This is a genomic window from Vibrio rumoiensis 1S-45 (assembly GCF_000286955.2).
Classification (GTDB): domain Bacteria; phylum Pseudomonadota; class Gammaproteobacteria; order Enterobacterales; family Vibrionaceae; genus Vibrio; species Vibrio rumoiensis_A.
Map to the genome: position 1 here is coordinate 1 of NZ_AJYK02000048.1, position 53067 is coordinate 53067.

The 53067-nt window shown below is 41.5% G+C and carries 51 protein-coding genes; 28 read left to right on the top strand and 23 right to left on the bottom strand.

Translation table 11 applies throughout. The features are described from left to right. The first annotated feature begins 204 nt into the window (after nt 1-204). Entirely contained in the window at nt 205-1239 is a 1035-nt protein-coding gene (locus A1QC_RS06105; RefSeq protein ID WP_017025610.1) for a lactonase family protein, read from the top strand. 29 nt (nt 1240-1268) lie between these two features. Here the strand turns inward: A1QC_RS06105 and A1QC_RS06110 are convergent, their stop codons facing one another. After that, the gene (locus A1QC_RS06110; protein WP_017025611.1) at nt 1269-1949 is read right to left on the bottom strand and encodes a hypothetical protein; all 681 of its coding nucleotides are present in this window, start codon (nt 1947-1949) and stop codon (nt 1269-1271) included. Beyond that, nucleotides 1933-3114, bottom strand: a complete 1182-nt coding sequence (locus A1QC_RS06115; protein WP_017025612.1) for a 2-octaprenyl-3-methyl-6-methoxy-1,4-benzoquinol hydroxylase — start codon at nt 3112-3114, stop codon at nt 1933-1935. The genes A1QC_RS06110 and A1QC_RS06115 overlap by 17 nt, the downstream gene beginning before the upstream one ends. A 281-nt stretch (nt 3115-3395) precedes the next feature. Between A1QC_RS06115 and miaB the strand changes: the two genes are divergently transcribed. The 5 genes from miaB to lnt all read left to right on the top strand — a co-directional run bounded on the left by miaB (nt 3396) and on the right by lnt (nt 9041). Next, a complete protein-coding gene (gene miaB, locus A1QC_RS06120) occupies nt 3396-4820 on the top strand; it encodes a tRNA (N6-isopentenyl adenosine(37)-C2)-methylthiotransferase MiaB (protein ID WP_026025884.1) in 1425 nt (474 codons plus the stop codon). Nucleotides 4821-4903: 83 nt separating this feature from the next. Further along, on the top strand, nt 4904-6031 hold the full coding sequence (locus tag A1QC_RS06125) for a PhoH family protein (RefSeq protein ID WP_017025614.1): 1128 nt from the start codon (nt 4904-4906) through the stop codon (nt 6029-6031). Between the two features lie 17 nt (nt 6032-6048). After that, nucleotides 6049-6510 carry an rRNA maturation RNase YbeY gene (gene ybeY, locus A1QC_RS06130; protein ID WP_017025615.1) on the top strand — a complete coding sequence of 154 codons (462 nt, stop codon included), beginning with the start codon at nt 6049-6051 and terminating at the stop codon, nt 6508-6510. An 89-nt stretch (nt 6511-6599) separates the two neighbouring features. After that, nucleotides 6600-7505, top strand: coding sequence for a CNNM family magnesium/cobalt transport protein CorC (gene corC / locus A1QC_RS06135; RefSeq protein WP_017025616.1), 906 nt, complete (start codon nt 6600-6602; stop codon nt 7503-7505). A 21-nt stretch (nt 7506-7526) separates the two neighbouring features. Beyond that, nucleotides 7527-9041 (top strand): apolipoprotein N-acyltransferase, encoded by a 1515-nt coding sequence (lnt, locus tag A1QC_RS06140; protein ID WP_026025885.1) that lies wholly within the window; start codon nt 7527-7529, stop codon nt 9039-9041. Nucleotides 9042-9108: 67 nt separating this feature from the next. Here the strand turns inward: lnt and A1QC_RS06145 are convergent, their stop codons facing one another. Continuing rightward, complete coding sequence (locus tag A1QC_RS06145; RefSeq protein WP_017025618.1) at nt 9109-9591, bottom strand: zinc ribbon-containing protein; 483 nt, start codon at nt 9589-9591, stop codon at nt 9109-9111. 146 nt (nt 9592-9737) lie between these two features. Here A1QC_RS06145 and leuS point away from each other — a divergent pair, with 146 nt between their 5' ends. The 12 genes from leuS to lipA all read left to right on the top strand — a co-directional run bounded on the left by leuS (nt 9738) and on the right by lipA (nt 22812). Further along, nucleotides 9738-12332: a leucine--tRNA ligase gene (gene leuS, locus A1QC_RS06150; protein ID WP_017025619.1), complete on the top strand. Its 2595-nt coding sequence runs from the start codon at nt 9738-9740 to the stop codon at nt 12330-12332. A gap of 124 nt (nt 12333-12456) precedes the next feature. Next, nucleotides 12457-13152: an LPS assembly lipoprotein LptE gene (gene lptE, locus A1QC_RS06155; RefSeq protein WP_017025620.1), complete on the top strand. Its 696-nt coding sequence runs from the start codon at nt 12457-12459 to the stop codon at nt 13150-13152. After that, nucleotides 13152-14210 carry a DNA polymerase III subunit delta gene (gene holA / locus A1QC_RS06160; RefSeq protein ID WP_017025621.1) on the top strand — a complete coding sequence of 353 codons (1059 nt, stop codon included), beginning with the start codon at nt 13152-13154 and terminating at the stop codon, nt 14208-14210. Before lptE ends, holA begins: the two co-directional genes overlap by 1 nt. Before the next feature lie 138 nt (nt 14211-14348). Next, complete coding sequence (gene rsfS, locus A1QC_RS06165) at nt 14349-14666, top strand: ribosome silencing factor (protein WP_017025622.1); 318 nt, start codon at nt 14349-14351, stop codon at nt 14664-14666. 25 nt (nt 14667-14691) lie between these two features. After that, on the top strand, nt 14692-15162 hold the full coding sequence (gene rlmH / locus A1QC_RS06170; protein ID WP_017025623.1) for a 23S rRNA (pseudouridine(1915)-N(3))-methyltransferase RlmH: 471 nt from the start codon (nt 14692-14694) through the stop codon (nt 15160-15162). 5 nt (nt 15163-15167) lie between these two features. Next, complete coding sequence (gene mrdA, locus A1QC_RS06175) at nt 15168-17069, top strand: penicillin-binding protein 2 (RefSeq protein WP_017025624.1); 1902 nt, start codon at nt 15168-15170, stop codon at nt 17067-17069. A 1-nt stretch (nt 17070) separates the two neighbouring features. Then, complete coding sequence (gene rodA, locus A1QC_RS06180) at nt 17071-18192, top strand: rod shape-determining protein RodA (protein ID WP_017025625.1); 1122 nt, start codon at nt 17071-17073, stop codon at nt 18190-18192. Between the two features lie 4 nt (nt 18193-18196). Continuing rightward, nucleotides 18197-18985 (top strand): septal ring lytic transglycosylase RlpA family protein, encoded by a 789-nt coding sequence (locus tag A1QC_RS06185; protein ID WP_017025626.1) that lies wholly within the window; start codon nt 18197-18199, stop codon nt 18983-18985. A gap of 144 nt (nt 18986-19129) precedes the next feature. Next, complete coding sequence (locus tag A1QC_RS06190) at nt 19130-20317, top strand: serine hydrolase (protein ID WP_017025627.1); 1188 nt, start codon at nt 19130-19132, stop codon at nt 20315-20317. A 279-nt stretch (nt 20318-20596) separates the two neighbouring features. Continuing rightward, the gene (ybeD, locus tag A1QC_RS06195; RefSeq protein ID WP_017025628.1) at nt 20597-20866 is read left to right on the top strand and encodes a DUF493 family protein YbeD; all 270 of its coding nucleotides are present in this window, start codon (nt 20597-20599) and stop codon (nt 20864-20866) included. A 217-nt stretch (nt 20867-21083) separates the two neighbouring features. Next, nucleotides 21084-21776, top strand: coding sequence for a lipoyl(octanoyl) transferase LipB (lipB, locus tag A1QC_RS06200; protein WP_017025629.1), 693 nt, complete (start codon nt 21084-21086; stop codon nt 21774-21776). Nucleotides 21777-21846: 70 nt separating this feature from the next. Further along, the gene (gene lipA / locus A1QC_RS06205) at nt 21847-22812 is read left to right on the top strand and encodes a lipoyl synthase (protein ID WP_017025630.1); all 966 of its coding nucleotides are present in this window, start codon (nt 21847-21849) and stop codon (nt 22810-22812) included. Between the two features lie 145 nt (nt 22813-22957). Here the strand turns inward: lipA and A1QC_RS06210 are convergent, their stop codons facing one another. The 7 genes from A1QC_RS06210 to A1QC_RS06240 all read right to left on the bottom strand — a co-directional run bounded on the left by A1QC_RS06210 (nt 22958) and on the right by A1QC_RS06240 (nt 29749). Next, complete coding sequence (locus A1QC_RS06210; protein ID WP_017025631.1) at nt 22958-24208, bottom strand: glutamate-5-semialdehyde dehydrogenase; 1251 nt, start codon at nt 24206-24208, stop codon at nt 22958-22960. Between the two features lie 78 nt (nt 24209-24286). Further along, on the bottom strand, nt 24287-25456 hold the full coding sequence (proB, locus tag A1QC_RS06215; RefSeq protein ID WP_017025632.1) for a glutamate 5-kinase: 1170 nt from the start codon (nt 25454-25456) through the stop codon (nt 24287-24289). A gap of 239 nt (nt 25457-25695) precedes the next feature. Then, complete coding sequence (crl, locus tag A1QC_RS06220) at nt 25696-26085, bottom strand: sigma factor-binding protein Crl (RefSeq protein WP_026025887.1); 390 nt, start codon at nt 26083-26085, stop codon at nt 25696-25698. Nucleotides 26086-26173: 88 nt separating this feature from the next. Beyond that, the gene (gene frsA / locus A1QC_RS06225) at nt 26174-27421 is read right to left on the bottom strand and encodes an esterase FrsA (RefSeq protein ID WP_017025634.1); all 1248 of its coding nucleotides are present in this window, start codon (nt 27419-27421) and stop codon (nt 26174-26176) included. Nucleotides 27422-27486: 65 nt separating this feature from the next. Further along, complete coding sequence (locus A1QC_RS06230; protein WP_017025635.1) at nt 27487-27765, bottom strand: GNAT family N-acetyltransferase; 279 nt, start codon at nt 27763-27765, stop codon at nt 27487-27489. Nucleotides 27766-27939: 174 nt separating this feature from the next. Next, on the bottom strand, nt 27940-28404 hold the full coding sequence (gene gpt, locus A1QC_RS06235) for a xanthine phosphoribosyltransferase (protein WP_017025636.1): 465 nt from the start codon (nt 28402-28404) through the stop codon (nt 27940-27942). Between the two features lie 49 nt (nt 28405-28453). Then, entirely contained in the window at nt 28454-29749 is a 1296-nt protein-coding gene (locus tag A1QC_RS06240; RefSeq protein ID WP_017025637.1) for an NCS2 family permease, read from the bottom strand. 363 nt (nt 29750-30112) lie between these two features. On the opposite strand from A1QC_RS06240, the gene A1QC_RS06245 reads away from it, so the two are divergent. Beyond that, nucleotides 30113-31585 carry an aminoacyl-histidine dipeptidase gene (locus A1QC_RS06245; protein WP_017025638.1) on the top strand — a complete coding sequence of 491 codons (1473 nt, stop codon included), beginning with the start codon at nt 30113-30115 and terminating at the stop codon, nt 31583-31585. 90 nt (nt 31586-31675) lie between these two features. On the opposite strand, the gene dinB is transcribed toward A1QC_RS06245, so the two are convergent. The 10 genes from dinB to bolA form a co-directional block, all read right to left on the bottom strand. Continuing rightward, entirely contained in the window at nt 31676-32734 is a 1059-nt protein-coding gene (gene dinB, locus A1QC_RS06250; protein ID WP_017025639.1) for a DNA polymerase IV, read from the bottom strand. Nucleotides 32735-32867: 133 nt separating this feature from the next. After that, on the bottom strand, nt 32868-33101 hold the full coding sequence (gene nqrM / locus A1QC_RS06255; protein WP_017025640.1) for a (Na+)-NQR maturation NqrM: 234 nt from the start codon (nt 33099-33101) through the stop codon (nt 32868-32870). A gap of 15 nt (nt 33102-33116) precedes the next feature. After that, nucleotides 33117-34124: an FAD:protein FMN transferase gene (locus A1QC_RS06260; protein WP_026025888.1), complete on the bottom strand. Its 1008-nt coding sequence runs from the start codon at nt 34122-34124 to the stop codon at nt 33117-33119. 168 nt (nt 34125-34292) lie between these two features. Further along, nucleotides 34293-35519 carry an NADH:ubiquinone reductase (Na(+)-transporting) subunit F gene (nqrF, locus tag A1QC_RS06265; protein WP_017025642.1) on the bottom strand — a complete coding sequence of 409 codons (1227 nt, stop codon included), beginning with the start codon at nt 35517-35519 and terminating at the stop codon, nt 34293-34295. A gap of 30 nt (nt 35520-35549) precedes the next feature. Continuing rightward, a complete protein-coding gene (gene nqrE, locus A1QC_RS06270) occupies nt 35550-36146 on the bottom strand; it encodes an NADH:ubiquinone reductase (Na(+)-transporting) subunit E (RefSeq protein ID WP_017025643.1) in 597 nt (198 codons plus the stop codon). A gap of 5 nt (nt 36147-36151) precedes the next feature. Next, nucleotides 36152-36784, bottom strand: a complete 633-nt coding sequence (locus tag A1QC_RS06275) for an NADH:ubiquinone reductase (Na(+)-transporting) subunit D (protein WP_017025644.1) — start codon at nt 36782-36784, stop codon at nt 36152-36154. Then, complete coding sequence (locus tag A1QC_RS06280) at nt 36784-37557, bottom strand: Na(+)-translocating NADH-quinone reductase subunit C (protein WP_017025645.1); 774 nt, start codon at nt 37555-37557, stop codon at nt 36784-36786. The genes A1QC_RS06275 and A1QC_RS06280 overlap by 1 nt, the downstream gene beginning before the upstream one ends. Further along, the gene (locus tag A1QC_RS06285; protein ID WP_017025646.1) at nt 37547-38791 is read right to left on the bottom strand and encodes an NADH:ubiquinone reductase (Na(+)-transporting) subunit B; all 1245 of its coding nucleotides are present in this window, start codon (nt 38789-38791) and stop codon (nt 37547-37549) included. The genes A1QC_RS06280 and A1QC_RS06285 overlap by 11 nt, the downstream gene beginning before the upstream one ends. A 3-nt stretch (nt 38792-38794) precedes the next feature. Next, nucleotides 38795-40135 carry a Na(+)-translocating NADH-quinone reductase subunit A gene (locus A1QC_RS06290; RefSeq protein WP_026025889.1) on the bottom strand — a complete coding sequence of 447 codons (1341 nt, stop codon included), beginning with the start codon at nt 40133-40135 and terminating at the stop codon, nt 38795-38797. 389 nt (nt 40136-40524) lie between these two features. Next, on the bottom strand, nt 40525-40833 hold the full coding sequence (gene bolA, locus A1QC_RS06295; protein ID WP_017025648.1) for a transcriptional regulator BolA: 309 nt from the start codon (nt 40831-40833) through the stop codon (nt 40525-40527). Nucleotides 40834-41039: 206 nt separating this feature from the next. On the opposite strand from bolA, the gene A1QC_RS06300 reads away from it, so the two are divergent. From A1QC_RS06300 to csdA, 7 genes are all read left to right on the top strand, one after another. Next, on the top strand, nt 41040-42209 hold the full coding sequence (locus A1QC_RS06300; protein ID WP_017025649.1) for a methyltransferase: 1170 nt from the start codon (nt 41040-41042) through the stop codon (nt 42207-42209). Beyond that, the gene (locus A1QC_RS06305) at nt 42209-42784 is read left to right on the top strand and encodes a YajG family lipoprotein (protein ID WP_017025650.1); all 576 of its coding nucleotides are present in this window, start codon (nt 42209-42211) and stop codon (nt 42782-42784) included. The genes A1QC_RS06300 and A1QC_RS06305 overlap by 1 nt, the downstream gene beginning before the upstream one ends. Continuing rightward, nucleotides 42784-43326: a peptidylprolyl isomerase gene (locus A1QC_RS06310; protein ID WP_017025651.1), complete on the top strand. Its 543-nt coding sequence runs from the start codon at nt 42784-42786 to the stop codon at nt 43324-43326. The genes A1QC_RS06305 and A1QC_RS06310 overlap by 1 nt, the downstream gene beginning before the upstream one ends. Before the next feature lie 129 nt (nt 43327-43455). After that, on the top strand, nt 43456-44799 hold the full coding sequence (locus tag A1QC_RS06315; RefSeq protein WP_017025652.1) for an AmpG family muropeptide MFS transporter: 1344 nt from the start codon (nt 43456-43458) through the stop codon (nt 44797-44799). Between the two features lie 271 nt (nt 44800-45070). Then, nucleotides 45071-45889, top strand: coding sequence for an outer membrane protein OmpK (locus A1QC_RS06320; RefSeq protein WP_017025653.1), 819 nt, complete (start codon nt 45071-45073; stop codon nt 45887-45889). 163 nt (nt 45890-46052) lie between these two features. Continuing rightward, nucleotides 46053-46946, top strand: a complete 894-nt coding sequence (locus tag A1QC_RS06325) for a ketopantoate reductase family protein (RefSeq protein ID WP_017025654.1) — start codon at nt 46053-46055, stop codon at nt 46944-46946. Between the two features lie 92 nt (nt 46947-47038). Further along, nucleotides 47039-48289, top strand: coding sequence for a cysteine desulfurase CsdA (csdA, locus tag A1QC_RS06330; RefSeq protein WP_017025655.1), 1251 nt, complete (start codon nt 47039-47041; stop codon nt 48287-48289). A 47-nt stretch (nt 48290-48336) separates the two neighbouring features. Here csdA and csdE read toward each other — a convergent pair whose 3' ends face one another. The 3 genes from csdE to mltA form a co-directional block, all read right to left on the bottom strand. Next, nucleotides 48337-48753, bottom strand: coding sequence for a cysteine desulfurase sulfur acceptor subunit CsdE (csdE, locus tag A1QC_RS06335; RefSeq protein ID WP_017025656.1), 417 nt, complete (start codon nt 48751-48753; stop codon nt 48337-48339). A 23-nt stretch (nt 48754-48776) separates the two neighbouring features. Then, the gene (gene tcdA, locus A1QC_RS06340) at nt 48777-49595 is read right to left on the bottom strand and encodes a tRNA cyclic N6-threonylcarbamoyladenosine(37) synthase TcdA (RefSeq protein ID WP_017025657.1); all 819 of its coding nucleotides are present in this window, start codon (nt 49593-49595) and stop codon (nt 48777-48779) included. Between the two features lie 308 nt (nt 49596-49903). Continuing rightward, a complete protein-coding gene (mltA, locus tag A1QC_RS06345) occupies nt 49904-50995 on the bottom strand; it encodes a murein transglycosylase A (RefSeq protein ID WP_198926412.1) in 1092 nt (363 codons plus the stop codon). Between the two features lie 261 nt (nt 50996-51256). On the opposite strand from mltA, the gene A1QC_RS06350 reads away from it, so the two are divergent. Together A1QC_RS06350 and argA are read left to right on the top strand one after the other, a co-directional pair. Next, entirely contained in the window at nt 51257-51475 is a 219-nt protein-coding gene (locus A1QC_RS06350) for a hypothetical protein (protein ID WP_017025659.1), read from the top strand. A gap of 189 nt (nt 51476-51664) precedes the next feature. Further along, complete coding sequence (gene argA / locus A1QC_RS06355; protein WP_017025660.1) at nt 51665-53002, top strand: amino-acid N-acetyltransferase; 1338 nt, start codon at nt 51665-51667, stop codon at nt 53000-53002. Nucleotides 53003-53067: the final 65 nt, after the last annotated feature.

The window sequence follows — 53067 nt, forward strand, 5'->3', positions numbered from 1 at the left end:
AGTCTCTCCGACCGCACCATGATTCACAACAAAGCCCACTTTATGTGGGCTTTGTTGTATCTATATCCAAGTAACTTGTATGAATAGCCAAAGCACTTCTTTTCTTGATAACCCGCTCTCAATAACTTGCCGCATTTAATTTCATTCCAAGCCTGTTTATTGCATTATTAATGTGTGGCTTAATTTGAATATGAAAGGATTAACGTGGACGCAATCTCTTTACTTGTAAGTGGTTATACACCAAACAATGAATCGACTGGGGTGTATCAAGCAATTCTCAATACGCAGAATGGACACGTCAGTCTTGTTCCTACCGATATTGAACTCACTAATCCCTCTTATTTTGATGCTGTGGGTAAAAATATCACCATCATATCTGAAGTGAGTGAAGCTCAATCCCCACAAATCGCTCAATATTCTTTGTCTAATCATCGTGTCTTATCAAGCTCAAACCTTACTGGGGATGCGCCTTGCTATGTTTCGGTCAATCAAACGCATCGTTTAATCACAACCGCGCAATATGGGAGCGGACATATTGATATATTTGAATGCGATGAGTCATTAATGATAACGAATAAGATTCAAACGATAGATAGCCAAAATTTAGACGCAATACAGACCCCTTCCCATGCCCATCAGGCATTTATCCTTGAACATAGCAAAACACTGGTTAGCGTAGATCTAGGACACGATAAAGTGGTGTTCTACCCATCCAGTCCAACTGAAGCACTTTTTTCAACAGATAATAGACAAGCGATCCAATTGCCACCGTCAAGTGGTCCTCGCCACATGGTGTTTAATCACAATGAAGACATCGCATTGGTATTGTGTGAAATTTCAGAGCAATTGGTGACCTTGAAAAAAAATAATGGAGAATGGAAAATTAGCCGTAGCCAAGCGGCGTTCCCTAATACGCTTAACGGGCAAGCGGGGGGCGCAATCAAGCTTTCTCCTGATCATCAATTTGTTTATCTAACCGGCCGCAAACAAAATATTATCAGCTATTTTAAATTCGATGATCTGACTGGTGACTTAAATTATCTAAATGCTATTGACTGCGGTGGAGATTTTCCGCGTGATTTTGCGATATCGCCTTGTGGTGAGTGGCTTGTGGTCGCCAATCAAAATAGCCATAACTTAACGAGCTTTAGACGTAATGTTATTAACGGTGAGTTGATGACAACCAATCAAAGCATTGCTATGACAGCACCGGTTTGTGTGGCGTTTCAAGATAATTAATAGCCTGCAAACCATATATCTAAGGCCAGTTAAGTGGTTAGGTGATAGCGTTGATGGTGAAAACGCTCATTTCTCTCAATATGTTCAAGTGATACTGTCAACTCACCGTTAAAGCATGGCGCTGACATTACGAGAGTATGAAACTCACCATCTTCTCCACATAAATCACAAGATGGCGGTAATTCATTTAGTAGCGTTAGGTCATACCAACGACCGCAAAACTTGCCATCTAACTGAGTTGTATCAACCGTCACAAGCATTGTGCGAATACCAATATCAATAATTTCTTGTGCAAGCGTTGCAGTGTCTTGCCCCATTAAAGGGAAAAGACACTGCCAACCAGCAGGTTCTAGAAATCCTCGACGATATTCCATGATGCCATTGCAAAATAAATCACCAAAAGCGATAGCATCAAAAAGTAAATCACTGTCTTTTAATCCGCCAATAATCGTATTTTGATAAACTGCATTATCCGGAAACACTTCTGGTAGCGCTATTTCTATTAATGGTAAATTCGTCAGTTTTGCTTGCGCGCGAACAACCGCAAGTGGTGTGGCTTGAAAAGGCACTTCATCATCGACATAAGTGGTAAATAAACCTATAACGTCATAATTAGGATCAGCCATTAAGCGTATTAACGTTAAGGTGGAATCCTTTCCTGAAGACCAACTGACGATGGTTTTAATTGGCTTTTTATAATCCGAGGGCATACTTCAATACTTTCTTCTTAATATCTCCAGAATGCTCTGCCGCTTTTAAAACGACGTTACGAACTAATTTCAATGGACCGATATCATTACTGAAGGTTTTATAAAAGAAATCCATTCCTGATTGCATTAAAAGGTTATCTGGACGACGCTGTTTTTGATAATCAACAAATGCGGCCTGCGAATCTAAACCTTTATCGGCAATGGTATCTAGTAAAGTTGCGACATCTTTAAAGCCAAGATTTACTCCCTGCCCTGCCAATGGATTGATGGTATGAGCCGCATCACCGATTACAACGCACCGGTTGGAAAAATAGGTTTGGGCATGTCTGCGCGTTAAAGGAAAGGAGCCTGCTTGTAAAACGTTAATGTCACCAAGTTCACTTGGGAATGCCGCTAATACTTCCCTACGTAGCGCTTCAGGCGACATGCCTTGAAGCTGTTTAATACGTTTAGGGCTGTCGTACCAAACCAAAGATCCTTGCTGATCTCCGGTAGCCGACGGCGCTAAAGGCAGAAAAGAACGAGGCCCAGTTGGAGTAAACCACTGCCATGTGGTATCACGTAATGCGCCATTATCTAAAGGTGGCAATTCCACATTGATGAGCATACAACGCTGGCGATAATCCCACGCGGTAATACCAATATTGGCTTGTTGACGGACTTTAGAGTTCGCTCCGTCTGCGCCCACCACCCAACTCGCTTCAAGCGTATGGCCAGACTCAAGGTGAACAACATTCGAATCGTGACCAAATTCAATATGCTGCAAACTTTCTGGGCACAATACGGTTAAATTAGGGTATTGCGAGAATTGTTCCCAAAGCCCTAATTGCATTAAACGGTTTTCTAGCATATAGCCCAGTTTATCTAAGCCTAAATCGTGAGCATGGAAGCGCGTTCGGCATTCGGGATTCTCCCAAGTTTCCAGCCCTAGATATGGGCAAACTCGTTTTGATTCAATAGAATCCCATGCACCAAGCTGAGTCAATAAATCCACCGAAGCTTTCGATATAGCCGACACTCGCAAATCCATAGGTTGTGATGGTTCAAAAGCTTCCGGCGCTTTTCCCTCTATCAACGCCACTGTTTTTTTCTGCTTGGCCAACCCTACGGCTAATGCCGCTCCCACCATGCCACCACCGATGATGACTACATCAAACTTCGACATATTTTATCTCATTAAAAAGCAATGTGTGTATTCTACGCTTTTCATATTACTTTTCAGCCATCACGTTCAAATTATTCAACTTCATCAACAAATATTACCTTAATTAAAATAGGTCTATAATAGAGGACTAAGCTTTGTTACTGCTAAGACCTAGTCAGGTAGGATTTAAAGCAGTACAATACGCGGCTTGCTAGATCCTTGTTGAAATTACCAACTAAAATCTAGTTAATATGATGAGCAAAAGCTCAACCCAAAACTGATTTAATACGAGCGAATGTGAAATGAGTAAGAAACTGCTAATTAAAACTTGGGGCTGTCAGATGAATGAGTACGATTCATCAAAAATGGCCGACTTACTAGGTGCCGCAAATGGATACGAGCTAACCGAAGATCCAGCGGAAGCAGACGTACTACTCCTTAATACATGTTCGATCCGTGAAAAAGCCCAAGAAAAGGTGTTCCATCAACTTGGTCGTTGGAAAACATTAAAAGACAAAAAAGAAGGCGTTGTCATTGGTGTTGGTGGTTGTGTTGCCACTCAAGAAGGCGATCACATTCGTCAACGTGCGCCTTTTGTTGATGTCATCTTCGGTCCTCAAACCTTGCACCGTTTGCCTGAAATGATCAAGCAATCACAAGCCAAAACTGGCCCAGTGATGGATATTTCATTCCCTGAAATCGAGAAGTTCGATAACCTTCCAGAGCCTAAAGCTGATGGCGTAACCGCGTTTGTCTCTATCATGGAAGGTTGTTCAAAATATTGTACTTTCTGCGTCGTGCCATACACGCGTGGTGAAGAAGTCAGCCGCCCGCTCGATGATGTACTTTATGAAATTGCACAATTAGCAGAACAAGGTGTACGTGAAGTTAACCTGTTAGGTCAAAACGTTAATGCTTATCGTGGCACTATGTATGATGGTGAGATTTGCTCGTTTGCTGAGCTTCTACGGTTAGTCGCCTCTATCGATGGTATCGACCGCGTACGCTTTACCACCAGCCATCCGCTAGAATTTACCGACGACATTATTGCAGTATATGAAGACACCCCTGAGCTAGTGAGCTTTTTACACTTGCCAGTTCAAAGTGGTTCAGATCGCATCTTAACCATGATGAAGCGCCCACATACCGCGATTGAATATAAATCAATCATTCGTAAACTACGTAAAGCGCGTCCTGACATTCAAATTAGCTCTGATTTTATCATTGGCTTCCCAGGCGAATCGAAACAAGATTTCGCCGACACCATGAAGCTGATTAAAGATGTTGATTTTGATATGAGCTTTAGCTTTATCTACTCACCTCGCCCAGGTACACCTGCTGCTGACTATCCATGTGATACACCTGAGTCTGAGAAGAAAGAAAGATTGTATGAACTTCAACAACAAATTAACTCACAAGCTATGCGATACTCTCGCTTAATGTTAGGCACTGAACAACGCATCTTAGTTGAAGGTCCATCGAAGAAAGATCTAATGCAGTTAAGTGGTCGCACTGAAAATAGCCGTGTGGTTAACTTTGAAGGCTCACCAGATTTAATTGGACAATTTGTGGATGTAGAAATTACTGAAGTACTGCCTAACTCATTACGCGGTAAATTAATTCGCACAGAAGCAGAAATGGGGCTACGTTCTGTCGTCTCTCCAGCAGAAATGATTAAAAAAACACGTAAAGAAGATGAATTAGGGGTTGTTACTTTCACGCCTTAACACCATCTTAATAAATAAGATAAGTTAACTATGACGATTCTTACGTTATCAAGGCGTGAGAATCGTTAATCTGTGAGGGAACAGTGAGTAATAAAATTGTCACGCTAGAAATCAACTTAGAACCTTCCGATAACCACAGACTCTCAAGTTTATGTGGTCCTTTTGATGACAACATCAAACATCTTGAACGCCGTTTAGGTGTGGAAATTAACCACCGTAGCCAATTTTTCACCATTACAGGCAAGCCTCATACAACGGCAGCTGCACTTGAAATTATTAAAGATTTATACGTTGAGACCGCTCCTGTACGTGGTGTCATTCCGGATATAGATCCTGAGCATATTCATTTAGCGGTAAAAGAATCGGGCATTCTTGAACAACACCAAGAACAGCCGATGGAATACGGCAAAGAAGTATTCATTAAAACCAAAAAAGGTGTCATTAAACCGAGAACCCCAAATCAAGGTCAATACTTGGTGAACATGGTGACTCACGACATTACCTTTGGTATTGGACCAGCAGGAACAGGTAAAACCTATTTAGCGGTCGCAGCGGCAGTAGATGCCTTAGAGCGCCAAGAAATTCGTCGCATCCTTTTGACACGCCCAGCAGTAGAAGCCGGTGAAAAACTTGGATTCTTGCCAGGTGATTTAAGCCAAAAAGTCGACCCATACTTACGCCCTTTATATGATGCATTATTTGAAATGCTTGGGTTTGAGCGTGTTGAGAAGTTAATTGAACGCAACGTAATTGAAGTGGCTCCACTGGCCTATATGCGTGGGCGAACTTTAAACGATGCCTTTATTATTTTAGATGAAAGCCAAAATACCACCGTTGAACAAATGAAAATGTTTTTAACGCGTATTGGTTTTAATTCTCGTGCCGTGATCACCGGTGATGTGACTCAGATTGACTTGCCTCGTGGTGCTCGTTCTGGGCTTCGCCATGCGATTGAAGTGCTCTCTGGTGTGGAAGAAATCAGCTTTAACTTCTTCCTTGCTGACGATGTGGTACGTCATCCTGTTGTCGCACGTATTGTCAATGCGTACGAGAAGTGGGAAGCGCAAGATTTAAAAGAGAAAAAAGACATTGAGAGACGCCACCGCAAAGAAAGAGAACAGCGCGAAGCCCAAGCAGCCGCTTTGTTTTCTGCGTCACAAGCTCAATCAAACACCGTTCATCATGAACAACCCAACACAGATTCTGAATAAGGTGATTTAGGCAGATTATGACGATTGAACTCGACCTACAAATCGCTGTCGAAAATACAGACAGCCTTCCTAGTGAAGTGCAATTACAACAATGGTTAGACTCTGCCATTACCCTTTTTCAGCCACAAGCAGAAGTAACGATTCGGATTGTTGAGCGAGAAGAAAGCCAACAATTAAACCGTGACTATCGAGGTATAGATAAGCCAACTAACGTGCTATCTTTTCCTTTTGAAGCACCTCCGGGTATTGAAATTGACTTACTTGGCGACTTGGTAATTTGTAAACAAGTAGTTGAAACCGAAGCTAAAGAGCAAGGTAAACCATTACATGCCCACTGGGCACATATGGTTGTACACGGCTCTCTTCATCTGCTAGGTTATGATCATATTGAAGACGAAGAAGCCGATGAGATGGAAGGCATAGAAACCGAAATCATGCAAAAACTCGGTTTTGATGACCCTTATATTTCTGAGAAATAAGAAGAATAAACGAAAGGTAGAACCAGAATATTGATTCTGCTTTTTATAACGCGCTATCCGTTTTTGGTAGTAACGACAAAAGAGTAAACATGAACGACAGTAACTCACCTTCCCATTCGGAAGGCAACGATAAATCTGAAGGTCCCAGTAGAAAGTCCTTCTTCGAACGCTTAGCTCATATATTCCAAGCCGATCCTAAAGATCGCCAAGAGTTAGTCGAAGTATTCCGTGATTCAGAAGAAAATGATCTCATTGACCCTGATACACGAGATATGCTCGAAGGAGTGATGGAAATCTCTGAGATGCGAGTACGTGACATCATGATCCCGCGCTCACAAATGGTCACCATCAACCGTGATTACGACCTAGATTCTCTTGCAACCTTAATCATTGATGCAACGCACTCACGTTACCCAGTGATTAATGAAGATAAAGATCATATCGAAGGCATTTTACTTGCCAAAGATTTATTACGCTACCTAGTGGCAGACAGTACTGCATTCACATTAAGCGAAGTGGTTCGCCCGGCAGTCGTTGTCCCCGAAAGTAAGCGGGTTGATCGACTTTTAAAAGAATTCCGTGAAGAGCGCTACCACATGGCCGTCGTTGTTGATGAGTTTGGAAGCGTATCTGGCTTAGTCACCATTGAAGATATCCTTGAAGAGATTGTTGGCGAAATTGAAGACGAATTCGATGATGAAGAATCTGCTGACATTCGCCAATTAAGTAAGCATACGTTTTCAGTGAAAGCGTTAACTGACATCGACGATTTCAATGATACCTTCAACACAAAATACAGTGACGAAGAAGTCGATACGGTGGGTGGGTTAGTCACACTTGCATTTGGTCATTTACCTGAACGTGGTGAAGTGGTTGAGTTGGAAGGTTATGTTTTTAAAGTGACCGCTTCAGACAACCGAAAAGTGATTCAATTACAAGTTACCATACCAAACAATTCGGAAACCAACCTTGAGCCTGAAACTCAAGATAATTAGCCAGTGAAGCCATTTTAGCTTATGAATAAACATTGGATTTCGCGCATGGGGCGGCCTTTATTGGCCGCTTTTGTTGGCGCAACCACAACGCTCGCTTTTGCTCCTTTCTCTTATTGGCCTGTTGCCATTTTAAGCCCATTTATTCTTTTACTCCTCTTACACAAGCAATCCGCTAAAGCTGGTTTTTGGATTGCTTTTGCGTGGGGTATTGGACAATTTGGCACTGGTATCAACTGGGTTCATGTCAGTATTGATACTTTTGGTGGCATGCCAAAAATAGCCAGTGTCACTTTGATGACATTTTTAGTTGCTTATTTATCCATTTATCCTGCTATTTTTGGTGGGGTATTAAATCGATTTTTCCCGCAAGCGAATCGTCGTCGCTTACTGATTGCTGCACCAATTATCTGGTTACTAACCGAATGGTTACGTGGTTGGGTTATGACTGGCTTTCCTTGGTTATGGTTAGGCTACAGCCAAATAGATAGCCCACTGAATGGTTTTGCCCCTGTCTCCGGAGTGGAAGCCATTACTTTATCACTCTGGCTTATTGCCGGCAGTTTGGCTTATCTTGTCTTTACTCGTAAATGGCAATATATGGCCATCCCGGTCACGGTATTCGCTCTAAGCTACGGTTTAAATCAAGTGCTATGGGTTAAACCGAATCCTGACAGTAAAACCTCATTTGCTTTGATCCAAGGTAATATTGATCAGAAGAAGAAATGGTTACCGAGCCATCGCTGGCCAACCTTAATGAAGTATACCGATCTAAGCCGTGCCAATTGGGATGCCGATATTGTCATTTGGCCTGAAGCTGCCATTCCAGCAATAGAACAAGAACTACCAGCATTTCTGAGAAATCTTGATACTGCCGCACGCCAAAACAGTACTGCTTTAATCACTGGCGTTATTTCACAAGACTCGATGGGACGTTATTACAATAGCGTGTTAACACTTGGTGATAATAATGCCGATCCTTACGATTACGATTCTGAAATTCGCTACAGTAAACATCACCTCCTACCGTTTGGTGAATTTGTGCCTTTTGGTGACTTATTACGACCTATCGCGCCGTTCTTTAATTTGCCGATGTCATCATTTCAACGTGGCGACTTCATTCAACCCAATTTAATTGCACATGGCCGCCATCTATTAGCTGCACTCTGTTATGAAATTATTTTCAGCGAACAAGTTCGTCAAAATGTTACGAAAGATACCGACTTTATTTTGACCTTGTCCAATGACGCCTGGTTTGGTCACTCCATTGGTCCGTTGCAACATATGGAAATAGCCCGTATGCGTGCACTCGAACTCGGGAAACCTCTAATTCGAGCGACCAATAATGGTGTTACTGCCGTGACCGATTACAAAGGTAAGATCATCAAGCAGGTTCCTCAGTTTCAAACCGAAGTGCTAAGAGTCGATGTGGAATCCACTACAGGTAACACACCTTATAGAACGCTAGGTTCGTGGTTACTGTACCTATGGAGTTTATTAGGTTTAGGTGGGATTTGGCTAAAACGTCACAGCCATTAAAAATATGAAATGCCCCCTTTCAAAAAGTCTGTAAGGGGGTGAGGTGAAACAAGATTAATAACGCACTTTATGGCTTTAAAGGCACTCGAGTAAAGGCGTGATTTCCGCATTGTAAACATGGAGTGATTTCACTAGGGTGGGTAAATTCTTGCCTGTGACCACATTTTTCACAGATCAGTGCGCCCAGACCAATAACATCACCAACTTCATACAAACCTTTATGTTCAATATCTTGAAAAACTTCAAACCACTCTATTTGTGTTTTATCGGTAATATCAAGTAAACCTTGCCAGATAGTTTCTGAAACCATTCGATAAAAAGGATCGTCGGGATACGATTCTTTACTTGATTGGTAATTGTCTGAAAACTCTTTCAGATCCGATTTTACATATTCCGAAATCAGTGCAAATTCGTCCTTCGTCATGTCTTTGGCAGCATCGACCATTTTGCTCGGTGTTTCTAACGATTTATTCAGCTCTTCTGGAGTATGTTTCAAGCTTTCAATAACTTGATTTAGCACTTGCTTATAATCTTGATTACGCTTTGTCATAGGTATCTCCTTTTTCTGAATAGAGTCACTTGGGTATATTATAACATTGGCTATTGTTGAGCGTGACCCCTTTAAGGTATTCTATGCTGATCAAGTATTATCGGATTTTACCGATCTCACAAATCTACGATAACCGGATATCATCGATGCAAGGGCATAACGTGAAATTAGCAGAGCAATATCACCCGCAAGATATTGAACAAAAAGTTCAAGAATACTGGGATAACAGTAAAACATTTGAAGTCACAGAAGACGCAAGCAAAGAAAAATTCTACTGTCTTTCTATGTTCCCATACCCTAGTGGCCGACTGCACATGGGCCATGTTCGTAACTATACGATCGGTGATGTGGTTTCTCGCTATCAACGTTTGCAAGGTAAAAACGTGATGCAACCTATCGGTTGGGATGCGTTTGGCCTGCCTGCAGAAAATGCTGCTGTTAAAAATAAAACAGCGCCTGCGCCTTGGACTTACGAAAACATTGAGTACATGAAGAACCAACTTAAACTATTAGGTTTTGGTTACGACTGGAAACGTGAATTCGCCACTTGTACGCCTGAATACTATCGCTGGGAACAAGAATTCTTCACTAAGCTTTACGAGAAAGGCTTAGTTTACAAGAAAACCTCTTCTGTAAACTGGTGTCCAAATGACATGACGGTACTTGCTAATGAGCAAGTAGAAGACGGCTGTTGCTGGCGTTGTGATACTCCGGTTGAACAAAAAGAAATCCCACAATGGTTTATTAAGATCACTGAATACGCGCAAGAGCTATTAGACGATCTGGATAACCTAGATGGTTGGCCTGACATGGTGAAAACCATGCAACGCAACTGGATTGGCCGCTCTGAAGGTGTTGAGTTGTCATTCAAGGTTGAAGGTCAATCTGACTTAGAAGTCTATACCACCCGTCCAGACACACTAATGGGTGTCACTTATGTTGGTATTGCAGCTGGTCACCCATTAGCCGCGCAAGCCTCAGCAAACAATCCTGAATTAGCCGCATTCTGCGAAGAATGTAAAAACACCAAAGTTGCTGAAGCTGAACTAGCAACTATGGAAAAGAAAGGCATGGATACTGGCTTAAAAGCTATCCACCCTCTCAATGGCCGTGAAGTGCCAATTTATGTCGCCAACTTTGTATTAATGGATTACGGTACTGGCGCAGTTATGGCGGTGCCTTCTCACGATCAACGTGACTTTGAATTTGCGACAAAATACGGCCTAGATATTGAAGCGGTTATTTTAGACGCAGAAGGCAACCAGCCAGACGTTTCTGAAGCGGCGTACACTGAAAAAGGTGCACTGTTTAATTCGGGCGAGTTTGATGGTCTTGAATTCAGTGCAGCATTTGATGCCATTGCAGCCAAGCTAGAAAGCAAAGGTAAAGGCAAGAAAACCGTTAACTTCCGTCTACGTGACTGGGGCGTATCACGCCAACGTTACTGGGGTGCGCCAATTCCAATGGTGACCACTGATGATGGTCAAGTTCACCCAGTGCCAGCCGATCAACTTCCTGTTATTTTGCCGGAAGATGTGGTCATGGATGGCGTAACCAGCCCAATCAAAGCCGACAAAGCATGGGCAGAAACCACATTCAACGGTGAACACGCACTGCGTGAGACCGATACCTTTGATACCTTTATGGAATCATCATGGTATTACGCTCGTTACTGCTCACCACAAGCTGACGATATTCTCGATCCAGAGAAAGCCAACTACTGGCTGCCTGTCGATCAATATGTGGGTGGTATCGAGCATGCGTGTATGCACCTACTGTACTCACGCTTCTTCCACAAACTATTGCGTGATGCTGGGTATGTCACATCGGATGAACCATTCAAGCAACTACTTTGTCAAGGCATGGTATTAGCCGACGCTTTCTATCACACCAATGAGAAAGGCACGAAGGAATGGATCGCACCAACTGACGTCACAGTTGAACGCGATGGCAAAGGTCGCATCGAGAAAGCTGTAGATAACCAAGGTCGTAACGTTGAACACTCAGGCATGATCAAAATGTCGAAGTCGAAAAACAACGGTATCGATCCACAAGAAATGGTCGACAAATACGGCGCTGATACCGTACGCCTATTCATGATGTTTGCCTCTCCTGCAGATATGACATTGGAATGGCAAGAGTCTGGCGTTGAAGGGGCCAACCGCTTCCTTCGTCGTGTATGGAAATTAGTCGGTGAGCACACTGAAAAAGGCAATGTTGAAGCCCTCAATGTTTCTGCGTTGAGCTCTGATCAAAAAGCTCTTCGCCGTGATGTTCATAAAACCATCGCAAAAGTCAGTGATGATGTTGGTCGTCGTCAAACCTTCAACACCGCCATTGCTGCTATTATGGAATTGATGAACAAACTCGGTAAAGCACCGCAAGAGAACGCACAAGATCGCGCGATTCTTGATGAGGCATTAAAAGCGGTGGTTCGTATGCTTTACCCAATGACGCCACATATTTGTCATGAATTGTGGAACGCATTAGGTGAATCAGATGTCGATAACTGCGAATGGCCAACATTCGACGAAAAAGCCCTAGTTGAAGATGAAAAACTGATCATCGTTCAAGTCAACGGTAAACTTCGCGCGAAATTGACTGTACCGGCAGACATCAGCAAAGAAGACATTGAAGCAATTGGTTTGAATGACGAAAACGTCACTAAATTCACTGATGGCTTAACCGTTCGTAAAGTGATTTACGTTCCGGGTAAACTCTTGAATATCGTAGCAAGCTAATCGCAATACGATAACAACGAAAACGTAAGCGGGAGAATTTCTGCTTACGTTTATCTTATGGGCTTTTTATTGTATAAGAGCCCATAAGATAAATTTCATCCCCTATCCATAGAGGTATCACTTGGTGGCACGTTTGTTTTCGAATACTCATATCCGTATTTTCATTATCGCCAGCTTAGCAATGATGACCACCGCATGTGGTTTCCATTTACGTGGGAATTACTTATTACCAGACGACGTATCCAATGTTTCAGTCACCAGTTTTGACTCTTATAACCAGTTAACCCGCGAAGTGAAAAAGCAATTACGCCTCAATGGAATCGACGTAGTCTCACCAGGTGCAGACATTTCAAATTTACACTTGATTAGTGAAGCGGATAGTACTCGCACTTTATCTTTATACCAGAATGCCCGAGCAGCAGAATATGAACTAGCCTATAAAGTAAACTACCGGGTCTTAGTACCAGGCTATGACAGTAAAACATTTCAGGTCAATGTAACGCGCAGTTACTTAGATAACCCATTAGCGGCTTTGGCAAAGTCAGTTGAAAAAGATTTAATCTTAGATGAAATGCGGGAACAAGCTGCCGAGCAGATTATTCGCCAAATGGCTCGACTTAAAGCTCAATTAGTTGTCGTGCCGTCAGGTGATGGGGATACGCAACAAGACTTCCCTACCAGTACTAATGCTGATCCAGATGCCGAACACGTCGATATAATTGATGATGGTGTAAAACAAACCACCAGCACCACTGAAATTACTGACGCAGCTGAACCATCACAGATTCAAGCTGATTCAAACGAGAATCAATCTGAATAATGCGAATTTTTGCAGACAAACTAGCTGAGCATTTAGAGCGGAAACAATACCCCATCTATTTAGTGATGGGTAACGAGCCGCTCCTGCTTCAAGAAAGTCGAGACTTAATCAATAAGCACGCCAAAAGTGTTGGTTTTTTCGAAAAGCAGCGCTTTGTTTTAGACAAGCAATTAGATTGGAATGATGTCTTTGATTGCTGCCAAGCATTGAGCCTCTTTTCAAATCAACAAGTTATTGAGCTTGAAATCCCAGAAGCCGGACTAAGTGCCGCTGCAGCAAAAGAGTTAATCACATTATCTGGCATGTTAAACCCAGATATTTTACTTGTAGTGGTAAGTAACAAGGCTTTATCGCGCGCGCAAGAAAATACCAAATGGTTTAAAGCACTGCATACCAATGGGGTATTAGTCAGCTGTAATAGCCCAGAGCTTCGTCAATTACCGCAATTTGTTCAATTACGTTGTCGTAAATTAAAACTGGTGCCGGATGCAGAAGCGATTCAAATGCTAGCCCAATGGCACGAAGGTAATTTGTTAGCTCTAGCTCAAAGCCTTGAAAAGTTAGCGCTCATTTATCCTGACGGTAAACTAACCCTACCAAGGGTTGAAGCAGCCTTAAGCAGACACAACCATTTCACACCTTTTCAATGGACCGATGCGCTACTTGCAGGCCAAGCCAAACGTGCTCAACGCATTTTGCGCCAATTACATGCCGAGGGACAAGAAGCGATCATCCTACTCAGAACCCTGCAAAAAGAGCTATTCTTACTACTAGAGATGAAACAAAGCTTCGATCAAAAGGTTCACATGGGTAAAATTTTTGACCAATATCGCATCTGGCAAAATAAACGCCCAATGTATACCGCTTGCTTGCAAAGGTTAAATGCACACCATATACAGCGGCAAATTCATTCACTGACTCAACTTGAATTGTCGGTAAAAACAACGTTTGATCAAGACCCTTGGCCTCAACTTAGCCAAATATCAATAGAGATATGTCAACCAAGTGCACGTATTCCAAATAATAATCACCCACATTTCAACACACTGATTGGATAGCATATCACCACCAGATAAACCACACATAGAAAGCAGTCAAAATACGCCTGAATTCCATGTTATAATCCGCGACTTTTACAAACCAATGTTTCCACTTAAAGTAAGGGAAACAAATATAAATATCAAAGAGGCACTACCTTGCAACTAAACGAGTTAAAAGACTTTCTAGCTGATAAAGCCGATGACATGAAGGCAGAAAACATCACCACACTTGATGTAACGGGAAAATCTAGCATTACCGATTTCATGATTGTCTGCACTGGTACATCAAAACGCCATGTTGCATCTATTGCAGATAACGTTGCTAAAGAAGCTAAAATTGCTGGCCTTGAACCATTAGGTATGGACGGTGAAGATGACGGTGAATGGGTTGTGGTTGATATGGGTTCGGTCATGGTACACATCATGCAAGCAGCACAGCGTGAGTTATACCAATTAGAGAAACTGTGGGGGTAATCCCTCTTCACTCGGAGCATCTAGTGTGAAAATTCAACTTATCGCCGTGGGAACGAAAATGCCTAAATGGGTAGAAGCCGGTTTTCACGAATACCAGCGTCGCTTCCCAAGCGATATGCCTTTTGATTTAGTCGAAATTCCAGCAGGAAAGCGCGGAAAAAATGCCGACATTGTAAGAATCTTGCAAAAAGAAGGCGAAGCCATGCTTGCTGCTGTACCAAAAGGCAACCGTATTATAACATTGGATATTCCGGGTAAACGTTGGGATACCGAGCAATTAGCATCACAACTCGATGCTTGGAAATTGGACGGTAGAGATGTGTCCATTCTTATTGGTGGCCCAGAAGGTCTTGCTCCTGCTTGTAAAGCGGCGGCAGATCAAAGCTGGTCATTATCGCCACTCACATTGCCACACCCAATGGTAAGGGTCATCATGGCAGAAAGCTTATACCGAGCTTGGAGTGTTACGACCAATCATCCATACCACCGAGAATAGTAAGAATGAAACGTAGACGCACTCAAATACGCGATTACAATGCAGAAGCTAGGCTATTTGCACGACGCTCTATTGTTGCGTTTATCGGTATCATTATTTTGGTCGGGATTTTACTCGCCAACTTATATTACATCCAAGTCGATCAATACCAAGATTATCAAACTCGATCTAATGACAACCGAATTAAAGTTGTTCCGATTGCACCTAATCGCGGTTTAATCTACGATCGCAATGGCAAAATATTGGCTTCAAACCGCCCTGTCTACAGCTTGGAAATCACTCCTGAAAAAGTAGATGACGTCGAAAAGACCATCAATGAATTACGTAAAATCTTGCCTATCACCGATGAGCAAGTTCAAACTTTTCAAAAAGAGCGTCGACAAATTCGTCACTATAAGCCTGTTCCACTCATGGCTCAGCTGACCAATGAGCAAGTCGCTAAATTCGCCGTTAATCAATATAAATTTCCAGGGGTTGAAGTATCAGCCGCGCTAAAACGTTACTACCCATACGGCTCTATCTTAACGCATGTAATTGGTTACGTTTCTCGTATTAACGATAAAGATATAAAACGTTTAACCGAAGAAGATAAGGTCTCAAATTATCAAGCTACGCGTAACATCGGCAAACTTGGTATTGAACGTTACTACGAAGATGTCTTACATGGCACTTCTGGCTACCAAGAAGTAGAAGTGAACAGTCGTGGTCGCATTATTCGAACATTAAAATACGTACCACCGATCCCAGGTAAAGACTTAGTATTAAATCTTGATATCGACCTGCAACAATACGCCTACAGCTTAATGGATAAACGTCGTGGCTCCATTATTATTCTCGATCCAAAAGACAATGGTGTGTTAGCGATGGTATCTAGCCCAAGCTATGACCCCAACTCGTTTGTTCATGGGATCAGCAGTAAAGAATACAGCGCATTATTAAATGACCCTAATCGACCGTTGGTAAACCGAGCAACCCTTGGTATTTACCCACCAGCATCCACAGTCAAACCGTTTATTGCGGTTTCAGCATTGACTGAAGGCGTAATCACAGCCAAGACAACTCGAAATGATCCGGGCATCTGGTATATTCCGCACGCTCGTAACCACAAAGGCTACCGAGATTGGAGCCGTTGGGGTCATGGTGTTGTTGATGTGAAAAAAGCGATTGAAGAATCAGTTGATACCTTCTTTTATCAAGTCGCTTTTGATTTAGGTATTGATCGCTTATCAACTTGGATGAATAAATTTGGTTTTGGCGAATTAACAGGGATTGATATTTTTGAAGAAAGCAGCGCAAACATGCCAACTCGTGAATGGAAACAATCTCGCCATAGAACCCCTTGGTATCAAGGTGACACTATTCCGGTTGGCATAGGCCAAGGTTACTGGACAGCAACGCCGATGCAAATTGCAAAAGCATTATCTGTTTTGGTTTCTCACGGAAAAGTACGAGCTCCTCATTTACTGAGAGCCACCATGGACAAAACCGTCGCGAACCCAAAACCAGTGCTTAGCCCAATTAAAACATACCCAAGTATCCAAGGGGTTAAAGATTCTTCATGGGAATTAGCAGAAGAAGGCATGCACTTAGTTGCCACAGGCTCACGAGGTACAGCTCGTCGCTCGTTTTATGGCGCGAAATATCAAGCTGCTGTAAAATCGGGTACAGCTCAGGTATATGGCTTGAAAGAAGGTGAAAAATACGAAGCTAGCGAAGTTGCAGAACACCTTCGTGACCATGCGTTACTGATGGGCTTTGCACCGTTAAAAGATCCTAAAGTTATCGTAGCCATGGTACTTGAAAATGCCGGCGGTGGTTCCGGTGTCGGTGGTCCTATTGCCCGTAAGATATTTGACCACGTCATTTTGCCTCCTGAAGAGACAGATGCCCAAGAGGATAACAAATAGCATGAAAATGGATCCTGCGACTGGACAGAATCGATCTTTTTTTGAACGGTTACACATCGATTTACCTTTATTGCTTGGCATCATCTTACTCATGATGATTGGTTTAGTTATCATGTACAGTGCCAGTGGCCAAAGCTATGAAATGATGGATAGACAAGCCATGCGCATGCTGCTCTCTTTGGGCGTAATGGTTACCGTTGCACAAATCAAACCTCGCTCATTAGAAGCGCTCGCTCCTGCCCTTTACATCATTGGTGTATTGTTACTGTTAGGTGTTTTATTCTTTGGTGAAACGTCTAAAGGTGCACAACGATGGCTCGATCTTGGTATCGTGCGTTTTCAGCCTTCAGAACTATTAAAATTAGCTGTACCACTGATGGTGGCGCGATATATTGGTAATAAACCATTACCCCCAACGATACGAACCTTAGCGGTATCATTGATACTTGTCTGCTTACCGACCATTTTGATTGCAAAACAACCGGATTTAGGCACATCAATACTGATTGCAGCCTCGGGTGTTTTTGTTATTTTTCTTGCTGGAATAAGCTGGAAAATCATCTCGGCAGCCGTACTTGCGGTTGGGGCTTTTGTCCCTATCTTATGGTTCTTCTTAATGCACGAATATCAAAAAGTTCGTGTCCGCACCTTATTTGATCCGGAGTCCGACCCACTAGGCGCTGGCTATCACATCATCCAAAGTAAAATTGCCATTGGTTCAGGTGGTCTTACTGGTAAAGGTTGGTTACACGGCACTCAATCTCAACTAGAATTTGTCCCAGAAAGACATACTGACTTTATCTTTGCAGTGATTGCTGAAGAATGGGGTATTATCGGCGTGACATTATTGCTGTCGGTTTACTTATTCATCATCGCTCGTGGCTTATACCTTTCAACACAGGCTCAGACCGCATTTGGTCGCATGGTAGGTGGCAGTGCCGTACTCAGTTTCTTTGTATATGTATTTGTAAATATGGGAATGGTAAGTGGTATTTTACCGGTAGTAGGCGTCCCTCTACCATTAATTAGCTACGGTGGTACATCCATGATGACCCTATTAGCTGGCTTTGGCATGTTAATGTCCATTCATACTCACAGAAAAATGCTTTCGAAGGCGAATTAAACGAATGAAAAACCGTTACCATTACGGCCTCTGGCTGACTTTTACGTTACTTGTAGGGTGTTCATCATCATCTTCAGATGATCGCTACAAACTCACCGATGATGTTGCACCAAAAGATCCAATGTCAGTCGTGAATATTGAAGATGCGCACCCTAGATATGAACCATTCAGCCGAAGTGGTAATCGTGATTACACGCTACGTGGCAAAGATTATAAAATCGTTAAAGATCCTACAGGCTTTACTCAAACAGGTTACGCCTCTTGGTATGGTAAAAAGTTTCATGGCCATCTAACTTCAAACGGTGAAGTCTATGATATGTATTCCATGTCTGCGGCACATAAAACCTTACCGATCCCAAGTTATGTCAAAGTAACCAATACAGCCAATGGTAAAACAGTCATTGTCCGTGTTAATGATCGCGGGCCTTTTCATGATGGAAGAATCATCGACTTAAGTTATGCCGCAGCTTACAAAATTGGCGTTTATCAAAATGGCACAGCACCAGTAAAAATTGAGTACATCAACGTTCCACCAACAAAGCTTGATCTTGCCTATTCTAAAGAAGAATACCTCATTCAAGTCGCAGCCGTCACTGATCCAGAAAAAGCGCGAACTTTAGCGATAAAACTGAGTCAAACTTATTCCTCTAGCTACAATATTGAAGCGCAAAATGGGGTAAATAGAATTATGCTGGGTCCGTGGAAAGAACAAGCTACGGCCAATAGTGTATTAAACAAACTTCAACAAAACGGTTATCCATCAGCCTTTATGAAACATAAAACGCGTAAATAACCCAAAGACACCACTGCCGTTTATCGCATTTCAGACAAACGGTTTTCATTTTCATATTGTTTCAATCCATATCTGTTTTACCAGATGGATTCTGATAGAATACGAAGCATTAAGTTCACCTTTAACTTTGATTGCATTTATCACATGAAAAATACAGCTAAATATCTAACCTCATTGCTAATTCCATCATTAGCACTCTCTGCATCTTTGGTTTCAATGAATGCTTCTGCAGAAGATCCAATTGTGGTTCCGAATGCACCTGACATTGCAGCGCAAAGCTACGTCCTAATGGATTACCATTCAGGAAAAATTTTAGCTGAACAAAATATGGATGAGCGCCGCCACCCTGCTAGCTTGACAAAAATGCTTACCAGCTATGTTATTGGTCAAGAAATAAAATCGGGCGGTATTTCACGTTCTGATGAAGTTGTGGTGAGTGAAAACGCTTGGGCAAAAAACTTCCCTGATTCTTCAAAAATGTTCATTGAAGTGGGCAAAACCGTTTCTGTTGACCTGTTAAACCAAGGCATCATTGTTGATTCTGGAAACGATGCTTGTGTTGCGATGGCTGAACACATTGCAGGTTCTGAGGACTCTTTCGTTGATCTCATGAACCAATGGGCTGCAAAAATTGGCATGAAGAATTCACACTTCGTAAATGTTCATGGCTTAGATAATGATGAGCACTACTCTACTGCACACGATCTTGCTATTTTAGGTGCTGCGCTGATCCGTGACGTGCCTGAAGAATATAAGATTTACTCTCAAAAATCATTCACTTACAACGGAATCACTCAATACAATCGTAATGGTTTATTGTGGGATAAAAGCATGAATGTTGACGGCATTAAAACCGGTCATACAAGTGGTGCGGGCTATAACCTAGTCACGTCAGCTACCGAAGGTGATATGCGTTTAGTTTCAGTTGTTATGGGAACTAAGAGTGAAAATGCTCGTAAAGCTGAAAGCAAAAAGCTTCTACAATTTGGCTTCCGTTTCTTTGAAACCGTTTCACCACACAAAGCTGGCGAAGAGTTTGTTAAAGAAAAAATCTGGATGGGTGATAAGAGCGAAATTTCGCTTGGCGTAAATGAAGATACTTTTGTCACTCTTCCTCGTGGTCAAGCGAAAAACCTAGCGGCAAGTTTTGTTCTAGACAAAGAACTTAAAGCTCCAATCGCAAAAGGCCAAGTAGTCGGTAAGTTATTCTATCAACTGAATGGTAAAGACGTAGCTCAATACCCATTAGTTGCACAAGAAGATGTGAAAGAAGGTGGCATATTTAGCCGTTTAATCGACTACATCGTATTACTATTCCAAAGCTGGTTCTAATTACCGCTTTCCACAATAGTAATGAACCATCGAAATTATCCACTAAAAGTCGCTTAGGCGGCTTTTAGTTTTTTACAAAACCCGAACGACACAGTAAGCGTGTACAACCAAATATCATTCTACCTTATTGATTTAACGATATTAGGCATTCAAATAGCACAACGCATGGCTTCTCGCGATCCGATATTCTGGTTATTTTAGAACAGATAAAGTTGAGATCCTTCAAGCTTCGCTTTAATATTCACGCTTTATCGCACCTTTTCCTCTCAGGAGTCCGGTATGCAAGAGCAGCCAAAATTAAAAGATTTACTCGAATTTCCTTGTCAACTGACTTACAAAGTCATGGGTTATGCTAAACCTGAATTACCGGATCTTGTTGTCAGCGTGATTCAAAAACATGCCCCTGGCGATTACAGCCCAACGGTAAAACCAAGTGGTAAAGGCACATACCATTCGGTATCAATTACGATTACTGCCACCTCAATTGAACAAGTAGAAACCTTATACAAAGAATTAGGTGACATTGAAATCGTTCGTATGGTTCTGTAATCACGTTATCATTTGACCTGAATACGATTTATAAGGTGATACCCCTACTACGAGCAAGTAGTTAGTCAGCTAAAAGAAGTTTATACTACCCGCCGAACACGCTTAGTGGTAAACATCTCTTATACCAATGCGAGTTAACAATGGCTGGCATTGGTATTAACTAGCAGTACAGCATTAGCTAGCAATGGATCGGCACTCTCATTTAAGGACGATAGATATGCACAGCGAATCACTTCAAACATCTGACTTGGCTTTATCACCCGCAAGCCCTGAACAGGTAGTGATACGACAACTTGGTCGCCAAGATTACTCCCCAGTTTGGCAAGCCATGCATACCTTCACAGATGAGCGTAATGATCAAAGTATTGATGAAGTTTGGCTGGTTGAACATAACCCTGTTTTTACCCAAGGACAGGCAGGTAAAACCGAACACCTTCTCAACACTGGCGATATTCCAGTCATACAAAGTGACCGTGGTGGACAGGTGACTTATCACGGCCCTGGTCAAATTGTCGCTTATTTTATGATAAACCTACGTCGTAAAAACATAGGGGTTCGTGAACTCGTCACCCACATTGAAAATATCGTCATTGAAACACTAAAAGAATTTGGTATTACATCAGCCGCAAGAAGCGATGCACCCGGTGTTTATGTACAACAGCGAAAAATATGTTCTCTCGGGTTACGAATTCGAAAAGGCTGCTCATTCCATGGCTTAGCCTTAAATGTCAATATGGACTTAGCACCATTTTTACGTATCAACCCTTGTGGTTATGCCGGGATGGAAATGGTTCAAGTGAAAGACGTTGACGGCCCAGACTCTGTTTCAGCCGTTGAAACCATTCTTATACAAAAGATTACTCACCAACTTGGCTACCGTCAGGTTGAGATAACAACTGAAAGCCGATAATTTTTTATCAGCAGGACGCAAGCGCCTTTACAGGCAACGAAAGCCGACCAGCATTGATAAGTAGGAAGATATGAGCAAACCAATTCAAATGGAACAAGGTGTTAAGTATCGTGACGCCGATAAAATGGCATTGATCCCAACCAAAACTCTACCTGTTGAAAAAGCAGAAGTACTACGCAAACCTGAATGGATGAAGATTAAACTGCCTTCAGACAGCAAGCGTATTCAAGAGATCAAAGCTGCGATGCGTAAAAATGACCTGCATTCAGTTTGTGAAGAAGCTTCATGTCCCAACCTTGCCGAATGTTTTAACCACGGTACAGCCACCTTTATGATCTTAGGTGCTATCTGTACTCGTCGCTGCCCCTTCTGCGATGTTGCTCATGGTCGTCCCAATGCCCCTGAAGCAAATGAACCAGAAAAACTAGCGCAAACCATTAAAGACATGAAGTTAAAATATGTCGTTATTACTTCCGTTGACCGTGATGATTTACGTGATGGGGGCGCCGAGCATTTTGCGAACTGTAATAAAGCCATTCGTGAACAAAACCCACACATTAAAATTGAAACACTAGTACCAGATTTTCGTGGTCGTATGGATGTGGCGCTTGAGCTCATGAAAGACAACCCACCGGATGTGTTTAACCACAACCTAGAGACGGCACCACGTTTATATCGTCGTGCTCGTCCTGGTGCGAACTACAAATGGTCTCTTCAACTTCTGCAAAAGTTCAAAGAACAGCATCCACATATTCCAACCAAATCAGGTTTGATGATGGGGCTTGGTGAAACCAAAGAAGAAATTATTGAAGTATTAAAAGATTTACGTGCTCATGGTGTAACCATGCTGACATTAGGCCAATATCTCGCGCCAAGCCGCCATCACTTACCAGTAGAGCGTTATGTGCCGCCTTCAGAGTTTGATGAACTAAAAGAAATAGCTCTAGAACTTGGCTTTACCCATGCTGCATGTGGCCCGTTTGTTCGTTCTTCCTATCATGCCGATATGCAAGCACAGGGAATTGAGATTAAATAGCTAATAGAAATCTAAGGTACGTCCTAGTCTCTAGAAAAAGAAAAGATCGTGATGAGAAATCACGATCTTTTTTGATTTTTTGCCTCAGCGCTCTGGTGTATTGCTACCCGTTACTCGAAAGACATTCGAGTAACCAGTCTCGGCTTTATTTACGAATTAAATAATCCGCTTTACCGACCCATTTATAGCTTGTGAGCTCTTCTAAGCCCATAGGGCCGCGTGCATGTAGCTTCTGAGTAGAGACTGCCACTTCTGCACCTAAACCAAATTGAGCGCCATCTGTGAAGCGTGTCGATGCATTCACATAAACCGCTGCCGAGCCTGCTGAGTTAATGAATCGTTCTGCATTGCGAATGGATTCCGTCATAATGGCATCGGAATGACTGGCATTATGTACTTGCATGTGTTCGATAGCTTCAGCAATATCACTGACCACTTTAACGCCAAGTGTGTAGCTTAACCATTCAATATCAAAGTCACCCTCTTTTACGTCACACAAATTATCGGTATTCGTAAACAAAGCCTTTGCTTTAGGCTCTACAACAAATGTAACTTTTTCACCTATTTTATCGGCAAGCATAGGCAAAAGCTGTGAAGCCACTTTTTCATGAACCAATAATGTATCAAGTGAGTTACATGCCGAAGGACGTTGCACTTTTGAGTTTTCAATCACATCAACAGATTTTGCAAGGTCGGCTGTTTCATCAACAAAGATATGGCTGATACCAAAGCCACCAATAATCACAGGGATTGTACTATTCTCTTTACACATTCTGTGCAGTCCCGCCCCACCGCGTGGAATGATCATGTCGACATAATCATCCAATTTAAGCAGTTGTGAAACTAACTCACGATCAGGTTTTTCAATGTACTGGACTGAAGCCGCAGGAAGCCCTGCTTTCTCTAACGCCACTTGAATAACCTTAACCAATTCCATATTAGAAAAGAACGTTTCTTTACCGCCACGCAAAATGCTGGCATTGCCAGTTTTTAGGCACAGAGCCGCAATATCAATAGTGACGTTTGGACGAGCTTCATAAATCACCCCGACAACCCCTAAAGGCACACGGCGGCGAGAAAGAGACATACCATTTTCAAGCACTTTACTGTCAATTTCACTGCCGACAGGATCATTTAAACTGATCACATTACGCACATCAGATGCAATGCCAGCCAAGCGTGATTTATTAAGCAGTAAACGATCTAATAATGCATCCGTTAAGCCAGCTTGACGCCCGAGTTCGATATCTTGAGCATTCGCAGCCAAAATGGTTTCTGCATTGGCTTCTAATTCATCGGCAATAATGCTGAGCGCTTGATTCTTCTGCGCTGTTGAAGCGGTTGCTAATTGAAATGCTGCTTTTTTTGCAGCTTGTCCCATCAGTTGTAAATCCAAAATCCCATCCTTTCTTTCAATTTTTAATGCTTAGACCAATACCAGTAGTTTCACTTCATATCAATGCACGTACTGGTATTATTCTTGGATGATGACTAAATCGTCACGATGAATAATTGTCGAGCCATATTCATACCCAAGTGTCGCTTCAATTTCTTTACTGTGTTTACCAATCACTTGTGCCAATTCAGCATCAGAATAACTCACGATTCCTTTCGCTAGTAACTGGCCTTGTAAGTTTCGAATCCTCACCACATCACCACGAGAAAAAGAACCTTTAATGGCACTGATCCCTTTAGCAAGCAAACTGCTTCCTCGCTCTATCACCGCTTTTGAAGCCCCATCATCGATGATTAAATCGCCGACAGAAGCTGGGCCTGCAAGAATCCAGCGCTTACGATTTTCAAGAGACTCTTCTAAAGGTAAGAACCGAGTGCCTTGAGGCTTATCACTTAAAGTATCTACAATGACATTTGGACTACTGCCCGCGGCAATAACGACTTCTATGCCCGTTCTTCTTGCGATATCTGCTGCTTGTAGTTTTGTTGCCATGCCGCCAGTACCTAATGTGGTTCCACTGCCACCAGCAATTTGACGTAACGTCTCATCGATCGTTTTAACTTCTCGTATCAGTTCAGCATTAGGATCTTTACGAGGATCGGCGGTAAATAACCCTGATTGATCCGTAAGCAATAATAATTTATCCGCGCCACATAGAATTCCAACCAATGCTGACAAATTGTCATTATCGCCAACCTTAATTTCAGTGGTCGCAACCGCATCATTTTCATTCACAACCGGCACAATACCATGCTCAATCAGCGCATTAATCGTGTCTCGGGCATTTAAGAAACGCTCACGATCTTTTAAATCGGCTCGCGTTAATAGCATTTGACCGATCTTAATCCCGTATAAATCAAATAATGATTCCCAAACTTGAATTAAGCGACTTTGACCAACTGCCGCTAGAAGTTGCTTACTTGCCATTGAATTGGGCAATGCGGGGTAACCAAGATGTTCACGACCTGCCGCAATCGCGCCAGAAGACACGATCACAATGTGGTGTCCTTGCTCTTTCAATTCAGCGCATTGGCGAACTAGATCGACCATTCGAGCTTTATTGATTTCTAAAGTACCACCAGTTAATACACTGGTACCCAACTTAACAACGATAGTTTGAGGCTCAAACGATGTCGCAGCACGGCTAGAAGAGCTTTGATTTTGAGCTAAAGGGGCTTGAGATGACATGTGTTTCCTGTCAAAAAAATAAACGGTTAGTAAAGGCTAATATGAATAACGAACTTCAGGTTTGAATAGGAGCGATAGTCAGAGGCTCTCGAATCCAAAGTTGAATTTAACTATTGTTGTATCAATACATAAGGCATTTCACAAGTAAAAAAAGGGAGTATTCGTGAATACGCCCCTTTCTTTTTACTTGCGATGTTTTATTGCGGTAAATGACGCAAATTTCGTCTATAGATACGACTTTAAACCGTACCAACTGAGTTTTTATGCAAGCTAACGCTATAACTATAATTACCAGAAAGAACATTGACTAATTTTTGATGGAATTCTTCCAGTGTTCTTTCCACTTCCGCTTTAGCCTTGGCAGACATGGTAACGTCTAACCAGTCACCTTTTTCATCATATTGACCTAAGGTGTAATTGGCAATGAAGTTATCTTCAACTTTTTCGAGTTGCAGCCACCAGCCCCAGAACTCACGTAATTCTGGTGACTTTTTATCATCAACACATACAGATAAACAATCAAACCAATATTTCCCCGCTTGGCATTCACCTTCACGTAAATAAGGACCAATAGCTTTCAATGATGTCATGAGGCGATAATGGGTTGGTGCAGAAGCATCTGTCATCATGGATCTCCATAAAATTATTATAATGTGGAAGTGATTATCTCTTTTAGATTATCACCTCTACTTATACTTAACTATTTGATAACAAATGTCACTTGTTTAGCGCATCTTTTAGCCAATCGATGGAGGAATTGAGCGCTTGCTCATACCCTTGGTAAATTGATTTAGTCCTCAATTGCATCGCTTTACCGCCAGAACTAAAACTTGCCACACTAAGATTGTCTTGCTTAGAACCAACTGGATCGCCTTCTAAACCAATGGCCAGTATAGGCACCGTCGTTTTTCGGCTAGACAATAAACCTTGCGACTTTAAGGACCAAGCCTTCATTTGTTTTGCAAAACTTTGAATATCAACCGACTTTTTTCCAACACGAGAAGCAAGTGTATCAAGATACATCTTAGGCATTTGTTTGAATTTATTGTTATCAATTAAAAAGTCATGGATTGGCGCACCTAATGTAACGCAGGCTTTAACCTTACCTTGTTCAATAAAGGCTAATCGCGTCATTACATTGCCACCAAAGCGGAAACCTAATAAGCCAACTTTATAATGGTCTACCCAAGGGATATTCGGCAGCTCATTTAAGATAGCTTGATGCAAACAGCTAGAATCTTCCGTCAATCCCCAGTGAATATTTGCCCCAATACCCGGCATGTCAACGGTCAGCATCCCAATCTCATGCTTTGCGAGATAATCACGAAATAAACGCCACATATCGGTTTGTAAGCTATCAATACCAGCACTCACGATCACAACGGGTAGCGATCTATCGGTGTGTGGAAGGTGCAAATTCGCCACTATTTTTTTATTTTTATAGGGGATATTCAACACTTTCGTAATATGAGGACTCGCTTCCATCGCCTCTGAATAAGCTTTGTTTGCCAATAATTGAGCTTGAATAGAAAGACTATCGCCTTTTAAATGCGGATAACTGGCAACACTGAAGCACAAACTGGCTATGAATAATTCATCAGAAGCTTCTTCACCTTTAAGTAACGTTGCTTTTTTCTGATGTTCCATCCCTTGTATGGTCCATTCATACGACCAATTTCCAGGGCGATAACCTGCGATTGTATCCAACCAATTAGGGTTATTCGGCTTATTCGACGAGCTGGCAATACGAGCTAAGACTGATTCAATTTCAATAGGATCAAGGCCTTGCCAAATCCACTGAACACGACGCAATGCACGATACCAAGCGGAAGGTCTTTGTACTTGGTTTGTCTCTAACTGCTCTTGGCTATTTGCCAAATAAGTAACCACACTCGATGTTTCTTGGGCATGATGATGTGTTTTAAATAAGGATTCAGATAAATTGTTACTACTAGGTTCCAACATATTGCTCTATCAACCCCACAAAATATTTAACCAACATTAATGATAAACACAGATCCAATACGAATTTAATTCGCTAAAAGATGTTGCCATTGAGTTTGTCGTTGTAAATATACCACCGCATAACTGCAAATTGGCTTCACTTTCTTACCAGAGGCTTCCATATCCTTTAATACGGTTTCCATCAAAACCTTACCACAGCCTTGACCTCTCAACTCATCCGGTACAAAAGTATGCGTAATCGCTAAAACTTCACCTTGTGCGGAATAATCCAAATGAGCCCATTGGTTTGGTGCGACTTCGACTTGATAGCGACCTTGATCTTCATCATGTTTGAAATTTGTCATTGCTTTCCCCTTTCATAGCTTCACTTTCTCGGTCTGACGACCATACCGATACCATACTCGGTTTCTGTTTTGAAACAAGGTCATCATTCATCACAAATGAAGTGCTCGCAATAATAAAAAAGCCTCATACAATGAAGCATGAGGCCTTTACTAGCGTAAGCTTATGGCTAGATATTATTTTTGTTTACGATTAACTGGCTCTTCAAATTGCAGAGTCATATCCCAAGGCTGTTCAATCCAGGTATCTTGTGCGATATCGACAATGTAATCATCCACTAAATCTTGGCCTGCTGGTTTAGCACAAACACAAATCAGCTTTGCTTTAGGATATAGGTTACGAATATGACGCGCTGTATCACCACTATCAACTAAGTCATCAACGATAAGGAAACCTTCTCCATCACCTTCAATCGTCTTCAATACTTTCATTTCACGTTGATGATCATGATCATAACTTGAAATACAAATCGTATCGACATAACGAATGCCTAGCTCACGAGCAAGGATCGCAGCAGGGACTAAACCACCACGGCTGACACCAACAATACCTTTCCATTGTTCCGCTGGCATCTGTTTTGCCGCAAGTTGGCGACAATACATTTGCATATTATCCCAAGTGATAATGAATTTCTGACTCATAATATATCCTGCTTTTCTGATTTGTTGCTGACGCTTTTGCACATTGCAATTAAGCACCAGTAAGAATAAATTTCAATAAGAACACAAGCGCCAGAACCCAAACGCCAATATGAACTTCACGCGCTTTACCACTAAATAGTTTAATGGCCGCATAAGTAACAAAGCCCATTGCGATACCTTCTGCTATCGAGAAGGTTAAAGGCATAAGTAGGCACACAACTGCAACAGGCGCGGCTTCACTTAAATCATCCCATTCAATATTAACAAGACCTGACAACATTAAGATCGCAACGTAAAACAATGCGCCCGTTGTTGCATACGCAGGGACCATACCGGCCAATGGAGAGAAGAATAAGGCAAGTAAGAATAAAATACCGACAACAACAGCAGTTAAACCTGTACGTCCACCAACAGCAACCCCTGCCGTACTTTCAACGTAAGAGGTAGTATTTGAAGTCCCCAATAAGGCACCAATCGACGTTGCGGTTGAATCGGCTAATAGCGCTTTATTTAAACGAGGAATTTTACCATCTTTACCGATAAATCCTGCTTTATTAGCCACGCCAACCAAGGTGCCAGCGGTATCAAATAAATCGACGAATAAGAAAGCAAAAACAACCGAGATCATGCCTACATCAAAAACTGCGGAGAAATCCAACTGCATAAAGGTCGGAGCAATACTTGGTGGTAATGACACTATTCCGTGATATTCCACATTACCGGCAATAACACCAATTGCAGTAATCACTAAGATAGCAATCATCACTGCTGCTTTAAAACCACGATGTACTAAAACAATAGTGAGTACAAAACCTAATGCGCCTAATACGGCAGGTAGAGACGTTAGATCACCTACCCCAACTAAAGTCGCTGGGTTTCCAACAACAATACCTGCATTTTTTAAAGCGATAAGTGCTAAGAAAAGACCAATACCAGCCGAGATCCCTAAACGTAATGAGATAGGAATAGCATTAATGATAAGTTCACGGATTTTAAAAAGGCTCAAAATAATAAAGAGTACACCGGAACAAAATACAGCAGCTAAGGCAACTTGCCATGTATGGCCCATGCCTAAAACCACAGTGTAGGTAAAGAAAGCATTCAATCCCATACCCGGAGCTTGGGCAATTGGATAATTAGCGTATAGCCCCATAATGAAACAACCAATCGCAGCTGCAACACACGTAGCGACAAATACTGAACCGTGATCCATTCCTGCCGTTGCTAAAATAGCTGGATTGACAAAAATAATATAAGCCATCGTTAAAAACGTCGTAACACCAGCCAATACTTCGGTTTTTACGTTGGTGCCATGTTCTGATAACTTAAAGAACTTTTCTAACATAATGCTATCCCTAAAATGTGCGTCGCATTAACTTTAAACGATTGCGCAATCGTTTGAGTAAAAAGACGCGTAGTTTTCCAAATTATGTGAAACAAAGCAAACTGAATCTTACATAAAGACGCTATTTGCGTAAGGTTTCGACGATTTTCTATATGATTATATACCCAAGTAACATCAACATGCAGATTTCAGCACTTTCATCTTGAGGTTATTTAGGTATATCGATATATATTGTTCAACCTAAAACAAACACATTCTGATTCACATATATACTGTACTTATCACGTTTCAAGTTGCATTATTCTAACCACAAGTAAATATACCCATATTTCCACTGCTAACTATCTTCTATAGGAGTCATTTGTGTCTGAATTTCACTCTGAAATAAGCCAGCTTTCACCTCAGCCTGTTTGGCAATTTTTCGATAAAATCTGCTCGTTCCCTCATCCTTCAAAACATGAAGAAGCCCTTGCTCAATACATCGTTGATTGGGCTAAATCGCAAAATCTTCCTGTAAAACGTGATGAAATCGGCAATGTTTTTATTACAAAGCCCGCAACTGCCGGTATGGAAAATAAAAAGAAAGTGGTGCTACAAGCTCACATTGATATGGTGCCTCAAAAGAATGAAGATACCGATCATGATTTTGCTAAAGATCCAATTCAACCCTATATTGATGGCGAATGGGTAACGGCGAAAGGCACAACACTCGGTGCTGACAATGGTATGGGGATGGCATCATGCCTAGCAGTATTAGCGTCGACAGATATTAAACATGGTCCCTTAGAAGTCTTACTAACCATCGATGAAGAAGCCGGAATGACTGGTGCTTTTGAGCTGAAAGAAGGTTGGCTTGAAGCCGATATTCTACTCAATACCGATTCTGAGCAGGAAGGTGAAATCTACATGGGTTGTGCCGGTGGCGTAAATGCATCTATCATTTTTGATATCGAGCGTGAAACCATTCCAGCAAGCCATACTATCCAAAAACTATCAGTAAAAGGATTGAAAGGCGGTCACTCTGGATGTGATATCCATACTGGTCGCGGCAATGCCAATAAGTTTTTAGCTCGATTCCTAGCCAATCATGCAAAATCATTAGGCTTACGCGTGATTGAATTTCAAGGTGGTAGTCTACGTAATGCTATCCCTCGTGAAGCATCCGTTATCTTAGCGGTGCCTTCAGAGCAACGTCAACAACTTGAGGCTGCATATCAAGAATACACCGCCCTTGTTCAACAAGAGCTAGGTAAAATTGAAACCGGATTAACCAGTTTAATTGCTGATGGTACAAGCCCGTTTTCAGCATTAACACTTTCCATTCAACAACGTTTCATTGCCGCACTTAACGCTTGTCCTAATGGCGTTATTCGTATGGATGACAATATTGAAGGGGTGGTAGAAACCTCACTCAATGTTGGCGTTATCACCACTGAAGAAAATAAAATCACTATTTTATGTTTAGTGCGTTCATTGATCGACTCTGGCAGAGAAATGGTGGAAGGTACACTAGTATCATTGGCTGATCTAGCTGGCGCACAAGTAGAATTTGATGGTGCATATCCGGGCTGGAAACCTGATCCAGACTCTGAAATCATGCATATTTTCCGTGATGTTTATGAAGGCATCTACGGCCAAAAACCAAACATTATGGTTATCCATGCTGGTTTAGAGTGTGGCTTATTCAAAAAACCTTATCCGAACATGGATATGATATCGTTCGGCCCGACCATTAAATTCCCGCATTCTCCTGATGAGAAAGTGTTGATTGAAAGTGTTGGTCTGTATTGGGAACAAATGATCGCGATTTTGGAAAATATTCCAGAAAAAGTGTAAATTCCAAAGTAACTGGTTCCTAGATTAAGTGTGCAACATTAAATTAATGTATCGCTTCATCTAGGGACTAGGCACTGCTCACCTCATTTTTCATATCAAACTCAATTGCCTATCGAGCTCCAAAGGCTTTAACATCACATTCAATCCAAGCAATCGTATCTCCCGCCCTTGTTGTCGAGTGAGTACTTCCTGCAACATCGATTTAAACTCGGCTAAATTAAAGTGCTGACAGCTATGTTCAATCGTGGTTTGTTGAAAGTCAGAAAATTTAACTTTGATACCTTGTTTCACGATGGATTTCGTTGGCGATGCTTTTAATAAACGCTTATCTAATTCAGGGAATAAGAAGGTTTCAATTACCCGCCAACATTGCTCAAAGCTTGATATATTTTCACTGAATGTCCGCTCAACCCCCACAGACTTTCGATTTCTTTCTACAACGATGCCACGTTCATCAATACCATGACTCTTCTTCCAAAGCGATTCTCCCATACGACCAAATTGCCTTAATAAATCAGAATAATGATATTTCTGAACATCCAAGCACGTATATAAGCCTGCTTGATGTAAACGTTCAATACTGACCTTTCCAACTCCTGGGATCTTTTCTAATGGTAACTGATCAATTACAGTCTGAACTTGATCTGGAGTAATCACAGCTAGGCCATTAGGTTTATTAAAGTCTGAGGCAATTTTAGCTAAAAATTTTAACGGCGCCACTCCGGCAGATGCGGTTAAATTCAGTTCACGCTCAATGTCTTGACGGATAGCTTGTGCTATTAAGGTGGCGGATCCATGGTGCATTGTGCTTTCTGTTACATCTAAATACGCTTCATCCAGCGAAAGCGGCTCAATAATCGCAGTATAACGTGAAAAGATTTCGCGGATTTGTTTTGATACTGATTTATATACATCCATTCTTCCGGGTACGAGTACCAAACTAGGACAAAGTTGAAATGCTTTTGTGGTCGGTAAAGCGGAACGCACACCAAACTCACGCGCTCGATAGTTGCACGTACTGATCACGCCACGTTGCTTTTCACTTCCCCCGACCGCCAAAGCTACATCTTTGTATTCGGGAAAATCTCGCATTTCTACCGCGGCAAAAAAGCAATCCATATCCACATGGATAATTTTTCGTTCACTCATTACAAAATACTGTATATAAACACAGTCACAATGATAGCTTAATTTTTCCTTTCCGCAATAAAAAACGCACAGAATAAATCCTGTGCGTTTAGTATGCCTTCATCTTAAAAGCTGCCGTATGCATCGGCTTCAATTACATAATGCGCTTATTATCCCACTCTGCCAGTTTTTGAGCTCGTAGTGCTTCTCTTGCTTCTCGCTTTTTACGAGCATCACAAGGTTCAGGGCAGTTGCACACTTTATCGACACCAACAGCACCAAGCCCACCACAGCTTCCTTTTACCACTTTCTTTTGAAAGATGTAACCAACAGACATTGCAGCGATTACAGCTAAAAAGATTAAAAATGTAATACCATACGTTGCCATCATGTACCTCGACTGTTATTTATCTTTCAAATACGGTTTAAAGGCATCTGAGCTAAATTCTTTAAAGCCATCTTCTGTTTTTACAATGTATAAAACAGGGATGTTATGTTGATTAGCAATACGAATACCATCTGTTTCACCTAACACCATCAAACCGGTAGATAAGCCATCTGCTGTCATGCACGATGGATTTAACACGGTAACAGAAACCACTTTATTATTAATCGGTTTACCTGTTTTTGGATTAATGATGTGTGAGTAGCGTACACCATTTTCTTCAAAGTAATTGCGATAATCACCAGAAGTGGCTATGGCCATATCACCTGGTTCAATAATATTCTCAACTGAACGTTGATTCGCAACGGGTTTTTCAACGGCTATTCGCCAAGCTACACCATCTCGATTCTTACCTTTGACACGAATTTCACCACCCACTTCGACCATATAATTGGTAATGCCAATCGACTCCAAGTAATCAGCAATTTCATCGGTGCCTCGGCCTTTTGCAATACTAGAGAGATCAACATACAACTCTGGAATATCTTTAACTAACGCATTGCCGGTCTCACTTAAATGTTCGATACCCGTAATCGAACGGCGAGCCTGAAGCTTTTCATCACTAGGTACCACATCTGGGCGATCTTCTGGACCAAAACCCCATAAATTCACAATAGGGCCAACAGTGACGTCCATGGCACCTTCCGTTAACTTATTAATACGCAATGCTTCTCGTACTACGGTTGCCGTATCTTCTGAAACCGTGAAAGGTTCATTAGAACTGTGCTGATTAAAGCGGCTTAGCTCAGAATCTGGTCGATAAGTCGACATCTCATCATTCACTTTCTCTAACACTTTATCGATATTTTTTTGGACATCTTCAACGTCAGGTTGTCCTTCAGCAACAATATACTTCACATTATAACCGGTACCCATTGTCGGGCCAGATAAATGAACTTGTTCAGGCGGCTTTGAACAGCCAGCTAACACCAGCAATGACAAAACCACAAAAAGCGAAATTTTCATTCGCTTAGCAAGATGAATAGCACCTAATTTCACTTGCTGACTCCTTAAACATAAATAAAAAATAATTAGTAATAAATGAGGCTATTTTTACATCAATTTCATTACTAATGACTTTAAAAAAGAATGGCTGACTTAAAAAGTCAGCCATTATAATCAAAAGCTTAGCAGTTAGCCGCCGAAGTCATCCAATAGAATGTTTTCGTCTTCCACACCTAGATCTTTTAACAAGCCAATAACGGCTGCGTTCATCATTGGTGGACCACACATGTAGTATTCACAGTCTTCAGGAGCTTCATGATTTTTCAAGTAGCTTTCATAAAGAACGTTATGAATAAAGCCTGTTTTCCCTTCCCAGTTATCTTCAGGAAGCGGATCAGACAGTGCGCAATGCCATTCAAAGTTATCATTCTCTGCTGCCAGACCATCAAAGTCTTCAACATAGAACATTTCACGTTTAGAACGTGCACCGTACCAGAAGCTCATCTTACGCTTAGAATTCAAACGCTTAAGTTGATCGAAAATATGTGAACGCATTGGAGCCATACCAGCACCACCGCCCACAAAGACCATTTCTGCGTCAGTATCTTTTGCGAAAAACTCACCGAATGGACCTGAAATCGTACACTTGTCACCCGCTTTAAGAGACCAAATGTAAGAAGACATAATACCCGGTGGAACGTCAGGATTATTAGGCGGCGGCGTAGCGATACGCACGTTTAGCATAATAATACCTTCTTCTTCAGGGTAGTTCGCCATTGAGTATGCACGAATCGTTTCTTCTTCCACTTTCGACTCGTAACGGAACAAGTTGAACTTATTCCAGTCTTCACGATATTCCTCAGGAATATCAAAGTCTGAGTATTTAATATGGTGAGCTGGTGCTTCAATTTGAATATAACCACCTGCACGGAAAGGTACAGATTCACCATCTGGGATCGCAATCTTAAATTCTTTGATGAAGGTTGCTTCATTATTGTTTGAAATAACTTCACATTCCCACTTTTTCACACCAAAGATTTCTTCAGGCAATTCGATATCCATGTCGGTTTTCACGTTAACTTGACAAGCTAAACGTTCACCTTCACGAGCTTCACCTTTAGAGATGTGATCCAATTCTGTTGGCAATATATCACCGCCACCAGATTTAATTTTCACACGACACTGGCCACAAGAACCACCACCACCACAAGCAGAAGACACGAAAATGCCCGAGCTTGATAGTGCACCAAGCAGCTTGCTACCTGCGCTTGTAATAATGGCTTTCTCAGGATCGCCATTCACAGAAATCGTAATATCACCCTCTGGAACCAGCTTAGATTTAGCAAATAAAATCACTAAAACTAAAGCAAGAACGATCAGAGTAAACATCACGACGCCAAGAAGAATAATGTCCATTGACTATTCCTTATTTATTGGGCGTTTACCCTACAGTTGAATACCAGAGAAAGACATAAAGCCTAACGCCATTAAACCAGCAGTTATGAAAGTGATACCAAGACCACGAAGTCCCGGAGGCACATCAGAATATTTCATCTTTTCACGAATACCTGCAAGAGCAACAATGGCTAACATCCAACCAACACCTGAACCGAAGCCATATACGATTGATTCTGTGAAGTTATAGTCACGCTGGACCATGAACGACACACCACCAAAGATGGCACAGTTAACCGTAATTAACGGAAGGAAGATACCTAATGCGTTGTACAACGGTGGGAAAAAGCGGTCTAACACCATTTCCAAAATTTGTACTAATGCTGCAATTACACCGATAAAGGTGATGAAGTTAAGGAAACTTAAATCCACACCTTCAACTAATGCACCATCTTTCAATACATGGGTATAAACCAAATTGTTAATTGGCACAGACAGTGTCAATACCACAACGACTGCAACGCCAAGACCGATTGAGGTTTTAACTTTCTTCGATACTGCCAAAAACGTACACATGCCCAAGAAGAAAGACAGTGCCATGTTCTCAATAAAAATCGAACGAACTAGTAAGCTAATATAATGTTCCACGTCTATTACTCCTTCGCTTCTACTTGTTCAGGTTTGAATGTACGGATAACCCAAATTAAGAAACCAATCAGGAAGAATGCAGACGGTGCTAACAGCATTAAGCCGTTTGGTTGATACCAACCGCCTTCAGAAATAAGTGGTAGCACTTGCATACCAAATAATCTTCCTGAACCAAGTAATTCACGGAAAAAACCAACTACGATAAGTACAAAGCCATAACCAAGGCCGTTTACAATACCATCGATAAACGATGGAATTGGCGGTGACTTCATCGCAAAGGCTTCTGCACGTCCCATTACGATACAGTTGGTAATAATCAAACCAACGAAAACAGATAACTGTTTTGAAATATCGTAAAAGTAAGCACGTAGAACCTGGTCTACGACAATTACTAGTGAGGCAATAATTGCCATTTGTACAATAATACGAACACTGCTAGGAATGTTATTACGCATTAAAGATACAAAGAAGTTAGAAAATGCGGTAACAAACATTACAGCCAGCGTCATTACGAACGCGGTTTCTAACTTAGTGGTTACTGCCAGTGCAGAACATACGCCCAACACTTGTAGCGCGATTGGGTTATTGTCAACAATCGGAGCAATAACCGTTTTCTTAAACTCTTTTACGCTAGCCATTAGTTAAGTTCTCCTGCACGTACTTTCGCAAGGAATGGTCCATAACCCATGTCGCCTAACCAGAAATCAAATTGGTGTTGTACACCATTACTAGTTAGTGTTGCGCCTGAAAGACCATCAACGCCATGCTCTGAACCTTCTGGTGCTCCACCTTTCACGACTTTAATAGCAGGCTTGTTATTCTCATCGTATAACTTTTTACCTACAAATTGAGCTTTCCATTTAGGGTTCTCAACTTCACCACCAAGTCCTGGGGTTTCACCTTGTTCGTAGTAAGTAATACCATTCACTGTATTACCGTCAGTTTGCACAGCAACAAATGCATACATCATTGACCATAAACCGCTACCGTTAATTGGAAGAATGACTTCCTTAACTTTTTCGCCATCTTTTACTAGGTAAACAAGACCTTGGTTTGGACGACGTAAAATCTTAGCGATGTCTTGCTCTGATGTTAGCTTGATTGATTGTGCTGGATCTTTTGCTGCAGCGCGCATGTCATATTTACTTGCGTCACCCTCAACCAATTCACCAGTAGAAAAATCCACTAAACGAGGTTCAATGTTATCTTTGTAGATAGTTTGAATCTCTTGAGGGCTTTTCGCATCAAAACCTGCCACTGCAACAATGTTACTTTGAACATCCAGTTTAGCATTGGCGACTTGTTTTGGTTTAAAAACGACTGCTGCTGTTGATACTACGATTGAACACACTAGGCTCAACGCAACAACAATGATCAGCGTTCTTTTAATGCTATCGTTACTATTTGCCATAGCGTGCTTGTCTCCTCTTGACGTTTTTCTCAACGACAAAATAATCGAACAACGGAGCGAAGAGGTTAGCGAATAGAATCGCTAGCATCATGCCTTCAGGGTAAGCGGGGTTAACCACACGAATAAGTACACACATCACACCAATTAACGCACCGTAAACCCATTTACCTTTATTAGTAAATGATGCTGAAACAGGGTCAGTCGCCATGAAGATCATACCAAACGCAAAACCACCTAAGACAAGGTGCCAATACCAAGGCATTGCAAACATTGGATTAGTATCAGAACCAATCAGGTTGAATATCGTCGATACTGCAGCCATACCTAGCATTACACCGACAATGATGCGCCAAGATGCAATTCGCATGTAGACGATCATTAATCCGCCAAGGATTAAAGCTAAAGTAGAAACTTCACCCATAGAACCAGGCAGGTTACCAATGAAAGCATCCATCCATGAGATAGATTGACCAGTAACGGTATTCACTAAAGCGCCGTGACCACCTTGAGCCCATTGACTCAACGCTGTTGCACCAGAGAAACCATCTGCTGCAGTCCAAACTGCGTCACCTGAAATCTGAGCAGGATATGCAAAGAATAGGAATGCACGACCCGCTAATGCAGGGTTTAGGAAGTTACGCCCTGTTCCGCCAAAGATTTCTTTCGCGACAACCACACCAAACGTAATACCTAATGCAGCCTGCCATAATGGCAAAGTAGGTGGAACGATTAACGCAAACAAAATAGAAGTAACAAAGAAACCTTCATTCACTTCATGCTTACGAACCATACAGAACAACACTTCCCAGAAACCACCGACAATGAAAACGGTCGCATAGATAGGTAGGAAATAAGTCGCACCAAGCAGCATCATACTGCCCCAGCCGGCTCCGGCTCCGAGTGTACCGCCCAACATTTCGGTAAACCAGTAATGCCAATCACCTGAGATAATTGATGCAAGCTGATCACCAGAATAAAGATGGTTCAAAGCAACAATAGCTTGGTGACCAGTATTATACATACCCCAAAAAACAGCTGGGAATACGGCTAGCCATACCATGATCATGATACGCTTTAAATCGACGCTATCACGAACATGAGAAGTGCGTTTTGTAACCATACCAGGAGTGTAGAAAAGTGTTGCAGCTGCTTCATATAAAGCAAACCAACGCTCATGCTTCCCGCCAGGTTCAAAATGCGGTTCAATATCTTCTATAAATTTCTTAAGGCCCATGAATTACCCTTCCTTCTCGATCTTGTCTAGGCAATCGCGAAGTAAATCGCCATATTCATACTTACCAGGACATACAAAGGTACATAATGCCAAGTCTTCTTCAGCTAGCTCTAATACGCCTAAACGTTGAGCACTATCTGAATCCCCTGCACACAAATCACGAAGCAATAATGTAGGCTCAATATCTAAAGGCATTACACGTTCGTAATTACCAATTGGAACCATTGCACGATCACTACCATTCGTTGTTGTCGTCATATTAAATACGCGACTTGGGAATAAATGACTTAAGAAAGAACGAGTAATTGAAAATTTGTGAGAACCAGGCATCGCCCAGCCAAACAATTCTTTTTCACGACCTTCATGCAGAGCAGAAACTTGTACGTGATAACGACCAAGGTAAGCATGTGGACCTGAAGCATAAGTACCGGTTAAAACTGAACCAGAAATAACACGCACTTCACCAGGTAATACCTCACCTTCCGTTAGCTCTTCTAAGTTAGCACCAACACAAGTACGAACCAGACGCGGCTCTTTTACTGCTGGGCCTGCCAGAGAAACCACACGGTCTGTGTAAATTTCACCCGTTAAGAACAACTTACCGTATGCAATCACATCTTGATAGTTAAGATGCCACGCGACGTTTTCTAAGTTCACTGGATACAAATGATGCATATGTGTACCAGGCAAACCTGCTGGGTGCACACCGGCAAATACATGTTCTTCAACATTAGATTGAGAAGAAACAGGTAATGTTCCAGAAGCCTTACAAACGTAAACTTTACCATTGGTTAATACGGATAAAACATCCAAACCAGCAGTAAACGCTTCAGGTTCTTGATTAATAATCACCGAAGGATCTGCAGCAAGAGGATTCGTATCCATCGCTGTTACAAAGATCGCTTGAGTGGTCGATTCTATTGCTGGTACCTTGCTAAACGGACGAGTTCGCATTGCAGTCCACAAACCGGATTCAACAAGCTGAGTTTTCACCGCTTCGCGGTCAAGTTTTGCTAGTTGGTCGGCAGTGTAGCTTTCGAAAGTCACTTGGTCATTGCCTGACACTTCAATCACAACGGATTGAAGAACACGCTTAGCACCACGATTCACTTCAAGAACTTTACCGCTTGCTGGAGAAGTGTACTTCACGCCAGGGTTCTTTTTATCTACAAAAAGAACTTGACCTTTTTTCACTTCATCATCAACGCGAGCGTGCATCGTTGGACGCATACCCACGTACTCTTCGCCAAGCAAGGCGACTGTTTTGACGGGCTGACCGTCATTAATCACCTGAGCAGGAACTCCAGCAATAGGAAGATCCAAGCCCTTTTTTATTGTAATCATACGCACTTGCACTACTTTATTTTAGGAAATAAGATTCTTTTAATTGAGTAACTTAAAGACACGACTTTTTAGTGTTCTGCTTTGATTTCATTGAATGAATCAAAGTCTCAACGTTCATATAAAAAGGCTTAATGTTATCCATAAGCGCTTCTAGGTGGCATATTCTAACACTTTTTATGAATGGCTTGCCATTATGATCGATGCTAATCCGTCATTTTTTTATCGCTAAGTTAGAGCAATTAAACACAAAAAATTCATATCTTTGAGGCGCACCACAATTATGAAAAATCACTTACACTGACTTCACGTTGACAAAACTCTCTTTAAATCAAAATAAATGATGGTGTTTAAATTGGAGCGTGTTGATAAAGATTTGATTTGGATTCTGGTTATTTTCCGCCACCAGCACACTTTGGTGAAACCGGTGCACCGTCACGCATTTCATGCCATTCGGACTCAGTATAAGTATGAATAGCCAGAGCATGAATGTGATTTTCAAGCTCATCTGCCAACGTTTGATTCACAGAGCGATGCCTTGCTAATAGCTTTTGCCCTTCAAATTGTTCACTCACCAGCACCACTTTAAAGTGACTCTCTGAACCTGGGGCAACATTATGCATGTAACTTTCATTGGTCACTTGCAAATAAATAGGACTAAAGGTGGCATTAAGCTTTCTTTCTAATATTTCTTGAATCATGATTTTCCCTTCTATTGTCTACATCACTCCCTTTTTGATCAGGGCGGATATAATTTCCGGTTCAAGTACTGCGGATGATTATATACCTAAGTGTAGGGTTACGTAAAAATATGGCATGGAATCAACAGCAACATATCGAGTTTCTACTATCTTGTTCACATACCTTCTGCCACAATACATCGCTCATGAAACACTAAAGATAGATTATGAAAACAGAATTAACATTACAGGATAAACAGTTCACCCTTCTTCGCTTCCCAAAACGCTCGAATGAGATCTTACAAGCATGGGATGCTGGTGATGAATACATCATTAACCACGTCAGTGAAATGGGATTATCTTCAGGAAAGAACATCCTTATCTTAAATGATAATTTTGGTGCTTTATCTTGTTGGTTTGCGCAAGATCATCAAGTCACAATGATGAGCGATTCTTTTATCTCACATAAAGGTGCGCTCAAAAATCTACAGCGTAACCAATGCGCAAAAATTCAGTTCTTAACCTGTTTAGATGATATACCACAAGGCATTGATCTTGTATTAATGCAGATCCCTAAAAGTAATCGCTTACTCACTTGGCAGCTTTCTAAATTAAGGTCATCCCTACCAGAAAACTGCCCAGTTATCGCGGTCAACAAAGCTAAAGAAATTCACACGTCGACTCTAAATTTATTTGAAAAACATCTCGGTACGACAACGACATCCCTTGCCTGGAAAAAGCACCGTTTAGTATTCTCAACGCCAAATTGCCAATCTATTTTAGCGGTTCCTGCTGAGTGCGAATGGCCCGTTGACGGTGAAGATATTATCTTGTCGAATTACGCCAATGTTTACTCTGGTGAGAATTTAGATCTCGGCGCTCGTTTTATGCTGCAACACCTTCCTGTTGATGAAGAATTACGTCACATCATCGATCTTGGTTGCGGTAATGGGATATTATCGATAAAAGCGGGGCAACTAAACCCTCAAGCTCGCATTACAAGTATCGATGAAAGTTTTATGGCGGTCGCTTCTGCGAAAAAGAATTTAGAACGTAATTTAGGAACCGAACGTAACATCCAAGTTATCGCTAATAACTGCTTAGATGGCATGAAAGACAACAGCACTTATTTAGTACTTTGTAACCCTCCTTTCCATCAAAACAACACAATTACTGATCATATTGCGTGGCAAATGTTCTGCGATGCCAAAGATGCATTGAACCATAGTGGTAAATTACTTGTCGTAGGAAACCGCCACTTAGAATACCAAATTAAGCTTTCACGCTTATTTGGCAAGGAACACGTTACTGTAATTGCTGAAAATGATAAATTCGTCATTTTAGAAGCAATAAAAAATAACGATTTAACCAAACCGAATCATAAGGACATCTATTAATGAAAAAGCTCGTTATGCTATTTACTGCACTTGCTTTAACGGCTTGTGCCAGTGTCTCTCAAGACGATTTAATCAATTTAACACCATCTTCAACCTTAAGCTCAAGTAAAGTTGTCGATGGGCTTGCATTCACATTAACTAGCCAAGATGTTCGTAATGCCCAATTTATCGCGATTATTAAAGAAGATGGACAAGAACAAGTTCAGCCCCTTCATGCCAAACAAAATGTTCGTAAAGCTTATGAAGCTGCTGTATATCAGCAACTCTTCTCCCAAGGCTTTACCATAACAAGAAATAGCAATAATATCGTTAATGTTCAAGTGGTTGATGCTGTTGCAACCGTCAATCAAGAACCTGTAAAATATTCAATCGATGGTGAAGTGACCTTAAAAATCACTGCCGAAACACCAGATGGTAAGTTTGTAAAAACCTACACTGGTTCTGGTACTAAATCAGGTTCATTTACCGCAGATAAAACCGATGTTGAAGAAGTACTTAATCGCGTATCGAGTCGCGTATTAACCAGTATTGCCCAAGATTCAGAACTCACAAATTATATGAAAGGTAACTTTTGATGAAGAAGATTTTTTTCTCACTTTTAATGCTATTTAGTGCTTCAAGCTTTGCAGCAAAGAATGTTGAATTCGAAACCTCTGCCGGTAACTTCACCGTTGAACTTAATGAACAACTGGCGCCAATAAGCGTGGCTAACTTCATCAAGTATGTAAATGATGGCAGTTATGTTGGCACTCAATTCCATCGTGTTATTCCAGGCTTTATGGCACAAGGTGGCGGTTTTGATAAAAACATGGTTGAACGTTCTTCTTACGCACCGATTCAAAACGAAGCGGCTAACGGTTTAGAAAACCTCACAGCAACTATTGCCATGGCCCGTACGAGCAACCCGAATTCAGCTACACGTCAATTTTTCATCAACTTAAAAGATAATGACTTTTTAAATTACTCTCGTAATTCAGCTGGTTATGCCGTATTTGGTAAAGTAACCAAAGGGTTTAGTGTAATTCAAGCAATGGCACAGAAGCCAACGCATAGCTTAGGCATGATGCAAGACGTTCCCGTCACACCAATCATGATCACCAAAGCAACTATCAAGTAACCAAGTAACCAAGTAACCAAGTAACCACCATAAATTCAGCCACTATGATTTAAAAAGCGTTTTGTACTTAACATTTTTTAATCCATAGCGGCTTAATTCTCAGTGCAAAATTCCCCAAGGAGTACACCCATGGCCTCTATGACCTGGAAGGCAACTATACAGACCTATTTAGACAAACGTTTGTTATGGGTGTTCATGTTAGGTTGTTCGAGTGGTTTTCCTTGGGTATTAATTGGTTCGAACATGTCAGGTTGGTTAGCTGATGCTGGCCTTAGTCGTTCTGCCATTGGTTATTTTGGCGCGGTATTTGCTGTGTATGCGATTAATTTTTTATGGGCTCCATTGGTTGATCGCGTAAAACTGCCCTTGCTTCATAAGTATTTAGGCCAACGCCGAAGTTGGATCTTGTTATGCCAATTTATCATGTTGGTGTGCACCTTTTTCTTATCTGGCTTAAATCCTACCGAAAACCTTATTTTAATCTCGGCGATTGCATTGGCTATTTCCACCGCTTCTGCCACTCAAGATATCGCCATTGATGCATTTCGTATCGACTCTTTTCCTAAAAGTAATAACAGCAAATTACCTCAAGCTTCTGCGATGGCGGTAATTGGTTGGTGGACCGGCTATTCATTACCAGGTTACCTTGCCTTTTCTAATGCTGATGCTTACGGATGGAACAACGTTTACTACGGCATGACTTTAGTCATTCTGATATTAATGGTATTCACTCTGTTCACTGGGGAACCAATTACTCAGCGTGATGAATTGCAACAAGAAGCAGAAAAGCGTCATGCAAAAGTCGTTAATTCCAAAATTGTGGCATGGCTTTCTGTCACAGTAGTCGAACCCTTTTTAGATTTTTTCCGTCGCAATGGCGTACAAGTTGCCATTACATTATTGCTGTTTGTTTTTCTCTTTAAGATTGGCGAAGCCTTCCTGGGACGAATGTCCATCGTCTTTTATAAAGAAATCGGATTCAGTAATGAACAAATCGGTGAATATTCAAAACTAATTGGCTGGGGCGCAACCATGGTATTTACCTTTGTTGGCAGTATGTTCAATGTACGCTTTGGTATTATAAAAGGGCTAATGATTGGTGGTGTCGCCATGGCAAGCAGTAACTTAATGTTTGCTTGGATTGCCTCCGTTGGTCCAAATGAGCATTTATTGCTTGCTACGGTATTGGTCGATAATTTCACCACAGCATTCTCAACAGTAGCTTTTGTTTCTTTCTTAACAGTACTTACTGGACAAGCTTTTTCAGCAACACAATACGCACTGCTTGCTTCATTAGGAAATTTCGGTCGTACGACATTATCCTCTTTAAGCGGCGAGTTGGTTGATCATCTCAATAGTTGGCCATTGTTTTTCATTATTACGGCAGTAATGGTGATCCCGAGTTTAATCATGCTTTATTCCCTTAGACACTACTTCCATGACTTATTGGAAAAAGCACGAAATCAACAATAGTTCCTCTCTTCATACTACATGAATAAAAAACACCCGATGTAATCGCTTGCTTCGGGTGTTTTTTGTACTAAGCTCAAAAATCAGAAAGCCCCTACGTTAATAGTTCATATTTTAATGACAATACGTGATCAATCTCACAATGTTTTTGTGGGTTTGCAGTTTTTATCACTTACAAATGCGATTTAAACCTTTATTATCTGCGCCATTCAAGGAAGACATACATCATGTATGGATGTGAACACAATATTACTGATTAAAGAGAGCCCTACTCATGCGTAAAACACTTTTAGCTCTTAGTCTTGTCGCTGCTTCAGCACCAGTTTTAGCTGCAGACTATTCTGATGACATTCACAAGAATGACTACAAATGGCTACAATTTAACCTGATGTATTCTTTAGATGAGAAACCAGCCTCTTCTGAAGCCACTAAAGATGGCCATGATTACTTAGAAATGGAATTTGGTGGACGTTCGGGGATCTTCGATCTTTATGGCTATGTGGATGTTTTCAACCTAACAGGCTCTGACAATCAAGATAAATCAGATTCTGCAGACAAAATGTTCATGAAATTTGCACCTCGTATGTCTCTTGATGCATTAACCGGTAAAGATCTCTCTTTCGGTCCGGTTCAAGAGCTTTATGTTGCGACCCTGTTTAACTGGGGTGGTAATAATGGTGGTGTAAATAACTCATTCTACGGTCTAGGTTCTGACATCAATGTTCCTTGGTTAGGTAAAGTTGGCTTAAATGTTTACGCTTTATACGATATCAATCAAAAAGATTGGAATGGTTACCAAATCTCAACGAATTGGTTCAAGCCTTTCTACACCTTTTCTAATGGCTCATTTATTTCTTACCAAGGTTACATTGACTACCAATTTGGCATGAAGGAAAAATACTCTTCTGTAAGCAATGGTGGGGCAATGTTTAACGGTATTTACTGGCACAGTGAACGCTTTGCAGTGGGTTACGGTTTGAAATTATATAAAGATGTTTATGGCCTTGAAGATGGTTCTGCGACAGGTTTTGATGGCGGAACATGGGAATCGAGCGGCATTTCTCATTACTTTGACGTAACTTACAAGTTCTAATCTCACCCTGCTTTTGCAGTAATATGAGATATTAATGGCGCAGATTGAGTTTTCAATCTGCGCCATTATTGTTTTTACGGTATTCTATTTAGAATAAGAAATCGTCCCCAATGATGATGGCTTTAATGGCCGCACTTGCTCTGTAAAACAAAGGAACAATGAAATGAAAATAGGGATTGTCGGTTTGGGCGCTATTGGTTCGTTATGGGCTGTAAAATGCCATCAAAACGACCACCAAGTAGTGGGTTTTACTCGTTCACAAGTGACCGAGACCTTATCGATACAACTAGATGACTCTCAACCTATTAGAATTAAAGCGAACGATTATCATGCTTTACAGCAGTGCCAATTATTACTCGTCACTGTAAAATCCACCCAGGTAACAACAGCGCTTGAACCTCTTCATGCTTTTTTAAATAAAGATACTCCGATTATATTTTTACATAATGGAATGGGGGCGGTTGATGCTTTGGATGACAAATGGCATAAAAACCCTCTTTTGTTAGCAACCACCACTCAAGCGGCTTTTCGACCAATAAAAAATCAAGTCAATCATACTGGTGCAGGGCAAACATTGATTGGACCAAGCCTATTCACTTCCTCATTCAACCTAGCAAAAATTAAAGATTTGATCGTTGAGTTAGACTCTGTTCTACCTCGGGTCAAATGGTGTGATGATATTCATAACGCCCTATGGAACAAACTGATTATTAACTGTGTCATTAATCCATTAACGGCCATTCATCAATGTAGAAATGGCGAACTAGCAAGCGATAAATTCAAAGCTCAAATTTCATGGTTAATCGATGAAATTTGCCAAGTTATCAGCGCCGAGAAAATTGAAATATCGCATCAAGATCTTGTCGATAACGTCTACCGTGTCATTCAGTCCACCGCACAAAATTTTTCATCTATGAATCAAGATATCGCCCATCACAGAGCCACAGAAATTGACTTTATCACAGGATATTTAATGAGAACCGCTAATAAACATGGCCTCACACTGCCACACAACCAAGCGTTAATGGAACAAATCAAAGCGCTGCAAACAAATTAATCAACCCCTTTTTATACTCACTGAAACTCGCATCTTCAAGTCACTTGGGTATATACTCCCCACCCTCTTTTATTTACTTGACTAGGTTAATTATGTCTTCTCAGCATACGTCTTCACTACATAATAATGCCTTCGATATTGATGCAATACGCTCTCAATTCCCATTCATTAATCACGATTCACCCGTGGTGTATTTAGACAGTGCAGCCACAACTCAAAAACCACAATGTGTGATCGACGCGATTAACCAATATTACAGCCAACAAAATGCCAATGTTCACCGTGGAAGCCATAGCTTAACCGCTCATGCCACGCAACAATTTGAGCAAGCACGATCTCGAGTTCAATTTTTTATTGGTGCTAATAGCCATAAAGAAATCATTTGGACACGAGGGGCAACTGAAGCGATTAACTTGATTGCACAAACTTATGCTCGTAGCACATTGCAAGTTGGAGATGAGATTTTAGTGGGTGAAATGGAACATCACGCCAATATCGTCCCTTGGCAAATAGTGGCTCAACAAACTGGTGCCAAAGTAATAAAAGTACCAATGACTCAAGAGTGTCAGTGGGATATGAATGCTTTTCATGCCTTACTCAATAAAAAAACTAGAATCGTCGCAACAGCTCATATCACCAATGTCACCGCTACACGTCAACCGATTGAAGCTATTATCGGACTTGCACATCAATATGGTGCCATGGTGGTGATTGATGGTGCTCAAGGTATCGTGCATGAAACCGTTGATGTTCAAAAGCTAGACTGTGATTTCTATGTTTTTTCAGGGCATAAATTATACGCGCCAGCAGGCATTGGTGTACTTTATGGTAAGCAGAGCTTGTTAGACGCAATGCCACCTTGGCACGGTGGAGGCAAGATGGTTGAGAAAGTCAGCTTTGAGCACACCTCTTTTGCCGATCTTCCCGGTAAATTTGAAGCTGGAACGCCCAATGTTGCCGGTGCTCTTGGTCTTGCTACTGCCATTGAATGGCTAACTGGTTTTGACGTTAACCACATTGAAGCTCATATTCACCAATTAAGTCACCAATTAGTGAAGGGCTTAGCGGCAATTGAAGGCGTCACAATAATAGGTTTACAACCACAGGCGAGCGTTGTTAGTTTTACCATCACCCTTGAAGGCGAAAACATTCATCATCAAGACATTGCGACCTTGCTCGATCAACAAAATATTGCGGTACGCTCTGGGCATCACTGCGCCCACCCATTCATGGATGCATTAGGCATTGATGGCACCATTCGCGTATCAATAGGCGTGTATAACAATGAGAAGGATATTAAAGCGTTACTGGTCGCGTTAACTAAGGCAATTGAACTTTTATAACCGATATTTTATTCAAAAAATTCAACACAGAAGAGTGAGGATTATTCTTAGCGGCTCACTTGTTTGATTTGTTCGACTATCGCTCTTAATCCATTACCACGAGATGGGCTTAAATGATCAATTAATCCCAGTTGAGCAAAGTAAGCGTCTGTATCAAATTGCTGAATATGTTCTGACGTCTGATGATGAAAAGCGGCTAACACTAACGCAATCAGTCCTCGAACAATTCGAGCATCTGAATCGGCTTGAAAATGCCAGTATTCACCATCGAACTCCGACGCTAACCACACTTTACTTTCACATCCAGCCACCAAAAGCTGCTCTTGCTTCAAAGCTTCATCCATTTTAGGAAGTAACTTTCCCCACATGATCACTTGACGATAACGATCCTCCCAACTAGTAAAGCCAGACATGGTTTCAATGACCGTTGTTGCGGTAATGGTGGTACCAAATGGGTGGGACATAACTGTATCTCGCGTTTCGTAAACTAGGCGTTAGGCTCTACTTTATATTTTTGAATTAACTTTTCAACAATGCGCGATACCGCTACAAACCCAAAAGTCGCGGTTACCACCGTTGCTGCGCCAAAACCACTAGCACAATCCATTCGTTTTGGCCCTTCAGCGGTTGATTTCACCCCACACACTGAACCATCAGCTTGCGGATATTTAAGTTGCTCCGTTGAGAATACGCAATCAATGCTGAATTTTCTCTGCGGGTTTTTGCTAAAGTGATGAAAGCGGCGCAGTGTATCTTTCAATTTTTTCGCCAATGGGTCTTGTACTGTCTTCGATAAGTCAGCAATTTTAATTTGAGTTGGATCGGTTTGACCACCAGCTCCACCAGTTGTAATCACTTTGATTTTATTACTACGGCAAAAAGCCAATAACGCCGCTTTTGGCTTAATACTGTCAATAGCATCCAATACGTAATCGAATTCTTTACTGATGTATTGCTGAACATTATCAGGCGTAATAAAGTCATCAATCAAATTGATCTTACATTCTGGATTAATCAAGGCGACACGCTCTGCCATGACTTCAATTTTGCTCTGCCCAACGGTTCCATTTAACGCATGAATTTGACGATTAATGTTAGTGACACAGACATCATCCATATCAATAAGCGTAAGTTCACCCACACCCGTTCTTGCTAACGCTTCAACCGCCCATGAACCAACACCACCAATACCAACAACACAGACATGTGCCGCGCGTAAAATATCGACTTCACTGTGACCATAAAGTCGACGGGTTCCACCGAAACGTTGGTCATAGCTATCAGATGCAGGTTGCAGTGTTTTCATGAGAAGCCTTTATTAAAGCAAAGATCAAAAAGAGCGCGCATTATAGCGAATCGTGTGACGGGTATCTAGGAAAGCCTTACGCTGAAAACGTGTTGTAGCTAGGGATTGCTTCTCTTGTTTCGGAAAAGATGAAAAAGACGAGAATCGGAATCTAATCACTGCGTGCTGGCTGTAGATCCCGGATAACTCGTACCTCGCTTCCGGGATAACCCTATTTCTATGATTATAGTTTTCCTTAGAGCTTACACCTAGGAACTCGCTCTTTACTGTTCATTTCCTAGATCAGCTCCCTCAAAATTCGATACACCTTAATTGGATGGAATTTGCAACGGTGGCGCCGTTAAATCCAGCTTCCATACTCGACCAAAATGTTGATAGTGACCAGCAGCAATACCGGCTCTCGCCCCCATGCCATGATACAAATCAAGGTGTCCGCCTTTCACAGCACCACCAGTATCCAACACAATCAATAACTTAAGAACATGGACACCGGTCCATTGACCATTAACATCCAACAGAGGTACTTCGGCTAAAATAGGCGTTCCCATTGGGAAAATACTGCGATCACCAGCAACTGCTGCCATTGGTAATAAAGGTATGCCTGCCGCCCCGACCACTTTCGCGCCAGGTTGACGTTCAAAGAAAACATAAGATGGGTTTTGTTCTAATAACTCTTTCACCGTGTCAGGATCATTTGCCAAAGCCCAATCTTTAATGGCTTTCATTGACATTTTTTCTTTAGGTATAATGCCTCGGTCAATCAATACTCGACCAATACTGACGTACGGATGATTATTTTTTCCCGAATAAGCAAAGTAATCCAATTCGTCGCTATCCGCATAATGTACAAATCCACTGCCTTGAACTTCCATTAAAAATGGGTCAATCATATTAGAAGCATAGCCAAGCTCTAACCCTTTACCTTTTAGTGCTCCATCATAAACCTGAGCACGAGTTGGGCAGACTGCACCGCATTTTGGCTTGGCATAAACAGGGTATTTAAATAAATGATCGGGGGTGTGGCGCATCTCAATTACCGGCGAAAAATACCCCGTAAATAGAATGTTGCCTTTTTTATCGGCTCCCGCGAGTTGTTCAATATTCACACCATACTTAGCTAACTCAGTCGGATCGCCACTTTCTTGCGCCCAGACATTTAGCTGCGCATATAAATTGGAATATTTAGATTTTAATGACGGCGATTTAATTTCCACTTGCTCTGCTTGTTTGGCAAAAGTCGTAAAATCTTGCGGAGCAGTCGTATGAACTTCCCCTACCTCTTCTAAATTTCGATCCAACTTGCCATCTAAATATTGCTGACCTTGATCATCAGATTGCGCACAACCAAACATGATCACAGCTGAAGTTAAAATCAAAACACGGCCAATCACCGGTTTTATGCACTTAAGAGAAGAGGAAGAGCAAAAAGTAGGAAAACTAAGCACGAAATATCACCAAATTGGTTAAGGAAAAAATAAAAATCAGCATGACAAAATTATCGCTCACACACAAGCAACAAACCGTGTTTTGAAATATCTCAAAACATAAGATGCTTTACCATAACGAGATCCAGATCACTCTGTATCGTCATAAAACTGTCATACAAAGTACACATAATTGACGTGAATAAATAACCAGTTATTACAAGGAGTAAGTAATTAATGGCTAGCCCACTTAAAATTGGAAAGGAAACCGTTCTGGATGCACATTCTGTTGAGTATGAATGGATCCGTAACCTTGCCAGTGATGGAAACAGTCGTGAACAAATTAACCACCTGATTCAATATTGCTTAGGTGGCGACGATCAAATTGCGGATACAATGCGTTTAGTCGCAACTAAACAAGCCAGCATGTATGACTTAATGCGAATCATTAGTTAATTGAACCTAAGATTCGGTAACTTATTGGCAAAAAGTATAGCGATATCCCACTGTTAATTGTCATCTTTCTAACAAATCGCACATAAACGGTAACCAGAGTCCTTTAAACTGATTTTGCTTTAAATAATGATTGATTACAAATGCATTTCTAGTCATTATTTCAACATAAAAAATCAAGGAAAGGTTACCGTGAAATTGCGTAGTACAGCATTAGTGAAAGGATTTAGACAATCAGCCCCATACGTCAATGCCCATCGTGGCAAAACGACGGTGATCATGTTAGGCGGCGAAGTATTTACCGACAGCAATTTTGATAACATCATTAACGATATCGCCCTACTCCACAGCTTAGGAATGCGCATCGTTCTCGTATATGGTGCTCGTCCTCAAATCAACCAAAACCTAGAAAGCAACCATTGTGAATCTCAATATCATAAAGGGATTCGTGTCACCAATGAAGCCGCATTAGATCTTGCAATGCAAGCGGCTGGGCGTTTGCAACTGGCAATCACCGCACGACTGTCCATGAGCTTAAATAATACCCCAATGCAAGGCACTCAGTTAAACGTGGTAAGTGGTAACTTTGTGATTGCACAACCGCTCGGGGTGGATGATGGTATCGATTACTGTCACAGCGGCAAAGTTCGCCGAATTGATTCCTCAGCGATTAATCGCATGTTAGACATGGGCTCCATTGTGGTGGTTGGGCCGATTGCCAGCTCTGTCACTGGTGAAAGCTTCAACCTAATGTATGAAGATGTCGCCACCCAAGTCGCCATACGATTAAAAGCTTATAAGCTCATCGGCTTTTGTTCAGAACAAGGCATTATTGATAACCAAGGTCGCGTCATTCCTGAGCTATTCCCAAATCGTGCAGAACAATTGGTCAGTGATCTGGAAGCACAATCTGATCTTGAAAATGGCTACACCAGTGGTACATTCCGCTTTCTCCGCAGCGCACTTTCTGCTTGTCGCGCAGGTGTCCCACGTTGTCATTTAGTCAGCTATAAGGAAGATGGAGCTCTATTACAAGAACTGTTTTCATTTGATGGCATTGGTACACAAGTGGTCATGGCTAGCGCCGAACAAACCCGCAATGCTCAAATTCAAGATATTGGTGGTATTTTAGATCTTATTCATCCGCTCGAAGAACAAGGTATCTTAGTGCGTCGTTCTCGTGAGCAATTAGAGCAAGAAATCCATAAATTCACAATTATCGACAAAGACAGATTGGTGATTGGTTGCGCCGCTTTATATCCCTATATCGAAGATAAGATGGCAGAGATGGCTTGTGTTGCAGTGCATCCTGATTATCGAGATGGCGATCGAGGTGTCGTGTTATTAAAACACATGAGTCAAGAAGCCAAAGCCATGGGCATCAATAAACTGTTTGTGTTAACCACCCACAGCTTGCATTGGTTTAGAGAACAAGGCTTTGAAGAAGTCGGTGTTGATTCTTTGCCAATGGAAAAACGGGGCTTATACAACTACCAAAGAAAATCAAAAATATTGGTACTTAAAATATAAAACTCAATAACGATAGTTACTTCAATTAATATTAAGGTAACTATCGTTGTTTTATATTGACCAAT

Excerpts from the sequence above, each read along its gene's own strand:
- lnt (WP_026025885.1), top strand. The coding sequence starts at position 7,527 with ATGAATAAACATTGGATTTCGCGCATGGGGCGGCCTTTATTGGCCGCT.
- ybeY (WP_017025615.1), top strand. The coding sequence starts at position 6,049 with ATGACGATTGAACTCGACCTACAAATCGCTGTCGAAAATACAGACAGC.
- A1QC_RS06145 (WP_017025618.1), bottom strand. The coding sequence starts at position 9,591 with ATGACAAAGCGTAATCAAGATTATAAGCAAGTGCTAAATCAAGTTATT.
- nqrF (WP_017025642.1), bottom strand. The coding sequence starts at position 35,519 with ATGGACATTATTCTTCTTGGCGTCGTGATGTTTACTCTGATCGTTCTT.
- A1QC_RS06315 (WP_017025652.1), top strand. The coding sequence starts at position 43,456 with ATGGCCTCTATGACCTGGAAGGCAACTATACAGACCTATTTAGACAAA.
- A1QC_RS06230 (WP_017025635.1), bottom strand. The coding sequence starts at position 27,765 with ATGACAAATTTCAAACATGATGAAGATCAAGGTCGCTATCAAGTCGAA.
- gpt (WP_017025636.1), bottom strand. The coding sequence starts at position 28,404 with ATGAGTCAGAAATTCATTATCACTTGGGATAATATGCAAATGTATTGT.
- miaB (WP_026025884.1), top strand. The coding sequence starts at position 3,396 with ATGAGTAAGAAACTGCTAATTAAAACTTGGGGCTGTCAGATGAATGAG.
- A1QC_RS06280 (WP_017025645.1), bottom strand. The coding sequence starts at position 37,557 with ATGGCAAATAGTAACGATAGCATTAAAAGAACGCTGATCATTGTTGTT.
- A1QC_RS06320 (WP_017025653.1), top strand. The coding sequence starts at position 45,071 with ATGCGTAAAACACTTTTAGCTCTTAGTCTTGTCGCTGCTTCAGCACCA.
- A1QC_RS06240 (WP_017025637.1), bottom strand. The coding sequence starts at position 29,749 with ATGTTAGAAAAGTTCTTTAAGTTATCAGAACATGGCACCAACGTAAAA.
- rodA (WP_017025625.1), top strand. The coding sequence starts at position 17,071 with ATGAAAATGGATCCTGCGACTGGACAGAATCGATCTTTTTTTGAACGG.
- ybeD (WP_017025628.1), top strand. The coding sequence starts at position 20,597 with ATGCAAGAGCAGCCAAAATTAAAAGATTTACTCGAATTTCCTTGTCAA.
- crl (WP_026025887.1), bottom strand. The coding sequence starts at position 26,085 with ATGATGACAGATGCTTCTGCACCAACCCATTATCGCCTCATGACATCA.
- holA (WP_017025621.1), top strand. The coding sequence starts at position 13,152 with ATGCGAATTTTTGCAGACAAACTAGCTGAGCATTTAGAGCGGAAACAA.
- A1QC_RS06325 (WP_017025654.1), top strand. The coding sequence starts at position 46,053 with ATGAAAATAGGGATTGTCGGTTTGGGCGCTATTGGTTCGTTATGGGCT.
- A1QC_RS06310 (WP_017025651.1), top strand. The coding sequence starts at position 42,784 with ATGAAGAAGATTTTTTTCTCACTTTTAATGCTATTTAGTGCTTCAAGC.
- tcdA (WP_017025657.1), bottom strand. The coding sequence starts at position 49,595 with ATGAAAACACTGCAACCTGCATCTGATAGCTATGACCAACGTTTCGGT.
- A1QC_RS06305 (WP_017025650.1), top strand. The coding sequence starts at position 42,209 with ATGAAAAAGCTCGTTATGCTATTTACTGCACTTGCTTTAACGGCTTGT.
- csdA (WP_017025655.1), top strand. The coding sequence starts at position 47,039 with ATGTCTTCTCAGCATACGTCTTCACTACATAATAATGCCTTCGATATT.
- A1QC_RS06115 (WP_017025612.1), bottom strand. The coding sequence starts at position 3,114 with ATGTCGAAGTTTGATGTAGTCATCATCGGTGGTGGCATGGTGGGAGCG.
- A1QC_RS06300 (WP_017025649.1), top strand. The coding sequence starts at position 41,040 with ATGAAAACAGAATTAACATTACAGGATAAACAGTTCACCCTTCTTCGC.
- csdE (WP_017025656.1), bottom strand. The coding sequence starts at position 48,753 with ATGTCCCACCCATTTGGTACCACCATTACCGCAACAACGGTCATTGAA.
- bolA (WP_017025648.1), bottom strand. The coding sequence starts at position 40,833 with ATGATTCAAGAAATATTAGAAAGAAAGCTTAATGCCACCTTTAGTCCT.
- lipA (WP_017025630.1), top strand. The coding sequence starts at position 21,847 with ATGAGCAAACCAATTCAAATGGAACAAGGTGTTAAGTATCGTGACGCC.
- corC (WP_017025616.1), top strand. The coding sequence starts at position 6,600 with ATGAACGACAGTAACTCACCTTCCCATTCGGAAGGCAACGATAAATCT.
- A1QC_RS06275 (WP_017025644.1), bottom strand. The coding sequence starts at position 36,784 with ATGGCTAGCGTAAAAGAGTTTAAGAAAACGGTTATTGCTCCGATTGTT.
- mrdA (WP_017025624.1), top strand. The coding sequence starts at position 15,168 with ATGAAACGTAGACGCACTCAAATACGCGATTACAATGCAGAAGCTAGG.
- A1QC_RS06110 (WP_017025611.1), bottom strand. The coding sequence starts at position 1,949 with ATGCCCTCGGATTATAAAAAGCCAATTAAAACCATCGTCAGTTGGTCT.
- A1QC_RS06260 (WP_026025888.1), bottom strand. The coding sequence starts at position 34,124 with ATGAAAATTTCGCTTTTTGTGGTTTTGTCATTGCTGGTGTTAGCTGGC.
- frsA (WP_017025634.1), bottom strand. The coding sequence starts at position 27,421 with ATGTTGGAACCTAGTAGTAACAATTTATCTGAATCCTTATTTAAAACA.
- dinB (WP_017025639.1), bottom strand. The coding sequence starts at position 32,734 with ATGAGTGAACGAAAAATTATCCATGTGGATATGGATTGCTTTTTTGCC.
- proB (WP_017025632.1), bottom strand. The coding sequence starts at position 25,456 with ATGTCATCTCAAGCCCCTTTAGCTCAAAATCAAAGCTCTTCTAGCCGT.
- lipB (WP_017025629.1), top strand. The coding sequence starts at position 21,084 with ATGCACAGCGAATCACTTCAAACATCTGACTTGGCTTTATCACCCGCA.
- A1QC_RS06285 (WP_017025646.1), bottom strand. The coding sequence starts at position 38,791 with ATGGGCCTTAAGAAATTTATAGAAGATATTGAACCGCATTTTGAACCT.
- A1QC_RS06350 (WP_017025659.1), top strand. The coding sequence starts at position 51,257 with ATGGCTAGCCCACTTAAAATTGGAAAGGAAACCGTTCTGGATGCACAT.
- A1QC_RS06290 (WP_026025889.1), bottom strand. The coding sequence starts at position 40,135 with ATGATTACAATAAAAAAGGGCTTGGATCTTCCTATTGCTGGAGTTCCT.
- leuS (WP_017025619.1), top strand. The coding sequence starts at position 9,738 with ATGCAAGGGCATAACGTGAAATTAGCAGAGCAATATCACCCGCAAGAT.
- A1QC_RS06185 (WP_017025626.1), top strand. The coding sequence starts at position 18,197 with ATGAAAAACCGTTACCATTACGGCCTCTGGCTGACTTTTACGTTACTT.
- A1QC_RS06190 (WP_017025627.1), top strand. The coding sequence starts at position 19,130 with ATGAAAAATACAGCTAAATATCTAACCTCATTGCTAATTCCATCATTA.
- nqrM (WP_017025640.1), bottom strand. The coding sequence starts at position 33,101 with ATGGCAACGTATGGTATTACATTTTTAATCTTTTTAGCTGTAATCGCT.